Here is a 57,671-nt window from a genome sequence, read left to right as displayed (position 1 = left end):
AAACATCCCGGCCCAAAATGCGCTGCACGCACATTTCCACAAATCGGTAGTTGCTGTTAGTTTGGTAATTCCGCTCCAAGAAAGGAGCCGAAGTCGCCAAACCGCGAATAAAATCCCGCACCGTAATTTGGCCGAACTTTAGTTGCGACTCCAAAAACTTTTGGCGGTTACTCTTGAGGATTTGGTGTTCGCTGTAAATCTGACGATATCCAGCCCAAATCAAATTTTCCATGTCCCCGGACGAGAGCACATTTTCAGTTGTGAAAATTCTAGCTTGCTCGTCGCTCCCCACTTCATAACCAGCTACGCGCTGGTTTTGGCTCTTGGGGGCGTAGTTTATCAAAGGTAGCGCCACGTTAAAATCTCCGTTATCTCAAATTTCAGAAATAGTTGACACTGCGATCGGTCAGCATGATGATACAACTAACCAACATACAGATTAGGGGATTCCCGCAATCTAAATCTGATTTTCCTGAATTTTTGCAACAATCTGTAACATTTGTTGATTTTGGGGAAGGAAGAAGGCCCTTCGGCGAAGCTGAGCGGGTAGAGCGAAGCAAGTAGAGGGCTCTTCGGGTTCGCAAGCAGGTAACAATAGGACTTGCGCGTCGGGGCCGGTGCGAAACCGGGTTTTTTACGCCCGCGTGCGGTCTACAACCCGTCTTTTCGTAAAAAAACCCGGTTTCTCAACAATCGCGCGTAAGTCCCATAACAAGCAAGAAGAGGCAACACGGCAATATCTGCCAAGCGCCGACTGCCAACTGCCAAATTACCAACCCAAAGCTGAGTAAAACTCGGTGGTGACTGCCTTATCCTCTGCTGCTTGCTTCGCTGCATCCGAGTCTGGTTTGACGCGAATTTCGGTGCAAAAAGTCGAAGTGCTGAAACCCCCAAAGCGCTTTACCGTACTCGTCCGCATCCGCACGTTCGGATTAGCAAACCAAAAACGCTCGATCGAACTCATCGTCTCGTATTCGGTAATCAGCAGCAGCCCATCCTCATCATCCATCTCAAAACGGCCCGCTACCGGCACAATTTCCGCATAGCCGCGTTCCCGCAACATCAAACCCTGCCGCGGATTTTCAGGATCGGGGACGATCGCGAACACCGTAGAGCCCTTGTGATTCTCATCATCCTTATCCCACGCCATCGAGCCGTGCCAAGTCACAAAAGCCCCCCCAGCAGCCCGGCTCGGATCGACTTCGTGCATCTGGCAAATCTCGGCGATGCGCGCGTCATCCGCACCCAGCGCCGTTACCTGAATATTTGAATCCCCTATCTCCGCTTGACGAAAAGCCAGGTGGTGAGTGCTGCGCTGCGAGCGCCACTCCCCAGCACTGCTCTGAAAAAACTCCATTGCATCCATACAAACTATCTCCTTTGGCTTAGGCTTCCCGGTCTTGACGCCTTTTTATGATAATGCTCCCCCCACTTAGATGTACTTTTGCTACACAGATTAGTCTCAAAATGTGTACTTTGGACATATTGTCAAGCGAAAGTTATGATAGTTTACAATGTAGGAGACACAACAAATCCTGCGAAACGTCATTTCGATCGATCTCAGCAAACTGGAGGAGCGATTATGGATATGCCTACAACCAGTCTCAGCATGGAACAGCAGTTTAAACTGCAAGTGCTACGCGAACAAGTCAAAAGCTTAAGCCAAGACCAAGCTCAGGAATACTTGCTAGAAGTTATGCGGCAAAATATGGTCAAAGAAAACCTGTTAAAACATTGGATGAAGAATATGTGAACTCTTCAACATTTCTTGACAAAAATCAGTGCCTTGTATCTGCAAAAAGTACGATCGAGCTTTTAATCATAAAATCCAGAATCCCGCTTTCTCCAAGAAAGCGGGATTCTGGATTCAGAAAAGTTTTACGCAGCTTTTTTTGTCGCTACCATACTCAGCAAATTAAATGTTTTTAGTCTTTAGAGAGGGACGACAGTTTGTGTAGCGCGATTGTTTCAAGCTGTCGGGGCATCAACCAAAACGGCCGCTGACATAATCTAAAGTAGACTCTTCCTTCGGACTTTGGAAAATTACCTCAGTCTTGTCACACTCCACAAGATAGCCAAACCGCTTCCCATCGTCAGAAAGTTTAGCATTGAAAAAAGCAGTCAGGTCAGAAACCCGAGAAGCCTGCTGCATATTGTGAGTAACGATCACAATCGTATACTTTTCCTTGAGTTCCCGCATCAACTCCTCAATCTTAATCGTAGAAATCGGGTCAAGAGAAGCGCAAGGTTCATCCATTAACACTACATCAGGATTAATCGCGATCGCCCTAGCAATACACAAACGCTGCTGCTGACCACCCGAAAGAGAAAAACCGCTTTGCTTCAACTTATCTTTCACCTCATCCCACAAATAAGCTTGGCGGAGCGACTTCTCCACCAGCTCATCCATATCCCCCTTATAATTGTTCACCCTCGCACCGTAAGCAATATTGTCATAAATCGACTTCGGGAAAGGATTCGGCTTTTGGAATACCATCCCAATCTTCCGGCGCACCTCTACAGCATCAATATCAGGAGCGTAAAGATTTTGACCGTAGTAATCAATTCTACCCTCTAAACGAAAACCGTTAACTAAATCGTTGAGGCGGTTAAAACATCGCAGAATTGTACTTTTACCGCAGCCAGACGGCCCGATCAAAGCAGTAATGCGATTTTTAGGAATCTCCATACAAACATTTTTAACTGCGTGAAAAGCGCCGTAAAAAATATTGATATTCTCTGTGCGTAAAATTGTTTCCGTTTGCTTGTCTAAATCCATCATCATACAGGTAAAAATCCTCTCAAATTTTACTCAAGACCTGGGTTACGTTCGACCTTCACCATAAGTGCATGAATGCCTTTTTAAAACTCACCCTTTAATACACTTTTTTGTGAGTAGCCCAGCGAGAAAGAATACTCGTCAGCAAAACCATAAGCACCAAAATCAAAGATGCCGCCCAAGCCAATTCTTTCTGTGCCTTAAAAGGAACCGTTGCAAAGTTGTAGACCAAAACCGAAAGACTCGGAGTTGGCTTATCAAATCCTGCCGGCCAAAAAGGCGAATTCAGCGCCGTGAAAATCAAAGGAGCAGTTTCTCCAGCAGCGCGAGCAATTGCCAGCGTCACACCCGTTAAAATAGCCGGAATTGCCGCAGGCAAAACCACCTGCAACACCGTTTGATAATTAGAAGCACCCACACCAACCGACGCCCATCTAATATCTTGCGGGACGATTTGTAGAGCTTCGTCAGTAGTCCGCACAATCGTGGGCAACATCAGCACAGCCAGCGCCGCACCCCCTGCAATTGCCGAAAAACCTCCCATATTTACCACGAACAAACCGTAGGCAAATACCCCGGCAATAATCGAAGGAACGCCGCTGAGGACATTAGTAGCAAAGCGCACCCAGCGAGCTACTTCGCCGCTGCTGAACTCCGACAAATAAACTGCTGCCAATACACCAAAAGGAACAGCAATTAAAGAAGCTATTCCCACCGTCATCAATGTACCGAGAATTGCATTAGCAATCCCGCCTCCCGACAGTCCGGGCGGCGGTGGCAGCTTGGTAAACAAGTCTAAATTCAGGCGATTGAAACCTTGTACGGTGACGTAGGAAAGCACTGCAAACAAAGGCAGCAGAGTGATTGCCAGACTAGCTCCAGCCAGTACAGTCATTGCCAGATTAAACAGCGCTTGCGGGCTGTTTTTAACCTTTTTCAAACTGCCTGTTTTCGATACCAAAGGATTCTCGTCGGAGACGCTATTTGACATAAACTAAAACTATGTAGGAAATGGCGGCAAACTTCTAGTTGTACTTTGCTCTTACTTGAGAAACAATCCACTCTGCCAAAATATTAACAATCAGTGTCATAATAAACAGAATTAGCCCAGTGTACATCAGAGCTGCTACTTGCAACCCCGAGGCTTCCGCAAACTGATTTGCCATCAAAGAAGCAATAGTATTTGCAGGAGCTAGCACAGAAAGACTCAACTGATTGGAATTGCCAATTAACAGAGTTGCAGCCATTGTTTCTCCCATAGCGCGACCGAGCCCGAGCATAATTCCGCCGACAATGCCGGAAAAAGCCGCCGGTACGAGCACTCTAAAAATTGTTGTCCAGCGAGTTGCTCCCAAACCTAGAGATGCTTGTCGCAATTCGGGCGGGAGACTTGCCAAAGAGTCGCGGGAGATAGCAGTAATAATGGGCAAAGTCATGATTCCCAAAATTACTCCGGCTGGTAACATTCCCGGGCCCACTGGCGGGGTGCTAAAAATCGGCAGCCATCCGAAAGTGCCGTTGAGAAACTTGCCGAGAGTGGTAATCATGGGAATCAATACAGCAATTCCCCACAAACCGTAGACTACGCTGGGAATGGCGGCTAAAAGTTCTACTAAAAAAACTAAAGCTGTGCGCACTGGCAGTGGCAAAAAATCTTCGCTCAAGAAGATGGCAGTCCCTACTCCTAATGGTACTGCAATTAGGAGCGCGATCGCCGAACTGACGATCGTCCCGTAAATCATCGGCAGCGCACCGTACTCTTCTTTAACCGGATTCCAGCTACTGCCAAACAGAAAGCCCAAACCGTACTGTTGAATCGCCGGTAAAGCCCGATAAGCAACGGTGAGGGCGATTACCAGCAAAATTACACCAACTCCTATGCCCAAAATCCGCGTCAGCCAGATAAAGCCTTGGTCTAAGGATTTTTCTGCCCCAGAGCGCGATCGGCTCTGCGATCGATCGCTGTTACTATCTGAAATCATAGAAAAAAAAACCAAATATATAGTAGCGGAAAATAGTCTGTTTCGGAAAAAGCTAGAAGGAAGCAGAAAGAAAGACCATAAATAAAATCAAAGAGGGGCGGGTTGATTAATCCCCTGACTTTTCAACAAATATTTCTGGTCAAACCTGACCCTTGTATTTTGAAAGAGGTAAATGGCGATTTACCGTTGGGTGGGGCGGGTTTATCAGATTATTGATTTTAGGCAATTATGGTTTGTGAAACCCGCCCCTACACAGATGCACCGATTGTTACATAGAAGAGGGGCGGATTTATTAATCCCCTGACTTGTCAACAAATATTTCTGGTAAAACCCGCCCCTACAGAAATATCTCTCTTTTTTTCTTCCCTCTTCCGTCTTCCTTCTTCCCTCTTCCGTCTTCCTTCTTCCTTCTTCCCTCTTCCTTCAATTGCTATTTGGCAACCTCAATCTTGTAGTCTGGGCTGATGCCGTCAGCGGCCGCGGCTACTTTTTCTTTAACGTTTTGGGGTAGAGGAACGTAGCCCAATTCGGAACTAACTTTTTGACCTTCATTCAAGCCGTATTCAACCATTGCCTCAATGGTTTTGGCTTTGTTGGGGTCAGTAACTGTTTTGGGGACCAGCATCCAAGTGTAGGTGACTATTGGATAGGATTGAGCGCCTTCGGGGTCTTCGATAAATGCTCGCAGGTTTTCCGGCATAGGCACAGTTGCTAAAGCTTGAGAAGCTGATTCGTCGGTAGGTGCGACAAAGCTGCCTGCTTTGTTTTCCAAAGATGCAAATTTGACATTGTTGTTTTTGGCATAGCCGTATTCTATGTAGCCGAGGCTGCCTGCGGTTTGCAGAATTTGGGCTGTGACGCCTTCGTTGCCTTTTGCGCCTACGCCTACGGGCCACTGTACTGTTTTGCCGTCGCCTACTGCACTTTTCCAGTCGGGGCTGATGGCACTCAGGTGTTTGGTGAAGACGGCGGTGGTACCGCTACCGTCGGAACGGTGAACGATGGTGATGGCTTGGTCTGGCAATTTCGCGGTCGGGTTGGCTGCTGCAATTTTGGGATCGTTCCAGTTGGTAATTTTACCGGCGAAGATATCTGCGTAAACATCCCGTGGCAGTTTCAGTGGTTCGGTTAAGTCTGGCAGGTTGTAGCCGATGACGATGCTGCCGGCTGTCATGGGCAGCAAGATTACGCCTTTGTCTGCTGGAACTTTGGCGATTTCGTCGTCTTTCATGCCGGTGTCGCTGGCCCCAAAGTCTACTGTGCCTTTGGTAAATTGTTCGACTCCGGCGCCGCTGCCTACTGATTGATAGTTAATTTGTACTTTGGGGTTGATTTTGTTGAAGTCTTGAAACCAACGCTGGTACAGAGGGGCGGGGAATGAGGCGCCGGCTGCGGTGATGGCTACGTCTGAGGCTAGGGCGAGTTTGGTGTTTTCCGCTGTGCCGGTGGCTGCAACGGGGGAAGCGCCGGGGGATGCTGCGGTGTCGCCGCCGGGGCTGGTAGTGCCGCCTGTGGGTGTGCTGGGACTGCTGCAAGCTGCTACACAGAGGGCGATCGCCATGGCAGAAATTGCTGTAGTCAGACGGTTTGGATTAATCAAGTTGAGACGAAAAAGCATAGGTATAAAAAATCTGCGATCGTTATAGGGGTGTCCCGCATCAGCATAGCGCGCAAAAGTAAAGGTTAGGTTAAGAATCTTTACACTTAATCCCAATTTAATATTAATTAATATTATGAATGTTATTTATGAGCTTGACAAATGTGAGTTTATAAGGTATGAAGCAGATAAATTGGTACGGAAACAAGCATTCGATCGCCCGATCGCGAAAAATTCCCGATTAAATTATCACAATATGCTGGTTTAAAAACCAGAAAACCATACAATGGTGGTTGTTTTGACAGTAGTGCTAGTATTAAAAATTTAAAAGCCGCAGGCATTCAAGCTTGCATCTGACGAATCCCTTCTGCCTTCAACCTTCTGACGAATGCCGTTTGATGATAATGCCTGCTCCTATTGAATTAATCTGGGCTTTTATTGGTTTGCTCCTGACGATAGGAGGCACTTTTTTGCCTGCATCTGTCACAATTCCGATCGGGTTGTGGGACGATCGAGGACTTCAGGCATACTCTTTAGGTGTTACCTATCAAATTGGAGCCGTCTTGCTAGTAGGCTGCATGGGGGGGAAAAATGCTGCGGCTCTCTCGCAAATTGCTTATTTGGCATTAGGATTAACTTTGTGGCCAGTTTTTTCTCAAGGCGGTGGCATCGGCTATCTCAAAGAAGCGAGTTTTGGGTATTTGCTGGGTTTTGTGCCTGGTGCTTGGGTATGCGGATGGGTGGCTTTTAAGGTGGCTTCGCGGCTCGAATCTATGGCTTTTAGCTGTTTGTGCGGTTTGTTCACTGTTCACGCGATCGGCTTAATTTATCTGATTTTTACTTACTGGCTGCCTCCGGCAAAAAAAACACCTTTATTCGATGAGATTCTTAAATATTCCGTTTATCCTCTGCCGGGACAATTGGCGGTAGTTTGTGCGATCGCAGTGCTGTCATTTACTTTGCGCCGCTTGATGTTTTATTAATTGCGAAGGAAGAAGGAAGAAGGAAGAAGGAAGGAGGAAGAAGGAAGAAGGAAGAGGTAATATCATGTCCGGTCGAGCGACCGCGATTTTTGTAGGGGGTCCCCTCACCAACAATACCTGCCACCAATCTCCCATCTCAAAAACCCGCCCCGACCGGGATATTATGGTTAATAGATCGGACATAATATAACTGGTAATTGTGCAAAATAAGGTTATACTATACATTGCCCAACGGGAGAGTCATCGCGCTGCGGCTGGGATTGCTTTTATCCACTCGATTCTGCTCGCAATGACAAGTGAGATTAGAGTAAATTCTCTCATGCCCGATGCCCCATTTTCTATTGCTTAATTCATGCGTTTTAAAAGAAATCCCTTGTTCTGGGTTGCTGCTGTTATCAGTTTAGTTTTAGACCACCTGACTAAGTTTTGGGTGGTACAAAATTTTGACTTGACGGTTCCTCCGCAGACGCAGCCGCTGTTACCCGGGGTGTTTCACTTCACTTATGTTGTTAATACTGGTGCCGCTTTTAGTCTGTTCAGCAATGGCGGGGCGATTTGGTTGCGGTGGCTGTCTTTGGGCGTTAGTGTGGGATTGATAGTGCTGGCTTGGTTCGGGCCGCGAATTAACCGCTGGGAACAAGCTGGCTACGGTTTGATTTTGGGGGGAGCACTGGGGAATGGGATCGATCGATTTGTTTCGGGCCATGTTGTAGATTTTATCGATTTTCGGATCATTAGGTTCCCGGTGTTTAATCTGGCAGATGTGTTTATTAATGCTGGGATTGTCTGTTTGCTGATTGCAACTTTTCACAGTGCACCGCCGACTCCGAGAAGTCAGGACGATCGCGATTCTATTTCACACTAACTTTGAACAAGTCAATCGATTTTAGATTTTAGATTTTAGATTAACCCACCCACGGGCTGTACCGTTCTCAGGTTTATCGGATGCCGAGCTTTTTTTGCCGATCCACTGATGAATCCGGCGGCCCCGCAAGCAATTGCTTTCGGTCATTTGTCAGTTGTCTGTTAGCAGAAGGTACAGGTGTCAACTTCAGGTTAGAGTCATTTATGAGCTATAATTAGATTTTTTATTGCTAAGGCTAAACTTGCCCGCGATCAAAAGCAATTTGGTCACAAACTCCCGGATTTATCCGTAGGATAAATTCCCTAATCTAAAATCTAAAATCTAAAATCTAAAATCGGATGACTCCTAATCCATTTGCTCAAGAACGCTTACTATTTGCCCCAGCAACCCCCGATGCTGATGCTATCCCGACTATTTTTGCTTTTCCCAACGAGTACACTGTTGGTATTACCAGTCTCGGCTATCAGATAGTGTGGGCAACTTTGGCTGTGCGATCGGATATTGAAGTGGGCCGTTTATTTACTGATATCCGCGAACAACTTCCCCGACACCCAGAGTTACTGGGATTTTCGCTTTCTTGGGAACTCGACTATGTAAATATTCTCAATTTATTGGAAACTCTAGAAATTCCGATTTGGGCTTCAAAACGAACTGATAATCATCCGATCGTATTCGGGGGTGGCCCGGTTTTTACTGCGAATCCAGAACCTTTTGCCGATTTTTTTGATGTGATTTTGCTGGGAGATGGCGAACATCTCATTGACAATTTTATTGATGCTTGTAAAGAAGTCCGTACCGCCGACAGACAAACTAAATTGCGGCATTTAGCCCAAGTTCCGGGAGTTTACGTCCCCAGTTTGTACGAAGTAACTTATCTGGATGCGACTGAGGGGATTAAATCGATTCAGCCTGTCGATTCTGGAATTCCCAGTGTGGTTGAAAAACAGACTTATCGCGGCAATACTTTATCTGCTTCCACTGTGGTGACAGAAAAAGCGGCTTGGGAAAATATTTACATGGTGGAAGTGGTTCGGAGTTGTCCAGAAATGTGCCGTTTTTGTTTGGCAAGTTATCTGACTTTGCCGTTTAGAACTGCGAGTTTGGAGGGTTCGCTAATTCCGGCGATCGATCGCGGTTTAGCTGTGACTAATCGTTTGGGTTTGTTGGGTGCTTCGGTCACTCAGCACCCGGAATTTGAAGCGTTGCTGGATCATTTGAATCATCCGAAATACGACGGCGTGCGGCTGAGTCTTTCTTCGGTACGGACGAATACGGTGACAGTTAAGCTAGCAGAAATTTTGACCAACAGAGACAGCAAATCTGTGACAATTGCGGTGGAAAGCGGGAGCGATCGCCTCCGCAAAATCGTTAACAAAAAACTCACAAATGACGAAATTATTCAAGCTGCTATCAATGCTAAGGCTGGAGGATTAAAGGGAATTAAACTTTACGGAATGGCGGGAATTCCCGGCGAAGAAATGGAGGATTTAGAGGAGACGGTGGCGATGATGCGGGCGATTAGAAAAGCTGTTCCCGGTTTGCGGTTGACTCTGGGATGCAGCACTTTTGTCCCGAAATCTCACACTCCTTTTCAGTGGTTTGGAGTGAATAAAGATGCGGAGAAGAGGCTGAAGTTTTTAGATAAAGAATTGCGGAAGTTAGGTTTAGAATTTAGACCTGAAAGCTATAACTGGTCTGTGATTCAGGGTTTGTTGTCAAAGGGCGATCGGCGGTTGTCTCGGCTGTTGGAATTAGTGCGGCATTACGGCGATACTTTGGGCAGTTATCGGCGGGCATTTAAGGAGTTGCGGGGACAGTTGCCTGAGATGGATTTTTATGTTTTTCAAGAGTGGGATTTAGAGCAGGTTTTGCCTTGGAGTCATTTAAAAGGGCCGCTACCGGAAGCGACTTTGAAAAAACATTTGGCTGAGGCTATGAGTCATACAACACGACAGCAAAATCAAGAATGTGAGAATTCACTAAGTCGCGTTTAGTAAATTAGATTATAATAGTGTCATGCGTGTCATTAGCCGAAAACGACTAAAAGAATTTTGGGAAATACACCCCAATGCTGAAACAAGTCTGTTGCTGTGGTATCAGCGTAGTTGTGATGCTGAATGGCAAAGTTTAGTAGATATTCGTAAAGTATTTCCTTCGGCTGACTTAGTAGGTAACTTTACGGTATTTAATATTGGTGGCAATAACTATCGGTTAATGGGTTTTATCGATTATGAATACCAGATAGTGTTTGTTCGCTGTGTTTTAACTCATGCAGAATATAATAAGGAGAACTGGAAAAATGACGGCTGGTTTAAAAACTCCTAGTAGCTACTATATTGAGATAATCACAACTTTTCCACCGCGTCCAATTACTTGTGAAGCTGAGTTAATCGCAACACAAAATCGGATTGATTCTATTGTGAGTCGGAGCAATCTCACGCAGGACGATCGGGATTACTTAAACGTGTTGGGTACTCTTGTTTATGATTACGAACAAAAACACGAGCCAATGCCAGTCTTGAAAGGTATCGCACTACTGAAAGCATTGATGGTTGAGGACAATATTCAAGAAAAAGATTTGGTTGATATTTTTGAATCCGAGTCTTGGGTATCTGAGATGATGGATGGAAAGCGGGAACTGACGGCGAGTCAAATTCAAAAGTTAGCTAAGTTTTTTCATCTTTCCCCTGTGGCATTTCTTGAGTATAATTAATTCCCAGGATACAGGGATGAGTGACGCATTATAATATAATTATGCCCGAAGTCCAACCGAGAGAAATTCAGCGTTATACTACGCCAGACAACAGAGTGCCTTTCGAGGAATGGTTTAATGTTCTCCGAGATGGCAAAGCTAAAGCTAGAATTAGGTTGAGATTAGACAGAGTTCAACTCGGCAATCTCGGAGATTATCGATTTGTTGGAGAAGGAGTCTATGAATTAAAAATAGATTATGGCCCTGGATACCGAATCTATTTCGGACAAGTCGGCACAACTGTTATCCTGCTTTTAATAGGCGGGGATAAAAGCACTCAAGACCGAGACATACAGCAAGCTATCAAATACTGGACTGATTACAGGAGTGAAGATAATGCCTAAAAGTTTACCTTATCATCCCTTTCTAATAGAATCTCTCAAAAAGCCAATAGATTCTGCGATGTATCTAGAGGCTTTTTTTGAAGAAGAAAACCCGGAAACCGAACTGCTAAAAATGGTACTTAGCAATGTAGCTGAAGCTCTAGGTCAACCAAAAATGACTCCAGAAGAATATGAATTGCACTTAAAAAAACTGGATGAATTGCTATCGCTACAAGGAAGTGATGCGATTTACAATCTGGGAACTTGGCTGAATGCTTTGGGATTGAAACTAACTGTTGCTGTTTGTACTGATACAGAGGATAATACTGCAAATGCTGAAACGCGATTCCCTTCGGGATAGCTTCGCTTCACGCACTTAACTGTCTAGCCCAACGATACAATGCCCAATTTTAAATATTCGTCGTTGATTAATGCCACCGTTGAAGCAGTCTGGAACTTTCACGAAAGGCCCGACATTCTGCAACTTTTGACTCCGCCTTGGCAACCGGTGAAAATCATTCGCCACGAAGGAGGACTTGATGTGGGTGCTGTATCAGAATTTCGCCTGTTATTGGGGCCGATTCCTGTAAAATGGGTGGCGACTCACACTGAGTGCGAACAATATCGCTTGTTTGTTGACGAACAAACTGAGGGGCCGATGGCAAGTTGGACTCACCGACACGAGTTTACCTCAGAAAATGGCAAGACTAGATTGACAGATGCGATCGCATTTTCGATTCCGGGCGGCCCGATTGTCGATTTGCTGTTAGGTTGGTGGGTGGAAATGCGGTTAACAGATATGTTTTGCTATCGCCACGAAGTCACAAAAATTGAGTGCGAAAAACATCCAAACAACGCCTGAATATTACTGTACCTTCTGTGGTGAAGCGAGTACAATTTTTGTTGATATCGGCGTCATATTGAGCAATCTTAGGATCGTCAATTAAATAATTTCCCTTTTTTCTTGTGGGATGGGCTCTCGTAGCCCGTCTATCGGGGACGGGCTACGAGAGCCCATCCCACAACAGTCATGAAAAGTGGATTTTATTTAATTCTCATCCCTTATATCGAAGATTTTTAAGTTTACTTTCGCCAGAATGTTCTGTATTTCAGAATAGATGAATATCTCTCGCGTGCATCTATGTTTGGCAAATAAATCAAGTATGACCTGTCAGATTGGAACACCGAAGTGAAAGCATAGATGAAATACTCCTGATTGCACTGCGAAACCGATAGTTTGACCCCGATTCCAATCCTTTTAGCGTTGATTAACTGTTTCAGAACAAGAGTGAAATCAGGGATTTTTATTGATAGTATTGATAGTCAAATATTGGGTTCTGATTCTAAACAATTGCAAAATATTTTAACTTTTTTGGTCAGGTGTTTAAATAAATTCATAACTTCATTAAGTTTCCCTGCTTACAATAGACTTTATTCAAAAATAAATAGTTTACGGATATGTCTTAAATTATCATGTAATTTTACCCTCAAAAAATATGAGCCAACTCCCGGGATAGATAGAAAAACATTGATGCGAGACTCAAATTTTTACAATATATTGAGAGTCGCACCTGGGAGATTTGAGCGGCTAAAATTTAAAGTAGATTGAACAAGCAAATTATAACAGGTAGTCCTGACTATTCAGGACTACCAATTCGGTGAGGGGCAATTGTTATCGGGTACTCTAAAAATCAATGACGTTGGAAAGTTCATCGAAAAACAGCGATCGGATGATTGTTCGCGATTGCTAGGCGTGAGAGTACCGGCTGCAAGCAGACGGGGACGAAGACTCATATTTTATTGCCAAACTCCTGTACCGCAACAGCGAAGTTGGTACATTTATATTTTTTTTGCGCCTATCTAATTAGCCGCAGGATGTGGTATCATCTAAAATATAAACCTTAGATAAAATTAGTCATATATTTTAGAGTAATTCAGAAATTTTTTATCTAGTTAACGAAATTTTAGAAAATCAGGGTTAAATCTTAAACAAAGAATGATAGTTTTAGCGAAACTACCCGAACAATTTACTTTCGCACAGCGTCAAATACTATATTGTTAAGAGAGGTTCAATATTTATGAATATCAAGGCAAATTATAAACTAATAGAAAAAATTAATGAGGGTTCAAAGACAGTAGTTTATCGCGCAGAGAGGAGGGAAGATCAGACTGCTGTGATTATCAAAGCCCTGATCGCAGACTATCCTACTCTCGAAGAGATTATGCAATTGAGACATGAATATGAAATCTCCCGACATCTCAATTTAGAAGGTATTGTCAAGCCCTATGGATTGGAAAATCATCATCATGGTCTAGCACTGATATTGGAAGATTCAAGAGGAGAAGCCCTCAAAAACTTTTTGAATGGTCGTCAACTTGAACTCAAAGAGTTCTTAAAAATTGCTATTCAGTTAGCAGATACTCTGGGTAAGTTGCACGATCGCAAAATTATTCATAAAGATATTAAGCCGACAAATATCATCATCACTCCTGCTACGCTAGAAGTAAAAATTACTGACTTTAGCATTGCCACGCGCTTGTCTAGAGAAACCCAAACACTCAGCCATCCCAATTTACTAGAAGGCACAATCGCCTATATCTCGCCAGAGCAAACAGGGCGGATGAATCGCTCAATTGACTATCGGACAGACTTTTACTCTTTAGGTATCACATTCTATGAAATGCTGTGCGGTGAATTACCATTTAATGCTACAGATCCGATGGAATTAGTTCACTGCCACATCGCGAAACAGCCGAGTCCCCTCTGGGAAATTATGGCAAAAAAGCAAAACAGCAGACTTGAAATTACGAGCGATAATCCCACATCTAAACTTCAAAATAATAAGATTATCAAAGCAATTTCTTACATAGTGATGAAATTATTAGCCAAGACTGCTGAGGATAGATATCAAAGTGGTTTTGGTCTGAAAGCCGATCTAGAACAATGTCTAAATCAATTACAACAAACTGGTCAAAATTCTAACTTCATTCCGGGTGAGCGTGATAAGTCCGGTCAATTTCTGATTCCACAAAAACTGTACGGACGAGAAACACAAGTAGCCAATCTAATTGATGCTTTTGACAGAGTTAGCGCTGGAACAGCCGAGATCGTGCTAGTTTCGGGTTACTCAGGAATAGGTAAATCTTGCTTAGTTTATGAAATTCACAAACCCATTGTCGGAGCAAGGGGTTATTTTATCGCAGGTAAGTTTGACCAATTTAAACGGAATATTCCCTATGGAGCCTTAATTGAAGCTTTTGAAGAACTAATTCGCCAAGTATTAACAGAAAGCCCGGAAAAAATCCACTTTTGGAAACAGAAGATTTTAAATGACTTAGGCAAAAATACTAGAGTTATAATTGACGTTATTCCCGAATTGGAATTGATCGTTGGCGAGCAACCTGAAGTTTCTAAATTAGGAGCAAGTGAATCACAAAACCGTTTCAATCTTGCCTTTAAACAATTTATTCATGTTTTTACCCAAAAAGCACATCCGCTAGTTTTATTTTTAGATGATTTGCAGTGGGCAGATTCCGCTTCTTTGAAATTGCTTCATGTGCTGCTAACTGACCGAGATAGCCAATATTTATTGGTGATTGGAGCCTATCGAGATAACGAAGTCAGCCCAACTCATCCTTTAATGCAGACTTTAGATAGTATTTATTCAAGCGGAGCAATAATAAATAAGATCGTCCTCCAACCGTTGACACTTAGTACAGTAAATCAATTAGTTGCTGACACGTTGGGTGACAACTGCTCATCACCAGTCCCCCCTGTTACTTGTTTTTCCGAGCAACACGGAGAAATTGATCGAGAAAGTTTGCTTGCTAAAAACAATAACCATGAAATAGAAAATTGCCAGTTATTAGCTGAGTTAGTTTACAATAAAACTCAAGGCAATCCCTTTTTTCTAACTCAATTTCTTACCTCCCTTTACGCAGAAAAACTGTTGAGATTTGACTTCAGCATTGGCAGATGGCAGTGGGATATGGGGCAAATTCAAAGTGTTGCGATCGCAGATTATAATGTCGTAGAGCTCATAGCCAGAAACATTCAAAAACTGCCTCCAGATACCCAGAAAGTTTTAAAGTTAGCAGCTTGCATTGGCAACCGATTTAATTTAGAAGTTTTAGCAATAGTAAGTGAAAAATCTATATCTGAAACGGCATCTGCTTTGTGGGAGGGGCTTCAGGAAGCCCTAATTTTACCCATCGGGGAAAGTGCTTATAAACTTCCTTTACTCTTCAATAGTAATGAATCATTGGTAATGGGTAGTGGTCAAGGAACCCAATCAGAAATTAATACTTACAAAGTATCCTACAAATTTTTGCACGATCGCGTGCAGCAAGCGGCTTATTCTCTGATTCCTACTGAACAGCAAAAAACTACCCACCTGAAAATCGGCCAACTACTGTTGCACAATACAAATCAAGACGATCTAGAAGAAAATGTCTTTGATATTGTTAACCAGCTCAATGTGGGATTAGAATTCATTACAAAGCAAGAAGAAAAATACCAGCTTGCTCAATTAAATTTAAGAGCTGGTCGAAAAGCCAAAGCAGCGACAGCTTATGAAGCTGCTGTCACGCTACTAAAAGTAGGGTTAGAACTCTTAGCAGAAAACAGTTGGCAGAGTAACTATGACCTGACGCTCGGACTCTATGTAGAAGCGGTGGAAGCGGAATATCTTACTACCAATTATGAAAGGTCTGCAACTCTTGCTGAAGTTGTTCTGCAACAAGCTAACACTCTGCTCGAAAGAGTGAAAGTATACGAGCTACAAATCCAGTTTTATATGGCTCAAAATCAGATGTTAAAAGCCATTGATACTGGGCTGTCAGTGCTGGATATGCTGGGTGTCTCTTTGTCGAATGAAGCGGGTGAGGGTGGTTTTGTCGTTGAGTTGCCTTCTATTGAGAATTTGGAAAACATCCCAGAAATGACAGATCCATATCAATTAGCAGCCTTGCGGATAATGATGAGCGTTATTTCTCCTGCTTCTACAGTGAAGCCCGATCTTGTGCCGCTACTTGTGTTTACCCAAACGAAACTCTGTGTTGAACAAGGTCATTCAGCGCTGGCAGCTTTTGCCTATGTTTTTTATGGCAATTTTATCTATTCGATAACCGGAGATATAGATGCCGGATATCATGCAGGTGAGCTAGCTTTAAAGCTCTTGGATCAATTTAACGCTAGAGAACTTCAATGTAAAGTCGGCAATTTATTTCATGGTTTGATCAGACCCTGGAAAGTTCATGTTAAGGAAACATTAGCATCTCTACAAGAGGGGCTGCAAAGTGGGCTGGAAACCGGAGATATAGAATTTGTTGCCTATAACGCTACTATTTATTGCACTCACCTGTTTTTGATTGGGGAGAAATTAGACATTGTAGAGCAGCAACAAAGGCAATATCTTGATTTAGCACTGAAACTAAAACAAGACTATTCTATCTATTACATTAAAATATTTCACCAGCTAACGTTAAATCTTCAAAAGGAAGCTAAAGATCGATGTCAATTGATTGGCGAGAGTTTTAATGAAACACAAATATTACCTATTTTTATTGAAACTAATAATGGAATTTTGTTGTTTTTTACCTATTTGGTCAAGACGATTCTATTTTATTTGTTTAAAGAACCTCAGAAAGCTTTTTCCAGCGCCAGTTTAGCTGCAGAACACGCAGTAAGTGTGATGAGTATGGTAGTTTCTGCTACTCACAACTTTTATTATTCGCTGGCTCTCCTTGCTCAGTATCCCAATGCTTTAAGATCGGATCAACAAGAATACCTGGTGATTGTAGAAGCTAATCAACAAAAAATGCAGAAATGGGCATTTCATGCCCCGTGTAACTTCCAGCATAAGTATGAGCTTGTGGAGGCGGAGAAAGCACGCATTCAAGGACAAATTGTAGAAGCAATGGAATATTATGACCGAGCCATAACGGGAGCCAAAGAACAAGGATATATTCAGGAAGAAGCACTAGCATCGGAACTAGCAGCCGAGTTTTATTTCTCCCTCGGCAGAGACAAGTTTGCTCAAATTTATCTAACACAAGCTTACTACGGCTATATTCATTGGGGAGCTAAAACTAAAGTTAAAGATTTAGAGTCTAGATATCCTTTGGTATTTTCCGAGATGCTGATGCGAGAATCCACAGGCATAGAGATTAATAGAACAACAACATTGACCACGGGAGGAAGTTCGGCGGTTTTGGATTTGTCCACTGTGAACAAAGCATATCTAGCCTTGGCTGAAGAAATAGTTCTTGATAAGTTGCTAGATAAGTTACTTAAAATTGTGATGGAAAATGCTGGAGCTACAACAGGGTGCTTGATCTTAGAAAAAGATGGAAAATTAGTGATAGAAGCTACAGGTGTTGTGGATAGAGATGTGGTTGTATTGTGTTCAGAATCATCAGTCGAAAACAGTGAGAATCTGCCGATTACCATAATTAATTATGTAGGCATAACTAAAGCAAATGTGGTTTTAAATGATGCCTCAGTGTCACAAAGATTCATAAACGATCCTTACATCCTAAAAACAAAACCCAAGTCAATATTATCTATGCCTATTATTAATCAAGGCAAGCTGATAGGTATTCTTTATTTGGAAAATAATATAACAACTGGTGCCTTTACAATGGAGAGGCTGGAATTATTAAAAATACTTTCTTCACAGATAGCTATATCCCTTAAAAATGCGATGCTCTATGGGAGATTGGAAACCGCTACTCAAAACTTGAAAACAGCTAATGAACAATTAGAGGATTACAACCAAACGCTCGAACAAAAAGTAGAAGAGAGGACTCAGCAGTTAAAAGAAAAAAATAGCCTGCTGAGAGAACAAGCAATTCAACTTGAACTTACCCTAAAAGAATTGCAAGCGACACAGACTCAGCTAATTCAAACTGAAAAAATGTCAAGCCTGGGGCAAATGGTTGCTGGTATTGCTCACGAAATTAACAACCCAATTAACTTTATCTACGGCAATCTTACCCCTGCTCGTGACTATTTTCATGATTTGCTGGGGTTGCTGAATCTCTATCAGGATCAATTGCCTAATGCAACTCCTGAAATTCTGAATTTTGCAGAAAGTATCGATCTGGAATTCTTAATTTCCGATTTTCCTAGGCTGCTTGAGTCGATGCAGCAAGGGGCCGAACGCATCCGCCAAATTGTCTTGTCGCTGCGGAATTTCTCGCGATTAGATGAGGCGGAAATGAAACGAGTAGATATCCATGAAGGGCTCGATAGCACTCTGCTACTGTTGCAAAATCAGCTAAAAGCTAAGCCCGACCATCCTGGGATTGAAATTATCAAAGAGTATGGCGATCTCCCTCAAATAGAATGTTACGCCGGCTTCATGAACCAAGCATTTATGAATATACTCAGCAATGCAATTGATGCTATAGAGGAATCATTAGCGACTTCTCCTATAGCATCAAGGGCTAAGAAAAAATCACAAGTTCGTATTCGTACTATTGTTATAAATAGTAACAAAGTAGAGATTCGGATTGCTGACAATGGAGCGGGGATGACAGAGGAAGTAAGCCAGAAGATTTTTGACCCTTTCTTTACTACAAAACGTGTCGGCTCTGGCACTGGTTTGGGATTGGCTATTAGCTACCAGATTGTAGTAGAAAAACATCATGGTAGGCTGACTTGTATTTCCGCTCCTGGACAGGGAGCAGAGTTCGTGATTGAGATTCCTCTCAAGCAGGGAACTGAGCGCTTGGGGGGGGCTAAAGCCCAACTACCTACCTGACTTAAGGGTTGATTCAAAGGTACGTAGTTGGGCTTCAGCGCTCTTTGGGGGCTAAAGCCCAACTACGTACCTAAATGTAGATGAAATAGTGACCGCGATCGCAGAAATACCGCGATTAACATATATCATAAAGTGATTAGGCGATCGCAGCAAAAGTTTACCGAGCTTAGCTTTATTGGGTGGTGCTAGGCGCTATCACCCCCATCTGACTGCCAATTTATTTAAATAATTTAAGCCTTTTGGTTATGGTGTGCTATTAACTCCGCAACTCGGATGGGAACGGATCAAAAAACTCAAAAAAACTCAGTATTGCCCTATCTAAGGAAGAATAAAATGCTAGGTAATTTCCAAGATACTTGCATCCACCAGCTATTTGAGTTCCAAGTAGAGCGATCGCCTGACGCTATTGCGGTAATTTTTGAAGGGAAGCAGCTAACTTATCAGCAGTTAAACTCCCAAGCTAACCAGTTGGCGCATTATCTGAAGACTCTGGGTGTCGAACCAGAGGTATTGGTTGCAGCGTGTGTAGAGCGATCGCTAGAAATGGTTATAGGTCTATTAGGTATTCTCAAAGCTGGCGGAGCTTATGTACCACTAGATCCGAATTATCCCCAACATAGACTGGCATTCATGTTAGAACATTCCCAAACGCCAGTCTTACTTACACAACAGCATTTAGTCGATTCTCTTCCCGAACACCAAGCCCATGTTATCTGTTTAGATGGGAATTCAGAAATAGTCGATCGCTTCAGCAAAGAAAACCCTGAAACAGAGGTGAAAGGGGATAATTTAGCTTATGTAATATATACATCTGGCTCTACTGGTCAACCCAAGGGAGTAGCGATCGAGCATCGCGGTGCCGTTAACACGCTCCTTGATATTAACCAACGCTTTGAAGTCGAAGCAGGCGATCGCGTCTTAGCCGTATCTTCCCTCAGCTTCGACCTGTCAGTATATGACATTTTCGGTCTATTGGCTGCGGGAGGAACTGTTGTTATCCCCAAAGCGACCGCAACGCCAGACCCGTCTGACTGGCTCGATCTGATGATGCAAGAACGAGTCACCCTCTGGGACTCTGCACCGCCATTGATGCAGATGCTTGTGGATGATGCTGCTGCAAATAGCAAAACCCTACCATCATCTCTGCGATTAGTCCTTCTCAGCGGCGATTGGATACCCCCGACTTTGCCAGATCGAATCAAAGATTTGGTCATCTGTAGGGGCAGCGCCCCCGGGAGAGCCCCAAACCCTGACGGGGCGATCGCAGGGGGATTGCCCTTACAAGAAAATAAAACTATAGACCAACCTTCAAACCCTGCTGTCATCAGCTTAGGAGGTGCAACCGAGGCTTCCATCTGGTCTATCCTATATCCGATCGCCAAGGTTGACCCGGAATGGAAAAGCATTCCTTACGGTCGGGCCATGACCAACCAGCATTTCTACGTGCTGAACGAAGCAATGGAGTCATGTCAGGAGGGGGAACTGGGGCAACTCTACATCGGAGGTATCGGTTTAGCTAGGTGCTATTGGCGAGATCCCGAAAAAACTAGCCAGCGCTTCATTACTCATCCCCATACAGGCGATCGCCTATACTGTACTGGCGATCTCGGTCGCTATCTGCCCGATGGAAACATTGAATTTATCGGTCGCATCGACCACCAGGTAAAAATTCGCGGCTTCCGCATCGAACTGGGCGAAATTGAATCGGCACTCAGACAACATTCTGAAGTAGGAGATGCGGTTGTCATAGTTCGAGAGGATGTGCCTGGTAACAAACGCCTCGTCGCTTATGTAGTTGGAAAGCCTGCAAATTCTTCATCATCCGAGTCAGATTTAGATAGCTATAGCGAACTTCTTTCACAATGGCGATCGCTGTACGACAATACCTACAGTCAAACTCCTACCCATCAAAACCAAACCTTTAATATTATCGGTTGGAACAGTAGCTACACGGGTCAACCTATCCCAGAAAACGAAATGCGCTCTTGGGTAGAAAGTACCGTCGATCGCATTCTGCAATTGCAACCTCAATCTGTTCTAGAAATGGGTTGTGGCACGGGTTTATTACTGTCCCGAATTGCACCTCATTGCACTCAATATTTGGCTGCGGACTTCTCTCCACGAGCATTGCGCTATATCGAAGAGATGAAGAAATCAGTGCCGGGATTAGAAAATGTTACGCTTCTAGAAAGGTCGGCAGACAACTTTGAAGGCATAGAAGCAGATAGCCTCGATACGCTCGTCATTAACTCCGTAATTCAGCATTTCCCCAGCATTGACTATTTATTAAAAGTCTTAGAAGGGGCTGTAAATGCAGTCCGCAGCGGCGGCAACATTTTCTTGGGCGATTTGCGGAGTTTGCCATTACTGGAAGCTTATCATGCCTCCGTGCAATTACATCGGGCATCCCCAGAACTAGAGCGATCGCAATTACTTTCCATCGTGCGATCGATGATGGTACAAGAAGAAGAATTAGTCATCGACCCAGCTTTCTTTACGGCTTTAAAACAACATCTCCCAAAAATCCGTCATGTTGAAATTTTGCCCAAGCGTGGCATTCACCACAATGAATTAACTCGATTTCGCTACGATGTAGTTCTACATATAGGCGCACGAGTTCCGGTTACAAAAGATATTAAATGGTTAGACTGGGAACCCGATTGGACGATCGCATCTGTTCGTCAATTACTACAAACAAAATCTCCGGAAATTATCGGTTGGCGGCAAATCTCCAATGCACGTCTAGACACGGAAATCAAAACACTTCAATGGCTTAACAGTAACGAAGGGGTGGAAACTGTAGGAGAATGGCGTGACAGCTTACAAAAACAATCTCCCATTGGTATAAATCCAGAAGAACTTTGGTTATTAGCACGAGAATTAGATTGTCAAATCGATATTAGCTGGCTAGAAGCTAGTGCATCTGGCAATTACCATGCAGTTTTCAGACAACGTTCTACAACAGAAGGATCGGAAAACAATATAGTATTTACAGAAGAAAATACTATTAAAATTAAACATTGGTACGACTATGCCAATCGACCGTTACAGAGGAATGTTGCCCAAAAGTTAGTACCAAATCTCCGCAATTTTCTGCAAGGAAAGCTGCCTGATTATATGATGCCCGATCGCTTTGTCGTTTTGGAATCACTACCGCTGACCCCCAATGGCAAACTCGATCGCAAATCTCTACCAGCACCAGACATTGCCAGACCCGATTTGGCAGAGAATTACGTAGCGCCTCGCACCCCGATCGAGGAAATCTTAGCGGGAATTTGGGCAGAAGTTCTGGGATTAGAGCGAGTCGGTATTCGCGACAACTTCTTGGAATTGGGAGGTCACTCTCTGTTAGTTACGCAGATTGCAACTCGAATTCGAGACACCTTCCAGGTGGAATTACCGTTGCGTATCCTGTTTGAGTCTGGCACAGTAGCGGCTCTTGCTCGCAATCTGGAAATCGCCAGTCAAAAAGCTCCAATATCCCAGGCTTCCCCGATTCAACCCATTTCGCGGAATCAGGACTTGCCTCTATCCTTCAGCCAGCAACAACTGTGGTTCCTCTGCCAACTGGCTCCCGATACGCCCTTCTATAACGAACCGATGACCATTCGGTTGCCTGGTTCCGTCAACATTGCCGCACTGGAGCGCAGCATCAGCGAAATCATCAAGCGTCACGAAATTTTGCGAACCACCTTTGCTCTGGTAAATGGGCAGCCAGTGATGGTGATTCAAGATGCCTTTAATTTCACGTTGCCAGTGCTGAATCTTGGAGAATTTCCAGAGGCAGAACGGGAGACAGAAGCCTTGCGGCTGGCAACTTTGGAAGCGAAGCAGCCTTTTGATCTTGCTCAAGGGCCACTGCTGCGGGCTACTTTGATGCAGTTGGGCGAGGCGGATTACAGGTTGTTTCTGACCATACACCACATCGCGATCGATGCTGCTTCTATATACAGCGTGTTGTTGAAGGAACTTGTAGAACTCTACACCGCCTTTTCATTAGGCTTGCCATCGCCCCTCCCAGAACTGCCAATTCAGTTTGCGGACTTTGCCTTCTGGCAACGGCAATGGCTACAGGGAGAAGTGCTGGAAAACCAACTGAGATACTGGAAGCAGCAACTAGCCGATCTGCCAACACTGCAACTGCCTACAGACAGATCGCGATCGGCAATGCAAACCTTTCGGGGTGCAAGGGAATGTCTAGCGCTAACCCTGAGCTTAACCGAGAGGCTTAAGGCTCTGAGTCGTAGGGAGGGTGTCACCCTGTTTATGACTTTGATGGCAGCATTCCAAACCTTGCTCTACCGCTATACAGGTCAGACTGACATTCCTGTGGGTACTGTCGCCAGCATCCGCAACCGACAAGAGCTAGAGGGGATGATTGGTGACCTCCTCAACACTTTCGTAATGCGTACTGACCTTTCTGGCAACCCTAGTTTTGAGGAACTGCTGGTGAGGGTACGGGAGGTGGCATTAGGAGCTTATACTCACCAACAATTGCCTTTCCAAAAGCTAGTGGAAGAAATACAACCAGAGCGGAATCTGGGCCAGAACCCTCTATTTCAAGTCGCATTTGTCCTCGAACCCCCGCTTGCGGAAATGGATGGGTGGACAATTAGCTACTTAGATGTTGATACCGGGATGGCAAGGGTCGATCTATACCTTGAGCTCGATCAAAGGCCATCGGGCATCATTGGTCGCCTTGAGTACAACACCGATTTGTTTGATGCTGCGACCATTAGTAGAATGTTTGGGCATTTTCAAACCTTACTAGAAGGTATTGTTGCCAACCCAGAGCAAAAAATCTCTGAATTGCCCTTGTTAACTGAGTCCGAACGGCAGCAGTTGGAAGTGTGGAATAATACCCAAACCGATTATCCCAAAGATAAGTGTATCCATCAGTTGTTTGAAGAGCAGGTAGAGCGATCGCCCGATGCTATTGCATTAGTTTTTGAACATAAACAACTTACCTACCAAGAACTCAATCAAAGAGCTAATCAGCTAGCGCACCACCTGCGGAGTTTGGGTGTGGGTGCAGATGTACTGGTGGGGATCTGCATGGAGCGTTCTTTGGAGATGGTAGTAGCAATTTTGGGTGTTCTCAAAGCAGGTGGGGCTTATGTGCCGCTAGACCCGGCCTACCCACAAGAGCGCTTGGCCTTCATGCTAGAAGATGCCTCTGTATCAGTACTGCTGACTCAGGCACGGTTAGTAGAATCTCTTCCTAAACACCAAGCGCGTGTTGTCTGCCTGGATACAGATTGGGAACTGATTGCGCGACACAGCAAAGCAAACCCTGATTGCGGCATAACTTCTGACAAATTAGCTTACGTAATCTATACTTCAGGGTCTACAGGCCAGCCCAAAGGTGTCCTAGTGGAGCATTCTGGGCTAAGCAACTTGGCTACAGCACAGATCCAGATATTCAATGTGCAACCGGAGAGCCGCGTCCTCCAGTTCGCCTCTTTGAGCTTCGATGCCTCGATATGGGAAATTGTTATGGCTTTGGTGGCAGGAGCGACGCTAGTAATGGGAACGCGGGGTTCTCTGCTACCTGGAGCAACTCTAATTCAGCTATTGCGTGACTATGCGATCGCGACTGTTACGCTACCGCCATCAGTGCTAGCGGTACTGCCCGCGAGTGAACTACCAGCGTTGCGGACAATAATAGTCGCCGGAGAAGCCTGCTCCCCCGACCTCATAGCTAAATGGTCATCAGGTCGTCGCTTCTTTAATGCTTATGGGCCGACCGAATCCACCGTCTGTGCCACCATTGCCGAATGTACTGATAGTAAAGAGCCACCGCCCATCGGTCGGCCCATTGCCAACACGCAGGTCTATATTCTAGATGCCCAACTACAACCTGTCCCGATCGGCATTCCGGGAGAATTGTATATTGGCGGTGCTGGTTTAGCGCGGGGCTACCTCAACCGACCCGACCTAACAGCCGATCGCTTTATCCTCAACCCCTTTAGCCACGAACAAGGCGATCGCCTCTACAAAACAGGCGACTTAGCCCGCTACCTACCCGACGGCAATATCGAATTCCTCGGTCGCATCGACCAGCAGGTTAAAATTCGCGGCTTCCGCATCGAACTCGGCGAGATCGAAGCGGTATTGAGCCAACACCCGGATGTGCGAGAGTCTGTGGTTATCAAGCGGGAGGATGCGTCCGGCAACCAGCGCCTAGTAGCTTATATTGTTTCCAACCTCAGACCAGAACGTACTCCCTTCAAAAGTGAGTGTCTGGCAGAATTTGACGGGAACCCGGCAGTGAAACTTCGTACAGAAGACATCTCATTAGGTGGCGTCGGCATACTGGGCGTACCAGATAATTGTGGGCCCGGTCAAACCGTCCGCCTGCGCTTGCGTATGCCCGGTTCCGGTGAAGAGCGGTGGTTGGCGGGAACTGTAGCTTGGTGTCGGAGAAACCAAGCTGGGATTGAGTTGGCTCTGGGTGCGATCGAACAAAATCTTTTTCAACACAGCATAGAGTATCTTCTGGAAACTCAGGGTTTCTGGAAAGTTTTGCAACGCACAGCCGTCGGGAGTTTACGCAATGTTCTCAAGCAGAAGCTGCCCAACTATATGATGCCCTCCAACTTTGTGTTTTTGAATGCTTTGCCGCTGACACCCAACGGCAAAATAGACCGCAAGGCCCTGCCAGAGCCAGATACTTTTAACCCACAGTTGGATTATATTCCACCCCAGACTGAGAACGAAGATGCGATCGCTACAGCTTGGGAACAAGTATTACACCCAGAAAAAGTTGGTGTCGATGATAATTTATTGGACATCGAACTGGGCGATATCGAGGCGATATTGAGCCAACACCCGGATGTACGAGAGTCTGTAGTTATGAAGCGGGAAGATACGTCCGGCAACCAGCGCCTAGTAGCTTATATTGTTTCCAACCTCAGACCAGAACGTACTCCCTTCAGCAGTGAATGTCTGGCAGAATTTGACGGTCATCCAGCGGTGGAACTTCGCACGGAAGACATTTCCATCGGTGGCGTGGGCTTAGTGGATGTGCCTGATACTTGTGGGGCCGGTCAAACCGTCCGCCTGCGCTTGCGTATGCCCGGTTCCGGTGAAGAGCGGTGGTTGGCGGGAAGTGTGGCTTGGTGTCGGGGAAACCAAGCAGGGATTGAGTTGGCTTTGGGTGCGATCGAACAAGATATTTTTCAACACAGCATAGCGCATCTTCTGGAAACTCAGGGTTTCTGGAAAGTTTTGCAACGCACAGCGGTGAGGAGTTTGCGCAATGTTCTCAAGCAGAAGCTGCCCAACTATATGATGCCCTCCAGCTTTGTGTTCTTGAATGCTTTGCCGCTGATATCTAATGGTAAAGTTGACTCTCTGGCGCTACCAGTTCCAGATGCTTTTAACATAGAGTTAGAAACAACTTATGTTGCACCGCAGACGGATATCGAGCAAGCGATCGCAACTGTTTGGCAACAAGTATTACACTTAGAAAAAGTAGGTGTCGATGATAATTTCTTCGATTTAGGCGGTCATTCATTACTGATGGCTCAGGCTCATAGTAAACTCAGAGAAGTGGTGGACAGAGATGTTTCAATGATTGAGATGTTTAAATATCCAACCATCAGCTCTTTGGCACAATATTTAAGTGAGGAGCCAGAGGAAAAATTCTCTGTTGGGCCAATTCGCGAAAGTCCTGCGGACAGGCTGCGCCAACGCATCAATAAACAAAAAGACGCAATCAATCGCCAAAAGCAAAAACAGCGCTTGCAAGGAAAGAATAAAAATGGATAACTCTGAAACTACCAACTCTATAGAAGGTATCGCTATCATCGGCATGGCAGGTCGCTTTCCCGGTGCTAAAAATGTTGATGAGTTTTGGGAAAATCTACGCGATGGTGTAGAATCTATTTCTTTCTTCTCTGAACGAGAACTAGAATCTTTCGGTATTGACGAGTCAGTGGTGCGTGACCCGCGCTATGTAAAAGCAAGAGCCGTACTAGAAGATATTGAGTTATTTGATGCTTCATTCTTTGGGTTTAATCCTAGAGAAGCTGAAATTACAGATCCGCAACACCGCTTTTTCTTGGAGTCGGCTTGGCAGGCTCTAGAAAGTTCTGGCTATAACTCGGAAACTTACGAAGGTTCGATTGGGGTTTACGCAGGTGCAGGAAGTTACAATACTTATTTATTGAACAACCTTTATCCCAACCGCAAGCTCAGAGAATCAGTTGGAGATTTCCAACTTACGATCGCCAATGAGAAAGATTTCCTGTCAACTCGCGTTTCTTACAAATTAAATTTTAAAGGGCCGAGTGTTACTGTCCAAACCGCCTGTTCTACTTCATTGGTTGCTATTAGCATGGCTTGTCAAAGTTTGCTAAATTACCAATGCGATATGGCTTTGGCTGGTGGCGTTTCTATTGGCGTTAACCAAAAGACAGGATATTTTTATCAAGAGGGAATGATTCTTTCACCCGACGGACACTGTAGAGCCTTTGATGCTAGGGCACAGGGAACTGTGAACGGTAGCGGTGTAGGAATTGTGGTTTTGAAAAGATTAGAGGAGGCGATCGCAGACGGAGATTATATTCATGCGGTGATTAAAGGTTCTGCGCTCAATAATGATGGTGCTTTCAAAATTGGCTACACAGCTCCCAGTATAGATGGTCAGGCGCAGGCGATCGCAGATGCTCTGGCGATCGCAGAAATTCCCCCTGAAACCGTCAGCTATATAGAAACTCACGGAACCGGAACACCCTTGGGAGATCCGATCGAAATTGCTGCGCTGACGCAAGCTTTCTCACTCGAAACTAAGAAAAAAGGCTTTTGTGCGATCGGTTCGGCAAAAACCAATATCGGACATTTGGATACTGCTGCTGGTGTCACGGGGTTAATCAAAACTGTCCAGGCTCTCAAACACCAATTAATACCACCTAGCTTGCATTTTGAACAAGCTAATCCCAAGATTGATTTTGCCAACAGTCCCTTTTACGTTAATACTAAACTTTCCGAATGGAAAGCAGGTAAAACGCCGCGCCGTGCTGGAGTTAGTTCCTTTGGCATCGGTGGAACTAATGCTCATGTGGTACTAGAAGAAGCGCCTACTGTAGAAAAATCTGGAGAATCCCGACCCTCGCAACTGTTGGTTTTATCGGCAAAAACTAGCACGGCACTTGATTGTGCAGCGGTAAATTTGAGCGAATATTTAAAGCAGCATCCCGATGAAAATCTTGCTGATGTTGCTTATACGCTTCAAATTGGTAGAAGAGCTTTCAGCCATCGACGGATAGTAGTTTGTAATGACATAAAAGAAGGTGTTATTGCCCTCGACACTCTCGATGCAAAACGAGTTTTTACTAGCTTCCAAGAGTCCAAAAATCGACCTGTCGTATTTATGTTTTCAGGACAGGGTTCGCAGTACATCAATATGAGCTTGGAACTCTACCAAGTTGAACCAACATTTCGCGAACAGATCGATCTATGTTCGGAAATTCTTAAACCTCACTTGGGAATCGATCTGCGCGACGTACTTTATCCAACTGAAGCACAAGCAGAAGCAGCTACAAACCAACTAAAACAGACCGCGATTACACAGCCAGCACTATTTGCGATCGAGTACGCTTTAGCTAAATTGTGGATGTCTTGGGGAGTGCATCCCAAAGCGATGATCGGTCATAGCATTGGTGAATATGTAGCAGCTTGTTTGGCTGGTGTTTTTTCCTTGGAAGATGGCTTATCTTTGGTAGCTGCACGAGGTAAATTAATGCAACAACTGCCGAGTGGTTCCATGCTTGCAGTTCCACTGCCAGAACAGCAAATACAACCATTTTTGGGCGAGAAACTTGATTTAGCTGTGATTAACGGAGCATCTATGAGCGTGGTTTCAGGTGCTACTGATGCCGTAGATGAATTGGCACAGAAACTGCTCGCAAAAGGTGTAGAGTGTCGCCGGTTGCACACTTCTCATGCCTTCCATTCACAGATGATGGAGCCAATTTTAGAACCATTCACCGAACAGGTTAAAAAAGTTAAGCTGAACTCGCCTAAAATTCCCTACGTTTCCAATGTCACTGGTAATTGGATTACAGCGACAGAGGCGACAAATCCGAGTTATTATGCTCAACATCTGCGGCAAACAGTACGCTTTGCAGATGGGTTACAACAGCTATTGAAAGACCAAAATCAAATATTGCTCGAAGTGGGGCCAGGACGGACGTTGAACACGCTAGCAAAACAGCATCCTAATAAGAGGGCTGAGCAAATTGTACTTTCTTCATTGCGCCATCCACAAGACCAAAATTCAGATGTAGCTTTCTTACTTACTACATTGGGTAAACTCTGGTTAGGAGGAGTACAAATAGATTGGTCTAAATTTTATGCTGATGAGCAGCGTTATCGTCTCCCACTGCCAACCTATCCGTTTGAGCGCCAACGTTACTGGATTGAAGCACCGGGAATTGAGCAACCAATTAAAATTGCATCTTTACCAGATGAAAATTCTCCAAAACTAGATTCAACACTACTTCATTCTAGACCAAATTTACACAGTACCTATGTTGCTCCTAGAGATGAAATTGAGCAAACTATTGCTAGGATATGGCAAAATTTTCTCGGGATCGAGCAAGTAGGAATTAATGATGACTTTTTTGATTTAGGCGGAGATTCATTATTAGCAGTTCAACTAATAACTAAATTAAACGAAACACTGCTAAAAGTCTTGTCTCCCCATAGCCTATTGCAATCATCGACTATTGCAGCTTTGGCTGCATTAATTAAAGACAATCCCGACTTATCTGATAATACTAACCAGCCACTCCAGCCAGCTTGTGAATCTTTGTTAGTAGAAATTCAGCGCGGGAGTTTTAAACAACCTTTGTTCTTAGTTCATCCGGTAGGCGGTCACGTTTACATTTATCGGGACTTAGCGCGTTATCTAGGTTCCGATCAGCCTATTTTTGGAATACAAGCGCACGTCTCAGATGGGGAAAGTGAGTCTTTTACTAAAGTTGAGGAAATGGCTGCTCGGTATATTGAAGCAGTGCGGGTAAAACAACCAGAAGGCCCCTATTTTTTGGGTGGTTCTTCCTTTGGAGGCACTGTTGCTTTTGAGATGGCACAGCAACTCAATGCCCAAGGTGAAAAGATAGCGCTGCTAACTTTAATAGATACTCCTGGCCCCGATCAAATGCCCGTTTTAGCAACGGAAGATGATACAGCAATTTTGGTATATTTGCTAGGTGTTGGGTTCAATCTGTCTCTTTCTATGGAGGTTCTTCAAAAACTGGAACCAGAGGAGCAACTTCTCTACTTTTTGGAGCAAGTAAAGATTGCTAATAGGGTAGTTCCTCCAGATTTTGGAGTACCTCAGATTCGCCAGTTTCTTCATCTGTTTAAAGTACACGCCCAAGCGATGCGAAATTATATACCCCAAAATTATCCGGGTCGAATCATCTTTTTCCGTGCTAACGAACAAAATGAAGTTAATCATAACAATCCAGAATTACCTTGGATTGAGGTTGCTAGTGGAGGTGTAGAGGTTCAAGAAGTGCCGGGAAATCATATTACTATGAATTATCCCCCTCATGTTCAGGTTATGGCTGAACAACTTAGAGTATACATTGATGAGGCAAGGCAGCTAATTTAGATGAGAGAGGTACTTGGGAGCATCTCATATTTGTAAAAACACTTCTTCTGGCTCCTTCCTTCTTCCTCTTTCCTCCTGCCTCCTGCCCCGCAGCCTCGGGCCTTAAAACTCCAATTTCTAGCTTAACTGCTTTCATTGAGATGCTCCCGAGGTACTTTGTGGCGCTTGGGCGCACTTTTGACCTAACAGTTTTTTTGTTGAGTCAGTCTTGCTAAATGTGGAGACGACAGTAATCTCTATATTTCTGGATACGGCCTCTTTAATTCTTAAATAGATAACTTTCAAAGGAATTCCCATGACTTTATACGCAGATAATACCGAATACGAAGGTGAAAGCTCATCCTCAGTGCTACTAGAAATGATGTATGGATATCAAAAATCTCAGGCACTTTTTGTGGCAGCTAAACTGGGAATTGCAGATATTTTGAGTAACGGCTCTAAGACTGCTGATGAACTTGCACAAGCTACTGGTGTAAATTCTAGGAGTATTTATCACTTGATGCGTATGCTGAGCAGCGTTGGTGTGTTTTCTACAGAAAATAATGACAAATTTCAATTAAATCCTATGGGTAAACACTTGTTGACTGGTACTTCTGATTCTTTACGGGGTACAGTTATGGCGATGGGTGATGAGATTTATCAGGCGTGGGGCAATTTACTATACGGTATAAAGACGGGAAAAACTGCATTTAATCATACTTTTAATAGGGATTTTTATAGTTATTTAAAGCAAGATTCGGAGGCGAGTGTAAATTTTAATGAGTGGATGAAGGAGACGACAAGAGAGTGGCTGCTTCCGGTTCTTGAAGCTTATGATTTTTCAGAAGTTAAGACACTTGTGGATGTGGGAGGGGGCATTGGAACTCTAACGGCTGTTATTTTGAATGCGAATCCTAAGATGCAAGCTATTTTGTTCGATCGCGAAGATGTTGTTGTTGGTGCTGATCGGGTTTTGGAAGGGGCGGGAGTTGCCGATAGGTGTCAAATAGTTGGAGGAAACTTTTTTGATTCGGTTCTTCCTCAGGGCGGCGATCTTTACTTAATTTCTCGCGTCCTCCTTAATTGGGATGATTCGGATGCTATTAAAATTCTTAGTAACTGTTATCAAGCTATGACTGTTAAAGACAAGCTGGTGGTTGTTGATTTTATGTTGCCTCAAGGTAAAATGTCGCCCTTTATTGGTTTGGGGAGTCTAAATTTGTTCATTCTGGGTGGTACTTTTATGCGTACAGAGGATGAATTTTATAATTTACTTTCATCGGCGGGATTTACTGTGACTAATACGATCAAAACAACGGGGCCAGTAAGTGCGATCGAGGCGAAACCTGCTTGACATTACCAGGTCTAAACGGAACTTCCCCCCTTTGGGGTGGAGGGAAGTTCCGACCGAGAGCGTACAAGCTAAGTAATTGGACAGAATTAATTACACAGCATTGGTGACAAGTTAAGACTTAATTGCATTTGTCAATCAGTAATATTACTCAAAAAAACTGCTTTTTTAGGAGTGGAAAATTCACGATTCGAGAGGGAGTAGGTATAAATATCACCCTCGGCAAGATCGCACGATCGCCCAAATCTCAGTTTTGAGCCCAAAATCCGAGTAAATCTCGAGCATAATTGCTGATTGACAAATGCTTTTTTAGCTTAACTTGTTACCAATGATTGGGTAGCTTGATTTAACAGTTCGTTATCGCTATTTTTTTAAGGGTAGGGTAATCGCAAACTCTGTGCCTTCTCCCATTACAGAATTTACCTTGATTGTACCGCCGTGTTTCTCAACTACAATCTGACGAGCGATAGCCAATCCCAATCCCGTGCCTTTTCCCACTATTTTGGTCGTAAATAAATGATCGAAAATCTTGCTTTTTATCTCATCTGATATCCCAGAACCGTTGTCTTTGATCCGAATCGTCGCCAGCTCATTAGAGTTCATTTCTGTCGAAATTGTGATACAATTTGGTTGAGATTTTAGGGACTCCAAAGTTCGATTCCGATTTGATTCTTCCAGAGCATCAATGGCATTAGCCAAAATATTCATAAACACCTGATTTAATTGTCCGGGGAAGCATTCAATTGATGGCAAATTCCCGTACTTTTTCACCACTTCAATAGCTGGACGCTGTTCGTTCGCTTTCAATCGGTGTTTGAGAATCAAAAGCGTACTGTCAATGCCCTCATGAATGTTGAAAGGAACTTTATAATCTTTGTCTGCTCTGGAAAAGGTACGAAGGCTGGTGCTGATACCTTGGATGCGATCGCACCCGACTTGCATAGAATGCAACATCTTGGGTAAATCTTCTACGAGATATTCGATGTCAAATTCTTCTGCTATTTGCTCGATTTCATCTCCTGGATTGGGAAATTTTTCTTGGTAGACTTGCAGGTATTTGGTAATATCTTTAACGGCGGATATCGCTTCATTAATATTGCCAGAGATAAAACCGACTGGATTATTAATTTCGTGGGCTACCCCCGCTACTAAATTGCCCAAGGCAGACATTTTTTCACTCTGTACTAATTGCAGTTGTGATTGTTCCACCTGGTAAGCGTAGTCCTGCGCTTGCTGATACAATCGCGCATTTTCTAAGGAAATGGCAGCCTGAGTGCAGAGGAATTTGAGGACGAGGAGGCGATCGCTCGTAAACACTCCTTTCGTCGATCGATGTTCCAGATAAAGTATCGCAACTAAGTTCCCCCGATCGAGAATGGGACTACATAGCATACTTTGAGACTCATACTGGAGCGTACAGTCATTCATTAAACCCGGAATATCAGTTTTGCCACCTTCAATAACGACAGTTTCCAGAGTATTTTTGACATAATAAATCAGCTTGAGCGGAATCCCCACAGAGTTATCCAGAGGTTGGCTTTGCAGCAGAGTTGTGGGTAGCTGATTATCGGAATTGATGTGAGTTATTGCCCGGATGTGCCATTCCTTCTGATGGGGAAGTAGCAAAGCACAAGTTTCTGCCCCAGAAGTTTTCAAAATAATTTGGTTGAGAGTGTCGAGCAATTCATCAAGCTGAATTTTACTGGATAAAGCTTGAGCAGCTTGCACAATAGAGGCGAAATCAAGGGCATCGGAAATACTCGTGCTGCTGGTGCTGGAAGTGTGTGAAGACTGGGTAATCGTTCCCAGTGTCTCTAGAGGATTAAAGCGAAGTTTGGGCTGATTCAGGATGGGCCCAAGTAATTGGGGATAGCGTTGTTCTAGGTCTTCTATTTTGGCTTTAGCTCCCCAACGGGCATAACAGTAATATGCTTCCTGCATATAGCTGGCTGCAACTTTTTCTTTGCACCAGTCAAGGTAGAACTTGGCAGCTAATTCGTTGGCTAACCCTTCCTCTTGGATATAACCGTTTTCTTTGGCTCCTTTAACTGCTAGATCGTAAAATTCTAGAGCTTCTGTTTTGCAATTGAGCAGTTGATGCTTTTGAGCTTCAACTAAATGATATTTGTGCAAGTAATTCATGGGGCCATAATCTGCCCAGTCTTTTAGCTTGGCTTGATTTTCTTGCATTCGCTGCCATCGCGGTTCTGACTCCGACATCGATTCCGGCGGAGTCGCTAGCACATTGAGAGAATCATAGAAGTAGAAGATAGGTTCAACGATACTTCCCATCCCTCCGGCTAAATAATGTCGCGTTTGAGCGGCATCGTGTTCTGCTTTAGCAAAGTCTTCCAGCCAGTAATTCAAAGTGAAGCGATACAGGTAAAAGAAGGATAGTCGGTAAAAATCGACTTTGGCCTGGGCCAGGACTTGTTCTTCATAGGCATCCTGGCGTAAGGGAATTTCGTCCTCTGACTGACCCAAGAGAATTTGAGCCGCCTGCCAGTACGCCAACACACAGTTTGCTGCTGTGACTTGGTGGAGGTCGCACAACTGTTGGTAATAGGCGCGAATTTGCGGTTCGAGTTCAGCGAGCGGTTGACCGTACCAATAAGCATTGAAGCAGTACAACTGGGCGTCGTAGCCCATAAATTCTAGATTGCCTGTTTCTAATCCAGCTTGATAGCCATCGAGAAGAATGGGCAGCGTGTCTTGCAGATGGATCGTCCAAGAACCCACATACGCCCCCATTAACATGGCGGTTGCGGCTCGAATGTTTTTGGCATCGGGTTCTAAGGCAAGTTGGTATCCCAACTGCCCAAACTGAGGCACCAGTGTCATATCGCCCCACAGCATCCTCAGTTGAAAGGCGTAACCCACGTAGCAAAAAGCTGAAACCGGACTATTGCCAAATTGAATAGACAACTTGGCCTGGAGGGCCACGACCAGGAAATAGAGCTTTGTGCCTGACATATAACAGACGGGTGTCAGCCGAGCCGCATTTTGCATAATGGCTAATTGCTGAGGATCGGTCATTTTCGGCAGATGAAGGAATGACTCAATAGAGCGACCCTCAATTAAGGCATCAATTTCTTGCTTCAACTGCCGAATATCGTCTAGGGTTGGTTCATCTGGTAGGTTTACGCCCAACATTTGGAAGACTGATTGACCGATCGCGATCGCTTCTAAAAATTGATTGTGGGCGACTAATGCCTGAATTTTAACTTGATAAACTTGCACCTGTTCTAAAGGTGTTTTCGCATGATGAATCACCGCTTCAATCCACTGGTTCATCTGATCAAAATCGCCGGCTAGAAACGCCACCTCGGCAGCCAAGTCGTGCAGAGATAGGGTCATTTCGTACTGCCGTTGCCAAGCGTCTGTTCCCAACAGTTTCAGACCCACTTTGGCATATTCGCGTGCGGCTTGATATGCGGTGGCGGCTCTGGCTTTGTGGCAAGCAGTGAGGTTGAGTTGGGCGAGTTCGTCCCGTTCCTGTTCTTGTACAACCAGTGTGGTTCCGTAGTTCAACTGATTGACTAATTCAAAAATGCGTTCTTCTCTGGCTTCTGATGAAATTTGTTGCAGCAGCAGTTGCCCGATTTGATAATGAGCGATCGCGCGTTCTGCTTCTGGAATCAAAGAATAAGCGGCTTGCTGGACGCGATCGTGCAAGAAGCGATAGGCAACCGTTTGAGAAGTAGATTGAGAAATACTTTCTACTCCCAGATAAAATTTATAAACTTCACTCTGAGGTAAAACAAAACCTTCCTGTAAAGTTTTCCACAATGCGGTTGCCGTTTCAGTCTCCGAAATTTGCGAAACAATTGCTAATGTTGTCAGATCGAACTGATTGCCAATGCAAGCGGCTAATTTTAAAACTGACTGAGTTTCAACGGGCAATTTCTGTAACTGCTGCGCCATAAATTCAACGACATCATCCGTCAGTGCTGCTTCTGTAACCTTGCTAATATCGCACTGCCAATAGCCAGCTTTGATATCGAAATTAATCAATTCATCTTGATGCAATGCCTTGAGAAACTGCGTCGCAAAAAATGGATTTCCTTTGGTCTTTCTCGCCACTAATTCTGTCAGCGGTTCCGCCAATTTCGGAGAACAATTTAGCGTGTCTGCCACCAATTTATTCAAACTGGTTCGATCCAGCGGTGCAAGTATGATGGTATTAACAACGGCCCCTATTTTAGTTACTTCATCTAGGGTTAACATCAAGGGATGGGCAGCGGAAACTTCATTGTCTCGATAGGCTCCAATTAGTAGCAAGTGACTGGACTGCGACTCACCTACGAGCAACTGCATCAACTTTAAAGATGCTGAATCGGCCCACTGCAAATCATCCAAAAACATCACTAAGGGATGCTCTTTGGTGGTGAAGACAGAAATAAATTTTTGGAATAGTAAATTAAACCGATTTTGAGCCGCAACACCTGATAATTCTGGGGCAGGAGGTTGTTGTCCGAGAATCCATTCCAGTTCGGGAATTACTTCAATAATGACTTGTCCGCTGTCACCGAGTGCTGCTAAAATTTTGGTTTTCCATGCTTGAATTTGGACATCGCTTTCACTGAGCAATTGTGTCATTAAATCGCGGAATGCTTGCACAAATGCCGAAAAGGGAATGTTGCGATTGAACTGGTCAAATTTACCTTTAATGAAATAGCCGTGCTGTCGGACAATGGGTTTGTGAACTTCATTGACCACAACGGTTTTTCCTATGCCGGAAAAGCCTGCAACGAGCATCATTTCGCTGTTCCCTTGTGCTACTCGTTCAAAGGCTTCTAAAAGTTGCTGTATTTCTCGTTCTCGACCGTAGAGTTTTTCGGGAATCAGGAAGCGATCGCATACATCCCGCGTTCCTAACTCAAAAGTTTCAATTTTTCCAGTTTCTTGGCACTGCTGCAAACACAGTTCTAAGTCATGCTTCAATCCCCAGGCACTTTGATAGCGCTGTTCGGCATTCTTTGCCATCAGCTTCATCACCAGATCCGAAACCACCTGCGGGATTTCTTGGCTGTTTATTGAAGGAGGTTGTTTGGCAATATGGCAGTGAATCAACTCCATCGGGTCGTCACATTCAAATGGCAGTTTTCCTGTCAGCAGTTCATACAAAGTAACTCCCAGAGAATAAAAGTCAGTGCGGTAGTCGATGCCTCGGTTCATTCGTCCGGTTTGTTCGGGAGAAATATAGGCGAGGGTTCCTTCTAAAACGTTGGGATTTTGAATTTCTTGAGTTTCTCTCGGAAGTAGGGAGGCGATGCTAAAGTCAATCAGTTTGACTTGTTTGGTTTTGGGATGAATCAGGACGTTAGCTGGCTTAATATCTTTGTGGATGACTCGGTTTTGGTAGAGTCCGTCAAGGATGTCTGTTATTTGAATGGCGATCGTCAATATTTCTACCAGAGTCAGTGTAGGTACTTCACCGAGCACTCTTTGGCATCGTTCTTGGGCGTAGTCTCGGAGGGAAATACCGCCAAAATCCTCCATCACCAGGGCATAGCTGTTGCGGTAAAATTCTAAACTAAAGGGGGCAACGACTCCAGGCACACTCAGATTTTTGGCAATGGTGTACTGGTTGCGAAATTGCAGCAGTTCGTTGAAGCTGGGATAATCTCGATTTAATAGTTTAATGACAACCGGAAGCTGATCTGTTTCTCGGATGGCTCGATAAACTAGGGTTCTCGAACCACAATATAATTCCTCAACCAGATGATATCCCGAAACTTGGTTCGTCAAATCCACTGCTGCACTCATCTGGATTACTCCATCTCAGACATTGACTTCTGTAGCTAAGTATACACTTTTATTTGTCGAGTAGGAGTCGGATAGAAATGCGATCGCCCCAAGCAGGCAGACTCTACCGCTTCTATTCGTTTTAACTTTTGAGTAGAAGCATCGCCATCCATTGAGATCGTCTTATCCTTTTATCGGCAAAAATATCGCAAATTCAGTGCCTCGATCGAGGACAGAATTGACCTCGATCGAGGCACTATATTTTTCCATCACAGTCTGACTTATCAAGCCCAATTAGTCGGGAGCGCTGTCGTCCTATAGCAATCCTAACCGACTGAGCCTGCATCTGCCAGTCGAAGCGCGGATACTCTCATCTGTTAATAACGGTGTGTCAATTTGCTAATAAATCCAGAAATTAGACCAGCGAATTTCTTGGATCTCAGGCGTGTTTATAACCTTGCATAAACATCTTAGGAATGAGAATTAAATAACTTACACTCTTGAAAGTGGGGTGGGATGGGCGTCCCGCCCTTTTTTGGACGGGCGGGACGCCCATCCCACCATAACAATTAAAATTGTAAGTTATTTAATTCGCGATCCTTAACAACCACCGCTCGTTTCAACTCACGGGTATCGAGATTCGACTGCATAAACTCATTCAACGGATTTAGCATACGCAGGGGCTGACGCCTGATTTCTCACCCCTCTAACTTGTCATAAGCTGTCGCGCATTTAAATTGTATATTCTGGGCGGGCGGGACGCCCACCCCACAAGACGGGGAATTGTTTTTTAACAGACAATTTAAATGTAGAACAGCTTATCTAGCTTGGGATTGCTATATATCCGATCGATTTGTTGGTTGGCTCCCAAATAATCGCGACATATTTGCTTCACAGATAGCAGGTTCGATGCTTTATTTGAGTTTGAAATTTGTTTAAGTCCCGATAACCACTTTGTAGCAATTTCCAGAGAGCGAATACTCGTATAGTTTCATGATGAGTATTTTTTTATACCGCATAGAAAAGAGATCGCGCAGAGTTAAGAAAGAAACAAAAGTTCACAAATTATTCTTGTAGCATTTGGGGGTAAGAGCAGCATTGCTACCTTCAGAAGTAATATGGGTAAGGTGTACCGCAGAGAACCCTAAATTTATCCCTCTTGGAGACTCCATGAAATTCTACTGGAAAATTCCTCCCTTAAATGCCGAAACTATCGGCTTAATTTACGGTTTTTGGGGCGTAGTTGGATTCAGCTTGACACTACCAGCAACTAGAGTCGCTGTGATAGATTTAGACCCTGTTTTTGTAGGTTTGGGACGCGGGTTAGTAGCAGCTATACTAGCAGCAGCTACTCTGCGATTCACACATCAACCCATTCCCTCAAAACAGCAATTGGGAAGTTTATTAGTTGTCGGATTGGGAGTGGTTGTCGGATTTCCGGTACTATCGGCTTGGGCAATGCAGCAAGTACCTGCTGCACACGGTGCTGTGGTGTTAGGATTGTTGCCTTTAGCAACAGCAATAGCGGGGGTTTTGCGAGCGGGCGAGCGGCCTGATTTCACTTTTTGGATGGCTAGCATTTTCGGTAGCACAACGGTTGTCTGTTTTGGAATTATTAGCGGTGCGGGACACCTTCAGCCCGCAGATTTAGCTTTGTTTGGAGCTGTAATTGCTGCGGCTGTTGCTTATGCTGAAGGTGGGCGATTAGCTAAGGTTTTAGGTGGATGGCAAGTTATCAGTTGGGCGTTGGTGATTATCGCTCCTTTCGAGGTTTTGCCAACAATATTTGTGGTTTTAAAAGAAGGGTTGATAGCTGCACCTATCGCCTGGTTGGGTTTTGCATATGTGAGTTTAATCAGTCAATTCATAGCCTTTTTTGCCTGGTATCAGGGAATGGCAGTTGGCGGAGTTGCTCGGGTAGGGCAAATTCAGTTATTGCAACCCTTTTTGACTATCCTAGGCTCGGCAATTTTGCTTGGTGAAACTGTGGATCCGATCGCCATTGGAACAGCCTGTTTAGTTGTGGCCAGCGTAGCAGCAGGTAAAAAAGCATCAATTAAACGGACAGAGGACTTGTGAGGCGATCGATATTTTAATTTTACTTTGAACAGCTTAGAATCTCGCACAATTTAGTTAAATTTAGTAAAACTAACACTTATTTACCAGGTTTTTGACAAAATTGCTCGAAACCCGCAACTTCTGCCAAAGTATACAGGGGTCTGCCCTTCACCTCCTCGTAAATCCGCCCCACATACTGACCCAAAATCCCAATACTGACCAACTGCACCGCGCCCAAAAAGAAAATCGCCATCATCACAATTGTCAAACCAGTTAATGCCGAACCCGGAGAGAAAAGACGCCAATACAAAACCAAAAAAGCCATTAACACAGATACAAATGCAGCAAATAAACCTAGATAAATAGAAAGTCTCAGGGGAACCTTTGAAAAAGATACTAACCCATTCATCGCCAAAGCCAAAGATTTGCTGAACGTATACTTAACATCGCCAGCAAAACGGGCATCTCGTTCAAACTTAACTGCCGTTTGTTTAAAACCAATCCAAGCCCGCAGTCCCCGAATGTAGCGGTTGCGTTCAGGCATCGCATTGAGCACTTCCACCACGCACCTATCCATCAAACAAAAATCCCCGGTATCTATGGGAATATCAACATCAGCAAGATGGCGCAAAATACGATAATACATATAAGCTGGCAACCGCTTAAACCAACTTTCTTGACGGCGTTGAGTGCGCTGAGCGTAAACAACTTGATAGCCCTGCCGCCACTGTTCAACCATATCTATAATTAGCTCTGGCGGGTCTTGCAAATCGCCGTCCATGATGACTACAACTTGACCGCGAGAAAAGTTTAAACCAGCAGTTACAGCTATTTGGTGACCGAAATTCCGGGCTAAGCTGAGGTAAGAAATTCGCGAGTCTTTTTCGTGCAATTCTCGCAAAAGTTCGAGAGAGCGATCGCGGCTGCCGTCGTTGATTAAAATTAATTCTACTGGGCCGTCCATTCGCTCCATCACTGCACTAATTCGCCGATAAAGTTCAGCTAGATTTTCTTCTTCGTTATAGATGGGAATTACCAAGGAATACTTAGGTGTATAGTTCATAGCATTTTCTTTTAGGAAATCTGGTTTTTAAATGTTAATTTAAATATACATTCCTGGACGCACGCTAACAAAAAAAACCAGTTTATTGTTGTCAAATTCGAGCCTGTATGACCAAATTACATAAATCTACCTGGTTTTTGCCTCCATAAATGTATATCAAAAGCTGATTTTTGTCAGACACGCTGGCGGCTTAAAAGGATATATTCAACGCGGTATTTCGCTATTACACTAGATAAAATACTCCGATAAAATAGCAGTATACCAACACTTATCTATTTTCTTAAATAACCCAAAAAAACGTCTACTACTGACGGAAGCACGGCGAAAAAATATGTTATCATAGCTGTTGAGTCGGAATCTAAAAATTACAATCATAACCCATCAATTCAAAATTGCATGACAACCTCAAATTATCTGTGGCAAGCAAATCAAGACTTAAGCGAAGCTTGTCTGCAACATCTTTTTGTCAGAGGGATTGCTGACGGCAGCCTCCCCCAAAATAGTTTTGCATATTACGTTGCACAAGACGCATTTTTTCTCGGAGCATTTGCTCGCGCTTACAGTATCGCTGCGGCAAAAGCACCCGACTGGGAGGGGTTTGAAATCCTCCACAATCTCGGCAGCGGCGTTGTAGAAGAACTTCGCTTGCATCAAGGATATGCAGCCAAATGGGGTGTAAACTTGCAAGAGGCAAAACCGGGAATCGCTACCCGCCGCTACACTGATTTTTTATTAGCGACAGCCTGGGGAAGCGGTGTAGGTTTGACAGCAGCAGCGATGACTCCTTGCTTGCGTTTGTATGCTTTTTTGGGACAGCAGCTAGCTCAACCTAATATACCGGAACACGCCTTTAGCGACTGGATTTCTACCTATAGCAGCCCTGATTTTGAGATTTTAGCCAAACGACTGGAAAGTTTGGTCGATCGCTACGCAGAAGCTGAGCCAGAAGTAGAAGCAACCTATCGCTACGCTATGCTGTGCGAAAGAGACTTTTTTCAGGCAGCTTGGGAAATAGAGTAAATTAAGTTGATGGAAAAGATATGGATAAGAATCTTAAGCTACCTACGCCCAAGCCGCAAATTTAACAGCCATGTCTAGCAGTAATGTAGCAAATAATGTCATAACAGCATATCCCACCGAGGCTGACTGCTCAACACTAAACCGAGTCCGATAGAGAGCGACACAATGCCGTAAGCGTAGCGGTGAACCGATTGCAGAGCACCGGAGTTTATCGCTATGGCTGCTAAAGAGCAAAAACCGCAACAGACGACTGTCCAAGCTGTCAGCAAAAAGTAGGTATCAGCGCCAGTCCCCGCCCCCTAGTACCAGTCGTCAAAGCTCCCCAAAAAGTCGCCCAAATATACTCGCCCCTCTCAAAATATCGCAATGCAGATGCTGTCAGGAACAAAAACAATCCTTCTGTATATATGACAGTAGAAAATAGCGAAAACCGACACCATACAAGCACAGAAGTATTCCACTTAGCTGCATTGGTATTGTATAGCTGTTCTACCCAAAACTAGACCAGCAATAATACACCCAGAAATGCCAAACTATTAATTAGTACCCCTGCTAGTTCCACTTGGATTCCAATAGCAGTCAACCCGCGCATCAGAAAAGGAAACAGCGGATAAAAAGCCACAGAATGGTGCTGCCCGTCAATCGATTTTCGATTTTCGATTTTCGATTTTCGATTGACTTGCGCGAGATAAATGCGGGGGACGCAAGGATTTTCGATTTTCGATTTGGGATCGATCCCACTGATCGATCGCGTGGCAGGTACCACCTTTGAAATTCTTGGTCATCTGCATAGGAGTAGCCTAAAGTAGCGATTTCGACGTACCATTTACCGTCCCAGTGCGAAAACAGTTCCCACCCGCTTTTGGGAAGGAAGCCGCTTACAAAACCCCGAGGCCGCCGAATCGCATACACGGGGGAGTTTTTGCACGCTAAAGGAGCAATTAGCTGCATCCCGATCGGCTTAGAAACCACATAACAGCGACAAAAATTAACCAGTCCCGGCTTTAGGAGCGATCCCGGCGCGGACTTACTTTTAGCAGTAAATCAGTATTTGTCATGGCTTAAACAGCGCAAGAATTTTGATTTAAAACTAAAGTACAGCCCTCCCAAATATATACGTAAGTACAGCCCTACTGCTAATTTTAGCGTCCGAGTTTATTGGGAATGCCTTCGCAGCCACCGGGAATAGTCTCTCTCGACTTCGAGCCGCACCAAGCGCAACAGTAATAGCGTTGCTCCTCCGACAGGCGCTTGACAGCGGTGAAATCAGCTCGTTCAATCACGGTGCCGGTATATTCGCCCGTTTGATAGTTGGGAACTTCGGTACGGCTGCGGGGAGATGCAGTTTCTGGCGAGCCGTAAAATAATATGGCGGCTCTCATGTCGGCGCGAGCGAGATTGGCGTCGTACAAGACAGCGCGCGAGAGATTGGCTTTCACCAAATCGCACTTGCTGAGATTGGCCCGGACGAGGTTAGCTTCGCTCAAATCCGTCCACCGCAAGTCAGTGTTGCCCATGTCAGCACCCGCTAACATCACATTTAAATCGATGACGCGGACGCCGTGATCTCGATCTTCAGCATAGCCGCCGTCGCCGTCAAGGATGGGGCGGCCTAAAAGCCGATCGCGCTTGAGAGGAGTAACCAATCTCGACTGCGACAAAAACCGGAGAATTTTAGCTTTACCTTCGGCATCTACACTGCTCATAATGGCAGCGGTGCGGCCTTCTGCGATCGCCCTTTCCTGCGGCCAGTCTTCCAAAAACCCTTGTTCGTCAAGGGCTAAGTCGGAAACCCCTTGAAAATAAGCATCGATCGTTTGCTGCTGCGTAATTCGATTTTGTTGAATCGTCAAATCTTTCGAGATCACGTACTGCCGCCAAGCCACGTAAACGCCCAAAATTGCGATCAAAATTTGGCCCAAAGCGCCGATCAACTCGCCGAGAGCCCCGATGGCGTCCCAGTTGATTTGGATGTTGCGGCTTCCCGGTTGAGTATTAGTACCGCTGAGCATCAGCAAGCCAACAATCCCAGCTAAAAGCCCGAAGCAGGCGACGATCAGCGTGCGCCAAGTCGGCGGAATTACCTGCGCCCAGATTTTGCCCCAACTCGGCCACATCAGCCGCAGCGATATCCCGATCGCACCGATAGCCCCGATTAAGCCCAGCCAAATGTTGTCATTGGCCAGTCCAAAAATCATCGCTGCAATTGCCCCCAGAGTCAGCACCGACCCCGACATCTCAGCAGTCGTTTGTGCAGGCGGCGGCGACAATAAAACCTTGCGGGTTGGAGGCGGCGGCGGCAGCGGTTTTTCCGGTTTAGCAGTAGCGACGATTGTCGCTGGTTCAGGTGGCAAACTAGGGCTCCCACCGTTAAGACTTTGTACAGTCACGTTCGACTCTGGAGGATTGGGTTGAGAAGAGTTTGGTTCTTGTGTCATGCGTTGAGGCAAATTCTAACTGTGGCCGGTCAATAAAACGATTTTAACCAACCAAGCAGGATTCTAGATAGCATTACAATAGAAATATCCACTAATTGCACTCAAAAAGGTAACATAATATGACACTGGTGCTGCCCAATCTGCAAGGCAAACAAATGGGTCAAGTTCTTACAACAATCACCGTAACGAATCGCATCGATCAAGTCCTAGCTGAGCGTGGGTTCATTCCTGCGGCTGAAATTCGTTCATTAACTCTCGATAAAGTTTTAGTAGATACCGGAGCCACTCTGCTTGCCTTACCAGCTTCCATTATCAGCCAGTTAGGTTTGAGCCAACTTGGAGAAACCAATGTAGAAACTGCTGCGGGGGTGAAGAAAGGGCGGATTTTTCAAGATATTATGCTTGAACTTGAAGGGCGACAAGCAGTGTTTGACTGCCTGGAAATGCCCGAAGGAGTTGATGCAGTTTTGCTGGGCGTGATTCCGATGGAAAGGCTAGGCTTAGAACCAGATTTAAAAAATCAACGGCTGCGAGTATTGCCGATGAATGAAGAACAAACATATCTGATGGTTTAATATTCGAGCGGACGAAACAGCCCAAAAATGTACCATAAAATGCACTCAAAGAGGTAACATAATTATGACACTCGTACTCCCCAATCTTCAAAGCAAACAAATGGGTCAAGTTCTCACAACAATCGCCGTCACAAATTTTATCGACCTAGTTATGGCCGAACGGGGATTCATTTCTGCTGAGGAAGTTCGCTCTGTGACGATCGATAATGTGATTGTCGATACCGGAGCAACTCTGCTTTCCTTGCCAGCTCCCATTATTAGCCAACTAGGTTTAAAACAAGTAGGAGAAAGAGATGTAGAAACATCGGCTGGCATCAAAAAAGGTCGAATTTTTGCAGGCGCTCAAATTATTGTAGAGGGGAGAGAAGGCAGATTTGATTGTTTAGAATTGCCCGAAGGCGTTTCTGCTGTTTTGTTGGGCGTGATTCCAATGGAAGAACTAGGCTTAGAACCTGATTTGAAAAATCGACGGTTGCGAGTATTGCCGATGAACAATCAGCAAACATATCTGATGGGTTAGTCGATCGGCGTTTACCGCAGCACAAACCTCTCCCATGTGCCTATCATGTCCAGTCAATCGATTTTAGATTTTAGAATTGAAGCCTTGACCCCACGGATGAATCCGAGGGCTTGTATCCTGGATGCTTGATTGTCAATTACCGCCCTCAAAAATGTTTATAGTGAAGACTAAAATTATCAAAAAAATTAGAACACTAAAGTCCTCAATAAAAACAATTTTATTTATTGGTTTGATGTAGCATAATATCATCAGCGATAAAAAAATCTACCCAAAAAACTTTATCTTGGGGTAGATGTAAGTTTTTTACCATACATCTAGCGAGCCAAATAAGCCTTGAGCAAATACACGCCAACCGTCGCAAATATCAAAACAATTATCCCCAAAACCAACTCCACACTAAACCTTTGAACATTGCCCAAGGTGACAAGAATTTGCTGGCGCACCACAAAGGCTAACAGCCAGCAAATCTCCGCCTTCAGCCAAACCAAAAGCCCTCGCCCCAACAGATATTGCCGGCGAGCGTTCTCAGAAGTAATCGGTACCGGATAGTTAAAAGTATGCGGATAGCGCGATACCGCAGTTAAAACCGCAAAAATAATGGCAGCCACTGCCGGCATCATCCAAATTGTTACCTTGTCGGCCCAAGCATCAGGCAGCCCCCCCAAGCCGAAATGAATCGGAATTCGATCGGGCAAAACCGCCCAAAACTTGACAATCGGCAAAACAGCCAGCAAAAGCGCGATCGCAGCTAAAACCTCTACCGCCACTAAAACAGGCGAAAGCCCCAGAGAAATAACCGGCCGTTGGTTTGGTGCGTTTCCAGTCATGGCTACTTAAAATTAGATTAATATTGAAAATAATAGTATTGGTTCCAATTTCATCCCCCAACAGCTTTCGTTGGGGGTTTCCAAACATCCCGCGAGGTTCTATGACGGCTCAGGTCTTGATTGAAAAGAAAAAGTTAGAAAAACCGCCCCTAACAATACACACATTAGGCGATCGCGTCCTGCGGCAGCCAGCCAAGCGCGTCAAAAGCGTCGATGCAGAAATTCGGCAGCTAGTCCGAGAAATGCTGCAAACCATGTACAGTGCCGACGGTATCGGTTTGGCAGCCCCCCAAGTCGGAGTCCACAAACAAGTAATCGTCCTCGACTGCGACCCGGAAAACCCCGCCACACCCCCAATGGTTTTGATCAACCCCACCATCAAAAGTAGCAGCGGCGATATCTGCATCTTGCAAGAAGGGTGTTTGAGCATTCCGGGAGTTTATTTAGAAGTCAAACGCCCAGAAGTCATTGAAGTCTCCTACCGCGACGAATACGGCCGCCCGCAAACCCTGATAGCAACAGACTTACTGTCGAGGGCAATTCAGCACGAAATGGATCACCTCAACGGAGTGCTGTTTGTAGACAGAGTTGAAAACAAGCTGGCACTGAATGAAGCATTAGTCAAGCAAAAATTTTCGCCAAAGGCAGTAAAATCAGTATGATGGCAGGAACTCCGAAAAGTGGTTTACTCTTAGCTCTTTCGTGCATCGCGGCGATCGCCGCAGTCGGCTCCATCTTTGAGCTGTCCTCGGGAGAAGCTCAACTCGGCAATTTAGTCACCGGCATCATCCTCGCCCTCAGCGTACCGCTAACTGGCATATTTTTCTATGCAGCCGTTCAGGATGCCAGAGCCAATCTATAAGCAAAGTCATTAGTGATGAGTTATTAGTCTGTAGTTATTAGTCTTTAGCTAACAACTAATAACTATTGAATAAAAATTGCCGATAAATAACATCAGCTAACAGCTCGCGAGCTCATGACTAATCACTGTGGAATAAAGACTGCCCAAAAATAACATCAGCTAACAGCTCGCGAGCTCATCACTAATGACTAATGACTGATGACTCATAACTCATGACTAATGAAATCGCATTTCTGCGACAAGTGCCAGCTAAAGGTCTTGCGGGAGCGCCAGCGTACAATTACCAACTTTCTGAAGATGGGGAAGTCGTTATCGGACGCGATCGCAATTGTCAAATAACTTTAGAGTCGATCGCCCACGGCATGGTTTCCCGCCGCCACGCCGCAGTCCGTCCCCTAACTCAGGGTACTTTGACGAGATGGGAAATTTGCGACCTTAACAGCGCTAACGGAACTTATATCAACGGGAAAAAGCTCCCGGGCTGCCAAATTTTAGAAACAGGCGATCGCATCAGTCTCGGCCTTGACGGCCCTGAATTCATCTTTGAATCTCCCGTAACCCCTCCCCAAAATAAACCCGAATTCCCCGCACTAACAACGGGCAATTTTGCAGTAAGTGAAAAGGAAACTCTCACTTTAACTCAATTATTCCCGATCGCCTCCACTGGCAAAGAATTAAGCCAAAAAGCTTACTTATATCCAGGTATTGCCACAGTTGTTGTTGTCGTGTCGATGTTTGTGGCAGTTGGAAATTCCGCAGCATTCAATTTGCTGCTGTCAGCTTACCTCGCCGGTGCGGCTTACTACTTTATCTATCAACTGTGCGGCAAACACAAGCCTTGGTGGGTATTGCTCGGTTCGGCGTTAGCTACAGTCCTGATTGTGATCGGCCCCTTATTGATAGGATTTATATTCGTATTTAGAGAAATTTTGCCCGGCAGCCTGCCAACCGAAGGCGAAACAATCAGTTTTTTGCCTTTTTTAATCCGAATGTTTTTCGGGGCGGGTCTAATGGAAGAATTGCTGAAAGCCCTGCCCGTTTTGGGAGCGATGCTGCTGGGAAATTGGCTGCGAAATCCGTGGCGCGATCGAATCGGTGTTTGGGAACCTTTAGACGGAATTCTGTTAGGAAGTGCCTCGGCAGTCGGCTTTACACTGTTAGAAACTCTGGGGCAGTACGTTCCCAATGTCATCCAAAATGTCACCCTGCAAGCAGGGCCGGACGCCGGACAATTAGTAGGATTGCAGTTGCTAATTCCCCGCATTTTGGGTTCAGCCGCCGGACACATGGCTTACAGCGGCTATTTGGGATATTTTATCGGTTTGAGCGCCCTCAAACCCCGGAAGCGCTGGCAAATTTTGGGCGTAGGTTATTTCAGCGCTTCGGCACTTCACGCTTTGTGGAATGCGTCAGGAGCCGCCAGCGTACTTTTGCTGGCATTGGTGGGAGTTTTGTCCTATGCGTTTTTGGTAGCCGCGATTTTGAAAGCCCGGGCTCTGTCTCCGAATCGGGAGCAAAATTTTGCAACTCGAATATTTTCTGAAGGTAGAAGGTAGGAGATCGAGTTTTGAATTTTAAGATTGCTTGCTTCTTCTAGCAATTGTGAGGCGATGGGCATTAATCACCTAATTCCAATACAATAAATGGAATTTTTTGTCAATACGTAATTCCTAGAAATTTTACCGTCTGCCGTCTGTTTTCTGCCGTCTGCCGTCTGTTTTCTGCCGTCTTGATTCTTGCTTCTCTTAGAAATTCTTCACAAATAGTTTGACTGTGGTACTATCTGGATGGCTGTGAGTAGCTTAGGGAAGCCAACGGGCTTGATTCCTGTGGTGGAGGAGAATCCAGGAGTGCTAGATAGGATGTCATTGGGATACGCAAACGTTTTCGGCCAGCGAAGTCAACCCGAACCCCTCCGCATTGGGGTGATTGGGGTTGGCAATATGGGCCAGCACCACACGCGAGTTCTGAGCTTGCTAAAAGATATCGAACTCGTGGGTGTTGCAGATATAAATGTAGAGCGGGGAATAGATGTAGCAAGCAAATACCGGGTTCGCTTCTTTGAAGACTACCGGGATTTGCTCGCCCACGTAGATGCAGTTTGCGTCGCCGTTCCAACTCGCCTGCACCACCCTGTGGGGATGTCTTGTCTCCAAGCGGGTGTTCACGTTTTAATTGAAAAGCCGATCGCGGCTAGCATTGCCGAAGCCGAATCTTTGGTCAACGCGGCTGCTGAGGCCCACCGGATTTTGCAAGTGGGTCACATTGAGCGCTTCAATCCAGCTTTTCAGGAACTCGGCAAAGTGCTGAAAACTGAAGAGTTACTGGCATTGGAAGCTCACCGGATGAGTCCCTATTCCCAGCGGGCTAACGACGTATCTGTAGTTTTGGATCTAATGATCCACGACATCGACTTGCTCCTGGAATTGGCAGATTCGCAAGTGGTGAAGCTGACCGCCAGCGGCAGCAGGGCATCAGATTCAGGTTATTTAGACTACGTGACAGCGACGCTGAACTTTGCTAACGGCATTGTGGCCACCCTGACGGCCAGCAAGGTGACGCACCGCAAACTCCGTTCAATCGCGGCTCACTGCAAAAATTCTCTGACAGAGGCAGATTTTCTCAACAACGAAATCTTGATTCACCGACAAACAACCGCCAATTACGTGACGGATTACGGTCAGGTGCTTTACCGTCAAGATGGGTTGATCGAGAAAGTTTACACCAGCAATATTGAACCGCTCCACGCAGAGTTGGAGCATTTTATTAATTGCGTGCGGGGTGGAAATCAGCCTTCTGTGGGAGGAGAACAAGCTCTCAAAGCTCTGCGGCTTGCGAGTTCGATCGAGCAAATGGCTCTCGACGGTCAAGCTTGGTATCCCAAAGAGCTAGAGTCTACTTTGCAAGTTAGCTAAATCGAGACAAATCGTGTCGTTTCCGGCTGCTTCTACAGTTTGGGTTTGTTGTTCGTTGAAAAGGGTAACTGTTCCCGCGCAACCGGATTCGATATCAGTCGATTTGAGATTTGAGATTTGAGATTTTAGATTGACTCCACAGATCGATCTGGGGGCTTGATTTGTCGATTCCAGATTTGAGATTGTAGATTTGAGATTGACTCCATATCCTCTATTGGGGGATTAAACTGTCGATTTGAGATTTGAGATTTCAGATGAGAAATTGACTCCACAGATGAATTTGGGGGCTTGAACTAAGGTTTAAATTTTTTTGCTCTCCACAACCTAAGTCGGGGGCAAGTATCCGTTTTTGGGTGAAATCACGATTTGTGCCAAAAAAGAGCAACTATTTGACGACTGATGGTTTTGCTAACTAGCTGATTTCCTTGAGGGCTCAGGTGAATGCTGTCTCGATACAAAGTTGGAAGTTGCGCCGCACAATTGAAAATGGGAAGAAAATCTATGTAAGTAATTTTCTCTGTTTCCACGAGTTCGGCGAGACGCTCTCTAGCCTTGACTTCCCAGTCGCGAGGGCCAAGGTCGCCGAATTCGCCCAGCTTGGGCGTCACCGCAAGCAAAAACGGGATGTTGGCGGATCTAGCTATTTTCTGGATGTGGCAAATAGCTTCTAAGTTGCAGCCGACTACATCTGGGCTTTCGACTCTGGGTGCTGTTAATTGGCGAGCCGGCAATGCTGGTAGCAGGTAGCGGCTCAATAACTGTAGCGTAGCCGATCGGGGTTTGCGATCCGGGTAAGAGCGATCGCGGCCCACAACCTCCCCACAGGGAGCGGATGCAAACAAATCGTCCGTATTGAGCAGCAACACCAAAGCCTTGGCCCCAAAAACACCGAACCGCTTGGCGTAAGCAAGTTGATTCCTCGGCCCCCAAGAATTGGCTGAGGCGTTGAGAACTTCAAAATCTGAATAGTTGACTTTTGAAGCTAATTGTGCATCGCTCGCCAGATTCTGTACTTGCAGTCTCAACTGCCGAGTCATAATTTCCGAGATCGTATTGGTCTGATGTGTCCACCAACCGCCGTTGGCGACAGAATCTCCCAACAGCAAGACACGCAGAGTTTCTGGAGGGGGTATCGGGGCGATCGCTCCAGTACGCATCGAATACTCGTTAATCTCAATCCGGTTGCCTAAGCGGCGCACCCTCTGGTTGGGTGCCAACAAATAGCCGCACTCGGCATCGGCAATGTAAATCAAGGGATTGCCAAAACCCAGCAGCCCCCGCAGCAGCACTTCGATTGCTGCCCACAATCCTGCGGTGACAGCCAAAATTATGAGAACAACTTTCAACAATTAACCTCGAGCGAAAACGAAAAACTGCTGCTGAATTCGGGGTTTTAGCAACTTAGCCGCGCGATTTAGTCAACCGAATCGCCCCCGTGGATATAGAATTCTAGAATATACCGTCAAAATCCGCCGTCAGCCGTCAGTGAACTTGGTGGTTTCAGGAAAACCCGTGGACTTAAAACAAATATTCAAAACGCCGAATCCCATAATCGGTGTCGTACATTTACAGCCTTTGCCAACTTCTCCCCGCTGGGGGGGGAACCTCAAAGCTATTATCGGAAGAGCCGAGCAAGAGGCTACAGCGCTGGCTTCTGGCGGCGCAAACGGTATCATAGTCGAGAACTTTTTCGACGCCCCCTTTGCCAAAGACACCGTAGATCCGGCTGTGGTAAGTGCGATGACTCTGGTAGTCGAGAGGCTAACAAATCTGGTGACGCTGCCGATCGGCGTTAACGTGCTACGAAACGACGCCCACAGCGCGATCGCCATCGCCTCCTGCACTGGTGCCCAATTCATCCGCGTCAACGTCCTCAACGGCATCATGGCTACAGACCAAGGCTTAATTGAAGGCCAAGCTCACCAGCTACTGCGCTACCGCCGGGAATTGGGCAGCGATGTCAAAATATTAGCGGACGTGTTAGTCAAGCACGGGCGACCCCTAGGCAGCCCCAACTTGACCGCAGCCGTCTCTGAGACGATCGGGCGGGCTTTAGCCGACGCCGTGATCCTTTCCGGCTGGACAACCGGCAGCCCTCCCAATCTCGAAGACTTAGAACTTGCGAGTGCAGCAGCGGCGGGAATTCCAGTTTTCATCGGCAGCGGCGCCTCGTGGGAAAACATTTCCACCCTTATGCAGGCCGCTGACGGTGTTATTGTATCGAGCTCCCTGAAGCGAAACGGCCGCATCGAGCAGCCGATCGATCCGATCCGCGTCAGTCAGTTTGTAGAAGCCGCCCGCCGCAGCTTGTCACAGAAAGAGCGCGAACAGGAAAACAGAGACGCTAATGGCTCCAGAGGGCCAACACAGGAACCGGGCAAAGTCACAAATAAAACGTAAAATGGGAATGGGTAATCGGTAATCGGTAATTGGTAATCGGTAACGAGTAATAGCTGAAAACTAAGAGCTAACACTGAAAAAAAGCACCAATTATCAATTCCCAATTCCCAATTCCCAATTCCCAATTCCCTTGATAGACGACACCGAAGTCAGGGATAGCTGTTGTTTATTCTGACTTCTGACTTCTGACTTCTTTCCTTAAAATTCATCCCTTAAATCCGTTAAATCCCGTACATTGCTCGTTGCCGAACTTCCTTCTTCCTTCAACGTCCCAATTCCCAATTACCACTTACCAAATCAAAAAATGATTCGCCGACGTTCAACCCCTTGGATTCATCGCTGGTCTAGGACTGTGATGGCAGCGATCGCAGCCATCGGCGTCGTAGAAACGGCCTATCTGACGATCGCTAAATTCACGACAGGCTCGGTCATTTGTCCCACCAGCGGCTGCGACAAAGTTCTCAACAGTCCCTACGCTACAGTAAGCGGCACAGTGCCTTTAAGTTTGTTAGGCTGTCTGGCTTACCTGAGCATAGCAATCCTGGCATTGGCCCCCAAAGCTGTAAATCCCGACACCAAGAAAGGACTGCACTCTCAACTAGAAAATAAAACTTGGCAAGCGCTATTTATCATCACCGCTGCGATGGTAATTTTCAGCAGCTATTTGATGTATTTGATGGCTTTTGAAATTCAGGAACTGTGCATTTACTGCGTCACTTCTGCCTTATTTTCGCTGTCGCTGTTTGTGCTGGTGCTAGTCGGGCGCGAGTGGGAAGATATCGGACAGTTGTTGTTTACAGGCATTTTGGTGGCAATGGTGAGTTCGATCGGCGCTTTGGGACTCTACAACAGCGTGCGATCGCCTGCTGCTTCTGTCTCTACCCCCGGAATTGTACCCCCTGCCGTCACTACAACCTCCGGCCCGGCACAACTTGCTTTGGCCCGCCACCTCCGAGAAATCGGCGCTAAAGAGTACGGCGCTTACTGGTGTCCCCACTGCCACGACCAAAAAATGCTGTTCGGCAAAGAAGCAGCCAAAATAATTGATTATTTTGAATGCGATCCCCGGGGGCAAAATTCCCGCGCAGAAATTTGCCAAGCTGCTGCTGCGAATGTTAAAGGTTTCCCGACTTGGGAGATTAAAGGTCAGTTTTATTCTGGGACGCAATCTTTGGAGAAACTCGCTGAGTTATCGGGTTACACCGGCCCGCGCAACTTTCAAAACTGACAGAAAAGTTTGAGATTTTAGATGGCAAATTTTAGATTGATTGGCACGAAATATCCTAATTTTTAAAGGATTTTATCGTTCGATAGTGCTGAGAAATCAATCTAAAATCTCCCATCTAGAATTAATCAAAAATTAGTAAAAACTAGGTAGATAGCGGTGAACACAAAAATATAATACGCTGAAACCCGTGTTGCTAAGCTTTTTAAGTTTGATTGTGTACCTCATCTATTCAAGCATCTCTATAGCAACCGCACGAGACGTTGAGAAAGTTATTAATTGGTGAAACCATTGCGGTCGATAGTAACTTCAGTCTTTATTCTTTCTTCTTCCTTCTTTCTTGTTCCTTCTGCCATACACAAAAACTCAAGAAACCTGGTTTATGCTTCCAGACAGATTTTAAAAATCACATATTTTGGTTGACAAACCCAGTTTCTGCTGTTGAAGCCCGATCGTACCGAAAAATCAAAAAATCTCAAATCGACTCGCCCGAACCGAAAAACCAAAAAATTGGATAATCTAAAATCTAACATCTAAAATCTCAAATCGACTGAGCAGATCGCCCCGAGATGTAAAAGCTATGTGTGGTAGTAGCCTAGAAGCTCGAAGGGCGAGGCAAAATCCCAAAATATGCTAAAAAATTTCAAAAAATGGGTCGATCGAGAACGCCGAGTGTTGATTACTGCGAGTGCCGTTGCCGGTACGGTGATTGTAATGCGCTGGTTCGGATTTTTTCAGGTGTGGGAATGGGCTGCTTTCGACCACTTTGTGCGCTGGCGGCCGGCCGAACCAATTGACTCGCGCATCGCCATTGTAGAAATTAAGGAAGCTGACTTGCAAAAATACGGCTACCCAATTTCGGATGCTGTATTGGCTCAATTGCTGCAAAAATTGCACGCTGGCAAGCCGCGGGCGATCGGCCTCGACGTTTACCGAGATCTGCCAACTCAACCGGGTAACGCCGAATTGCTCAAAACGTTTAAAACTATTCCCAACCTAATCGGCATTGAGTTGATGCCGGACGAAACTCGGTTGGGAGTGCGACCGCCTCCGGTACTTGACCAGCTCGATCGAATCGGTTTCAACAATGTTGTCATCGACGCTGATGGAAAAGTGCGCCGAACTTTGCTCTACGGTTGGCCAGGAGACGGCAAAACTCATCAAAGTTTCGCTCTCAGACTGGCTTTGCTTTACCTCAAAAGCGAAAAAATTTCCCCTAAACCATCAAAAGGCTATCCCAAATACTTGCAGTTAGGCAAAGGGGTTTTTCGACCTTTTCAACCGAATGACGGTGCTTATGTTCGATCGGACAGCCGCGGCTATCAAATTTTGACCAACCTGCGCGGCCCGCGAGGCAGTTTTCGCACTGCATCGATGGGCGACGTGCTTTCGGGCAAAGTACCCGCTGATTTTGTGCGGTCGCGTGCTGTCTTGATCGGCTCAAATGCCCCCAGCCTCAAAGACTTTTACCAAAATTCTTACAGTTCCGGTTTGTTTGCCCCTCCCCAGCAAATACCGGGAGTCGAGCTTCAGGCTCATTTCTTGAGCCAAATTTTGAGTGCTGCCCTAGACGGACGCGGGGGTATCAATGTCTGGCCAGAGGCTGCGGAGTTGCTGTGGATTTTACTTTGGTCTTGGGCGGGAGCAAATGTGAGTTGGAATTTGCGATCGCTTGGTCGATCGGCTTACTGTTTATTAAGTATCTGTCTAGGTCTGAGTGCCAGTTTATACTTAGCATTTTTAGCAGGTTGGTGGCTACCGTTAATTCCTCCCATCCTCAGTCTTGTGGGTTCTGGTGTCGCAGTTGTGGGTTATCTGGCTCACTTGCAAGAAGAATTAAAACGGTCTAAAGAATTTTTACAATCGCTAATCGATACAATTCCCGACCCCATTTTTGTCAAGGATCGAAATCACCGCTGGGTTGTTTTGAATCAGGCATATTGTCGGTTTATTGGCTATCCTTTGGAAATTTTAACTTGTCGAACAGATTACGATTTATTTCCCCAAGCCGAAGCCGATATATTTTGGCAGCAAGATGAATTAGTATTGCAAACTCACCAGCCGCGAGAAAACGAAGAATATTTTACCAACGCTCACGGAATTACCCATTTAATTGCGACTAAAAGATCCCTCCACAAAGATGCTGCTGGCAACCTATTTTTAGTCGGAGCGATCCGAGATATTACCGAGCGCAAGCGCCGAGAAGATTCTCTAAAACAACAAAATGCTGAACTCAGCCACCAAGCTTATCACGATACTCTTACCGGCTTGCCCAACCGCCAAATGTTCTACGAATCCTTGCACAAGTCTCTAGAAATAGCCTCCACAAATCAGGAATTGGTAGCTTTACTCTTTTTAGATTTAGATGGATTTAAGTCAATCAACGACACTCTCGGACATAATGTGGGCGATTTGCTCTTAAAAACTGTTGCCAGTCGGCTCAAAAAATGCCTGCGCGGCAGCGATACTATCTCGCGGTTGGGCGGCGACGAATTCACAGTCATTCTCCCCGCAATTCCCGGTCGCGAGGAAGCTGCGAAAGTAGCTGAAAAAATTTGCGCTGCCATCATACAGCCTTTTATTTTAGAAGAACATACAGTTTCTGTAACTACAAGTATTGGCATTAGTTTGTATCCCTGTGACGGTCAAGATCCAGAGATTTTAGTCAAGAATGCCGATGCTGCGATGTATCGTGCTAAGGAACGCGGGAAAAATCAATATCAATTTTATTAATTAGGGCTTGCTGAATAAGTAAAGTTTGGCTCCCCAAGCTCAAGCTCGCTGATTCAAGGAAGCAGGTAAGTTAAGTTTTTGTTTGAATTCGTGGTCGAGAACATAAGCTTTTATAATCACCGCTCGCTCGCCAGTGGTTATTGATGAAAATTGACACAAAAAAAGCCACAATAACCTTTTGAATCCTGCAACAAGGTTCATGACTAAAAAAGTAATCGCAATAGTTGTTTGGGATGTATTATCAAGTTTAGTCATCACTCGATCGAGATTAAATCTACGTTTCGCTTGCCCAAATTTCCCCTCGATAGCTTGACGAACTCTCTCATCTTCTTTTGTTTGCTTCTTTTTTTCTTTACTTACATTCGTGGGGCGTCTTCCCAAAGCCGGGCCACTCATCCTAATTCCTCTTTCTTTACACCACGCTCGGTTAGATCTAGTGCGATAAATCTGGTCAACATGAACCGATTCTGGATAATACCCTGTGAATTCTTTAAAAGCTTCCACTTGGGCGATTAAGTCTCCTGATTCATTAAAGTTGTCCCAGCTAATTCGATCTAAAAATACATACCCCTCAAAGCTACTTGCTGATAATTTGGCTCCGAATTCTGTATGTTTTCCTGCTTTTCCTCTAACTATGGGGCGGATGTGGGGTTGGGTTAAACTTACAATTCTATCGTCAATCCTATTTGTCTTGTGTTGGTACATCCAGTCTTGTTGTCGGTAAACTTCCTGACAGACTAGCAGGAGCTTATATTGCCGCTTACTCAAGTTGTTTAAAGTAGCTCCTAACTCGATTAATCTTTCAATGTGAGAGAGATTTCTTTTAAGGTATTGCAGTTGTTTTTTAATCGCCGTTCTTTTTTGGCTCTGTGACGGTCTGCGCTGCTTGGCAATGGATAGGTAGTCTTTACGTGCTTTATTGCGGTAGGTTCGAGGTTTTTTCGCTCCAAGGTTCTTAATCGAATTGTAGAGGATATCTACAATCTTTTCTGTTTGCATTCTTGCTCGATCGAGAATGCTTATGTCTGTGGGATAGGTAATATCGGCGCTGGCACAGGTCGCATCTAACAGTAATTTTCCTCGGAGTACACTGTCACTAGGTTCTTCTGGTTCTTTTTTGTTTGATTCAGATTGAGGGGTGGTGGCCCAGCGGTTCTTTTTTACCATTTTTTGATTCACTTTATTAACCAGATTGACGCTTATTCTTTAGACATCTCCAAAATAGTAACACTTCGTGGTAATATCACATCATAAAGCTTTTTTGACACAGAAACATGAGCGACA

At 45.1% G+C, this 57,671-nt stretch carries 35 protein-coding genes and 1 pseudogene (1 of these 36 running past the window's edge); 24 read left to right on the top strand and 12 right to left on the bottom strand.

The window, feature by feature from the left end; genetic code table 11:
- Both QUA99_RS19490 and QUA99_RS19485 read right to left on the bottom strand, forming a co-directional pair.
- Nucleotides 1–355: the 5' portion of a phycobilisome rod-core linker polypeptide gene (locus QUA99_RS19490; RefSeq protein WP_333239842.1), read on the bottom strand. Its footprint begins 407 nt before the window's first position; the window shows 355 of its 762 coding nt (coding positions 1–355); it begins with the start codon at nt 353–355; its stop codon lies beyond the left edge, outside the window.
- A 414-nt stretch (nt 356–769) separates the two neighbouring features.
- Complete coding sequence (locus tag QUA99_RS19485) at nt 770–1,366, bottom strand: phycobiliprotein lyase (RefSeq protein ID WP_333239844.1); 597 nt, start codon at nt 1,364–1,366, stop codon at nt 770–772.
- A gap of 135 nt (nt 1,367–1,501) precedes the next feature.
- On the opposite strand from QUA99_RS19485, the gene QUA99_RS19480 reads away from it, so the two are divergent.
- Nucleotides 1,502–1,753, top strand: a complete 252-nt coding sequence (locus QUA99_RS19480) for an NblA/ycf18 family protein (protein ID WP_445251031.1) — start codon at nt 1,502–1,504, stop codon at nt 1,751–1,753.
- A 231-nt stretch (nt 1,754–1,984) separates the two neighbouring features.
- On the opposite strand, the gene pstB is transcribed toward QUA99_RS19480, so the two are convergent.
- The 4 genes from pstB to pstS all read right to left on the bottom strand — a co-directional run bounded on the left by pstB (nt 1,985) and on the right by pstS (nt 6,379).
- Nucleotides 1,985–2,785, bottom strand: a complete 801-nt coding sequence (gene pstB, locus QUA99_RS19475; protein WP_015176818.1) for a phosphate ABC transporter ATP-binding protein PstB — start codon at nt 2,783–2,785, stop codon at nt 1,985–1,987.
- A gap of 91 nt (nt 2,786–2,876) precedes the next feature.
- Nucleotides 2,877–3,770: a phosphate ABC transporter permease PstA gene (gene pstA / locus QUA99_RS19470; protein ID WP_333239846.1), complete on the bottom strand. Its 894-nt coding sequence runs from the start codon at nt 3,768–3,770 to the stop codon at nt 2,877–2,879.
- Between the two features lie 34 nt (nt 3,771–3,804).
- Nucleotides 3,805–4,761, bottom strand: a complete 957-nt coding sequence (pstC, locus tag QUA99_RS19465; RefSeq protein WP_333239848.1) for a phosphate ABC transporter permease subunit PstC — start codon at nt 4,759–4,761, stop codon at nt 3,805–3,807.
- 430 nt (nt 4,762–5,191) lie between these two features.
- Complete coding sequence (gene pstS / locus QUA99_RS19460; RefSeq protein ID WP_333239850.1) at nt 5,192–6,379, bottom strand: phosphate ABC transporter substrate-binding protein PstS; 1,188 nt, start codon at nt 6,377–6,379, stop codon at nt 5,192–5,194.
- A 383-nt stretch (nt 6,380–6,762) separates the two neighbouring features.
- Here pstS and QUA99_RS19455 point away from each other — a divergent pair, with 383 nt between their 5' ends.
- The 12 genes from QUA99_RS19455 to QUA99_RS19400 all read left to right on the top strand — a co-directional run bounded on the left by QUA99_RS19455 (nt 6,763) and on the right by QUA99_RS19400 (nt 32,006).
- The gene (locus QUA99_RS19455) at nt 6,763–7,341 is read left to right on the top strand and encodes a biotin transporter BioY (RefSeq protein WP_333239852.1); all 579 of its coding nucleotides are present in this window, start codon (nt 6,763–6,765) and stop codon (nt 7,339–7,341) included.
- A gap of 352 nt (nt 7,342–7,693) precedes the next feature.
- Nucleotides 7,694–8,206, top strand: coding sequence for a signal peptidase II (gene lspA / locus QUA99_RS19450; RefSeq protein WP_333239854.1), 513 nt, complete (start codon nt 7,694–7,696; stop codon nt 8,204–8,206).
- 338 nt (nt 8,207–8,544) lie between these two features.
- Nucleotides 8,545–10,200, top strand: coding sequence for a radical SAM protein (locus QUA99_RS19445; protein WP_333239856.1), 1,656 nt, complete (start codon nt 8,545–8,547; stop codon nt 10,198–10,200).
- Between the two features lie 22 nt (nt 10,201–10,222).
- Nucleotides 10,223–10,531: a type II toxin-antitoxin system HigB family toxin gene (locus QUA99_RS19440; protein ID WP_333239858.1), complete on the top strand. Its 309-nt coding sequence runs from the start codon at nt 10,223–10,225 to the stop codon at nt 10,529–10,531.
- Nucleotides 10,506–10,919: a transcriptional regulator gene (locus tag QUA99_RS19435; RefSeq protein ID WP_333239860.1), complete on the top strand. Its 414-nt coding sequence runs from the start codon at nt 10,506–10,508 to the stop codon at nt 10,917–10,919. Before QUA99_RS19440 ends, QUA99_RS19435 begins: the two co-directional genes overlap by 26 nt.
- A 41-nt stretch (nt 10,920–10,960) precedes the next feature.
- Nucleotides 10,961–11,302, top strand: a complete 342-nt coding sequence (locus tag QUA99_RS19430) for a type II toxin-antitoxin system RelE/ParE family toxin (protein WP_333239861.1) — start codon at nt 10,961–10,963, stop codon at nt 11,300–11,302.
- On the top strand, nt 11,295–11,642 hold the full coding sequence (locus tag QUA99_RS19425; protein ID WP_333239863.1) for a transcriptional regulator: 348 nt from the start codon (nt 11,295–11,297) through the stop codon (nt 11,640–11,642). Before QUA99_RS19430 ends, QUA99_RS19425 begins: the two co-directional genes overlap by 8 nt.
- Before the next feature lie 39 nt (nt 11,643–11,681).
- Nucleotides 11,682–12,143: an SRPBCC family protein gene (locus tag QUA99_RS19420; protein WP_333239865.1), complete on the top strand. Its 462-nt coding sequence runs from the start codon at nt 11,682–11,684 to the stop codon at nt 12,141–12,143.
- Between the two features lie 1,216 nt (nt 12,144–13,359).
- Entirely contained in the window at nt 13,360–19,047 is a 5,688-nt protein-coding gene (locus QUA99_RS19415; RefSeq protein WP_333239867.1) for an AAA family ATPase, read from the top strand.
- A gap of 333 nt (nt 19,048–19,380) precedes the next feature.
- The gene (locus QUA99_RS19410) at nt 19,381–26,820 is read left to right on the top strand and encodes an amino acid adenylation domain-containing protein (protein ID WP_333239869.1); all 7,440 of its coding nucleotides are present in this window, start codon (nt 19,381–19,383) and stop codon (nt 26,818–26,820) included.
- Nucleotides 26,813–30,673, top strand: coding sequence for a beta-ketoacyl synthase N-terminal-like domain-containing protein (locus QUA99_RS19405; protein WP_333239871.1), 3,861 nt, complete (start codon nt 26,813–26,815; stop codon nt 30,671–30,673). Before QUA99_RS19410 ends, QUA99_RS19405 begins: the two co-directional genes overlap by 8 nt.
- Nucleotides 30,674–30,968: 295 nt before the next feature.
- Complete coding sequence (locus tag QUA99_RS19400) at nt 30,969–32,006, top strand: methyltransferase (protein WP_333239873.1); 1,038 nt, start codon at nt 30,969–30,971, stop codon at nt 32,004–32,006.
- 360 nt (nt 32,007–32,366) lie between these two features.
- Here the strand turns inward: QUA99_RS19400 and QUA99_RS19395 are convergent, their stop codons facing one another.
- Nucleotides 32,367–37,772: an AAA family ATPase gene (locus tag QUA99_RS19395; protein ID WP_333239875.1), complete on the bottom strand. Its 5,406-nt coding sequence runs from the start codon at nt 37,770–37,772 to the stop codon at nt 32,367–32,369.
- Nucleotides 37,773–38,921: 1,149 nt separating this feature from the next.
- On the opposite strand from QUA99_RS19395, the gene QUA99_RS19390 reads away from it, so the two are divergent.
- Complete coding sequence (locus QUA99_RS19390) at nt 38,922–39,830, top strand: DMT family transporter (RefSeq protein WP_333239877.1); 909 nt, start codon at nt 38,922–38,924, stop codon at nt 39,828–39,830.
- 76 nt (nt 39,831–39,906) lie between these two features.
- Here QUA99_RS19390 and QUA99_RS19385 read toward each other — a convergent pair whose 3' ends face one another.
- A complete protein-coding gene (locus tag QUA99_RS19385) occupies nt 39,907–40,872 on the bottom strand; it encodes a glycosyltransferase family 2 protein (protein WP_333239879.1) in 966 nt (321 codons plus the stop codon).
- 396 nt (nt 40,873–41,268) lie between these two features.
- Here QUA99_RS19385 and QUA99_RS19380 point away from each other — a divergent pair, with 396 nt between their 5' ends.
- The gene (locus QUA99_RS19380; RefSeq protein WP_333239882.1) at nt 41,269–41,892 is read left to right on the top strand and encodes a TenA family protein; all 624 of its coding nucleotides are present in this window, start codon (nt 41,269–41,271) and stop codon (nt 41,890–41,892) included.
- 1,142 nt (nt 41,893–43,034) lie between these two features.
- Here QUA99_RS19380 and QUA99_RS19375 read toward each other — a convergent pair.
- Entirely contained in the window at nt 43,035–44,330 is a 1,296-nt protein-coding gene (locus QUA99_RS19375) for a pentapeptide repeat-containing protein (protein ID WP_333239884.1), read from the bottom strand.
- Nucleotides 44,331–44,449: 119 nt separating this feature from the next.
- On the opposite strand from QUA99_RS19375, the gene QUA99_RS19370 reads away from it, so the two are divergent.
- On the top strand, nt 44,450–44,905 hold the full coding sequence (locus QUA99_RS19370) for a retroviral-like aspartic protease family protein (RefSeq protein ID WP_333239886.1): 456 nt from the start codon (nt 44,450–44,452) through the stop codon (nt 44,903–44,905).
- Between the two features lie 64 nt (nt 44,906–44,969).
- On the top strand, nt 44,970–45,425 hold the full coding sequence (locus QUA99_RS19365) for an aspartyl protease (protein ID WP_333239888.1): 456 nt from the start codon (nt 44,970–44,972) through the stop codon (nt 45,423–45,425).
- A 314-nt stretch (nt 45,426–45,739) separates the two neighbouring features.
- On the opposite strand, the gene QUA99_RS19360 is transcribed toward QUA99_RS19365, so the two are convergent.
- A complete protein-coding gene (locus QUA99_RS19360; RefSeq protein ID WP_333239890.1) occupies nt 45,740–46,252 on the bottom strand; it encodes a DUF1648 domain-containing protein in 513 nt (170 codons plus the stop codon).
- Between the two features lie 101 nt (nt 46,253–46,353).
- Here QUA99_RS19360 and def point away from each other — a divergent pair, with 101 nt between their 5' ends.
- From def to QUA99_RS19340, 4 genes are all read left to right on the top strand, one after another.
- The gene (def, locus tag QUA99_RS19355; RefSeq protein ID WP_333239892.1) at nt 46,354–46,914 is read left to right on the top strand and encodes a peptide deformylase; all 561 of its coding nucleotides are present in this window, start codon (nt 46,354–46,356) and stop codon (nt 46,912–46,914) included.
- Nucleotides 46,914–47,114, top strand: a complete 201-nt coding sequence (locus QUA99_RS19350; RefSeq protein ID WP_199297488.1) for a hypothetical protein — start codon at nt 46,914–46,916, stop codon at nt 47,112–47,114. The genes def and QUA99_RS19350 overlap by 1 nt, the downstream gene beginning before the upstream one ends.
- 212 nt (nt 47,115–47,326) lie before the next feature.
- Complete coding sequence (locus QUA99_RS19345) at nt 47,327–48,670, top strand: PrsW family glutamic-type intramembrane protease (protein ID WP_333239894.1); 1,344 nt, start codon at nt 47,327–47,329, stop codon at nt 48,668–48,670.
- A gap of 306 nt (nt 48,671–48,976) precedes the next feature.
- Nucleotides 48,977–50,029 carry a Gfo/Idh/MocA family oxidoreductase gene (locus QUA99_RS19340; protein ID WP_333239904.1) on the top strand — a complete coding sequence of 351 codons (1,053 nt, stop codon included), beginning with the start codon at nt 48,977–48,979 and terminating at the stop codon, nt 50,027–50,029.
- Nucleotides 50,030–50,388: 359 nt separating this feature from the next.
- On the opposite strand, the gene QUA99_RS19335 is transcribed toward QUA99_RS19340, so the two are convergent.
- Nucleotides 50,389–51,375 carry a GDSL-type esterase/lipase family protein gene (locus QUA99_RS19335; RefSeq protein WP_333239896.1) on the bottom strand — a complete coding sequence of 329 codons (987 nt, stop codon included), beginning with the start codon at nt 51,373–51,375 and terminating at the stop codon, nt 50,389–50,391.
- 166 nt (nt 51,376–51,541) lie between these two features.
- Between QUA99_RS19335 and btpA the strand changes: the two genes are divergently transcribed.
- From btpA to QUA99_RS19320, 3 genes are all read left to right on the top strand, one after another.
- Nucleotides 51,542–52,429, top strand: a complete 888-nt coding sequence (btpA, locus tag QUA99_RS19330) for a photosystem I biogenesis protein BtpA (RefSeq protein WP_333239898.1) — start codon at nt 51,542–51,544, stop codon at nt 52,427–52,429.
- Nucleotides 52,430–52,733: 304 nt separating this feature from the next.
- The gene (locus tag QUA99_RS19325; protein WP_333239900.1) at nt 52,734–53,657 is read left to right on the top strand and encodes a vitamin K epoxide reductase family protein; all 924 of its coding nucleotides are present in this window, start codon (nt 52,734–52,736) and stop codon (nt 53,655–53,657) included.
- 627 nt (nt 53,658–54,284) lie between these two features.
- A complete protein-coding gene (locus tag QUA99_RS19320; RefSeq protein WP_333239902.1) occupies nt 54,285–56,387 on the top strand; it encodes a CHASE2 domain-containing protein in 2,103 nt (700 codons plus the stop codon).
- A gap of 39 nt (nt 56,388–56,426) precedes the next feature.
- Here the strand turns inward: QUA99_RS19320 and QUA99_RS19315 are convergent.
- A pseudogene (locus QUA99_RS19315) lies at nt 56,427–57,593 on the bottom strand (IS5 family transposase); the annotation flags it as partial.
- Between the last annotated feature and the right edge of the window lie 78 nt (nt 57,594–57,671).

Source organism: Microcoleus sp. F10-B2, from assembly GCF_036704965.1.
GTDB lineage: Bacteria > Cyanobacteriota > Cyanobacteriia > Cyanobacteriales > Microcoleaceae > Microcoleus.
Note: the sequence above shows the minus strand (reverse complement) of the source record. Positions and strands in the feature narration are given on the sequence as shown.

What these genes read in the sequence shown, in the direction of transcription:
- QUA99_RS19380 (WP_333239882.1), top strand. Translation starts at nt 41,269, where the DNA reads ATGACAACCTCAAATTATCTGTGGCAAGCAAATCAAGACTTAAGCGAA.
- QUA99_RS19480 (WP_445251031.1), top strand. Translation starts at nt 1,502, where the DNA reads ATGATAGTTTACAATGTAGGAGACACAACAAATCCTGCGAAACGTCAT.
- QUA99_RS19345 (WP_333239894.1), top strand. Translation starts at nt 47,327, where the DNA reads ATGACTAATGAAATCGCATTTCTGCGACAAGTGCCAGCTAAAGGTCTT.
- QUA99_RS19350 (WP_199297488.1), top strand. Translation starts at nt 46,914, where the DNA reads ATGGCAGGAACTCCGAAAAGTGGTTTACTCTTAGCTCTTTCGTGCATC.
- QUA99_RS19410 (WP_333239869.1), top strand. Translation starts at nt 19,381, where the DNA reads ATGCTAGGTAATTTCCAAGATACTTGCATCCACCAGCTATTTGAGTTC.
- QUA99_RS19405 (WP_333239871.1), top strand. Translation starts at nt 26,813, where the DNA reads ATGGATAACTCTGAAACTACCAACTCTATAGAAGGTATCGCTATCATC.
- QUA99_RS19325 (WP_333239900.1), top strand. Translation starts at nt 52,734, where the DNA reads ATGATTCGCCGACGTTCAACCCCTTGGATTCATCGCTGGTCTAGGACT.
- QUA99_RS19400 (WP_333239873.1), top strand. Translation starts at nt 30,969, where the DNA reads ATGACTTTATACGCAGATAATACCGAATACGAAGGTGAAAGCTCATCC.
- pstA (WP_333239846.1), bottom strand. Translation starts at nt 3,770, where the DNA reads ATGTCAAATAGCGTCTCCGACGAGAATCCTTTGGTATCGAAAACAGGC.
- pstS (WP_333239850.1), bottom strand. Translation starts at nt 6,379, where the DNA reads ATGCTTTTTCGTCTCAACTTGATTAATCCAAACCGTCTGACTACAGCA.
- QUA99_RS19360 (WP_333239890.1), bottom strand. Translation starts at nt 46,252, where the DNA reads ATGACTGGAAACGCACCAAACCAACGGCCGGTTATTTCTCTGGGGCTT.
- QUA99_RS19390 (WP_333239877.1), top strand. Translation starts at nt 38,922, where the DNA reads ATGAAATTCTACTGGAAAATTCCTCCCTTAAATGCCGAAACTATCGGC.
- QUA99_RS19370 (WP_333239886.1), top strand. Translation starts at nt 44,450, where the DNA reads ATGACACTGGTGCTGCCCAATCTGCAAGGCAAACAAATGGGTCAAGTT.
- QUA99_RS19430 (WP_333239861.1), top strand. Translation starts at nt 10,961, where the DNA reads ATGCCCGAAGTCCAACCGAGAGAAATTCAGCGTTATACTACGCCAGAC.
- QUA99_RS19425 (WP_333239863.1), top strand. Translation starts at nt 11,295, where the DNA reads ATGCCTAAAAGTTTACCTTATCATCCCTTTCTAATAGAATCTCTCAAA.
- pstB (WP_015176818.1), bottom strand. Translation starts at nt 2,785, where the DNA reads ATGATGATGGATTTAGACAAGCAAACGGAAACAATTTTACGCACAGAG.
- QUA99_RS19435 (WP_333239860.1), top strand. Translation starts at nt 10,506, where the DNA reads ATGACGGCTGGTTTAAAAACTCCTAGTAGCTACTATATTGAGATAATC.
- pstC (WP_333239848.1), bottom strand. Translation starts at nt 4,761, where the DNA reads ATGATTTCAGATAGTAACAGCGATCGATCGCAGAGCCGATCGCGCTCT.
- QUA99_RS19365 (WP_333239888.1), top strand. Translation starts at nt 44,970, where the DNA reads ATGACACTCGTACTCCCCAATCTTCAAAGCAAACAAATGGGTCAAGTT.
- QUA99_RS19375 (WP_333239884.1), bottom strand. Translation starts at nt 44,330, where the DNA reads ATGACACAAGAACCAAACTCTTCTCAACCCAATCCTCCAGAGTCGAAC.
- def (WP_333239892.1), top strand. Translation starts at nt 46,354, where the DNA reads ATGACGGCTCAGGTCTTGATTGAAAAGAAAAAGTTAGAAAAACCGCCC.
- QUA99_RS19445 (WP_333239856.1), top strand. Translation starts at nt 8,545, where the DNA reads ATGACTCCTAATCCATTTGCTCAAGAACGCTTACTATTTGCCCCAGCA.
- QUA99_RS19340 (WP_333239904.1), top strand. Translation starts at nt 48,977, where the DNA reads ATGTCATTGGGATACGCAAACGTTTTCGGCCAGCGAAGTCAACCCGAA.
- QUA99_RS19320 (WP_333239902.1), top strand. Translation starts at nt 54,285, where the DNA reads ATGCTAAAAAATTTCAAAAAATGGGTCGATCGAGAACGCCGAGTGTTG.
- QUA99_RS19395 (WP_333239875.1), bottom strand. Translation starts at nt 37,772, where the DNA reads ATGAGTGCAGCAGTGGATTTGACGAACCAAGTTTCGGGATATCATCTG.
- QUA99_RS19415 (WP_333239867.1), top strand. Translation starts at nt 13,360, where the DNA reads ATGAATATCAAGGCAAATTATAAACTAATAGAAAAAATTAATGAGGGT.
- QUA99_RS19485 (WP_333239844.1), bottom strand. Translation starts at nt 1,366, where the DNA reads ATGGATGCAATGGAGTTTTTTCAGAGCAGTGCTGGGGAGTGGCGCTCG.
- QUA99_RS19385 (WP_333239879.1), bottom strand. Translation starts at nt 40,872, where the DNA reads ATGAACTATACACCTAAGTATTCCTTGGTAATTCCCATCTATAACGAA.
- QUA99_RS19455 (WP_333239852.1), top strand. Translation starts at nt 6,763, where the DNA reads ATGCCTGCTCCTATTGAATTAATCTGGGCTTTTATTGGTTTGCTCCTG.
- QUA99_RS19420 (WP_333239865.1), top strand. Translation starts at nt 11,682, where the DNA reads ATGCCCAATTTTAAATATTCGTCGTTGATTAATGCCACCGTTGAAGCA.
- lspA (WP_333239854.1), top strand. Translation starts at nt 7,694, where the DNA reads ATGCGTTTTAAAAGAAATCCCTTGTTCTGGGTTGCTGCTGTTATCAGT.
- QUA99_RS19440 (WP_333239858.1), top strand. Translation starts at nt 10,223, where the DNA reads ATGCGTGTCATTAGCCGAAAACGACTAAAAGAATTTTGGGAAATACAC.